At 46.3% G+C, this 57,671-nt stretch carries 45 protein-coding genes, 1 tRNA gene and 1 CRISPR repeat array (1 of these 47 running past the window's edge); of the genes, 16 read left to right on the top strand and 30 right to left on the bottom strand.

Going from position 1 to position 57,671, the window contains the following annotated elements; translation table 11 throughout:
• Together S1OALGB6SA_RS04920 and S1OALGB6SA_RS04915 are read left to right on the top strand one after the other, a co-directional pair.
• Window positions 1-186, top strand: the 3' end of a protein-coding gene (locus S1OALGB6SA_RS04920; RefSeq protein ID WP_124032734.1) for an acetate kinase. 1,146 nt of this gene lie to the left of the window's left edge; 186 of the gene's 1,332 nt are visible here — the last part of the coding sequence; the start codon falls outside the window, past its left edge; the stop codon is at window positions 184-186.
• On the top strand, window positions 183-926 hold the full coding sequence (locus S1OALGB6SA_RS04915) for a CDP-alcohol phosphatidyltransferase family protein (protein ID WP_124032733.1): 744 nt from the start codon (window positions 183-185) through the stop codon (window positions 924-926). Before S1OALGB6SA_RS04920 ends, S1OALGB6SA_RS04915 begins: the two co-directional genes overlap by 4 nt.
• A gap of 54 nt (window positions 927-980) precedes the next feature.
• Here the strand turns inward: S1OALGB6SA_RS04915 and S1OALGB6SA_RS04910 are convergent, their stop codons facing one another.
• Window positions 981-1,526: a DJ-1 family glyoxalase III gene (locus S1OALGB6SA_RS04910; protein WP_124032732.1), complete on the bottom strand. Its 546-nt coding sequence runs from the start codon at window positions 1,524-1,526 to the stop codon at window positions 981-983.
• Window positions 1,527-1,617: 91 nt separating this feature from the next.
• A complete protein-coding gene (locus tag S1OALGB6SA_RS04905) occupies window positions 1,618-3,330 on the bottom strand; it encodes a DEAD/DEAH box helicase (RefSeq protein ID WP_124032731.1) in 1,713 nt (570 codons plus the stop codon).
• A 176-nt stretch (window positions 3,331-3,506) separates the two neighbouring features.
• Between S1OALGB6SA_RS04905 and S1OALGB6SA_RS04900 the strand changes: the two genes are divergently transcribed.
• Complete coding sequence (locus S1OALGB6SA_RS04900) at window positions 3,507-5,543, top strand: hypothetical protein (protein ID WP_124032730.1); 2,037 nt, start codon at window positions 3,507-3,509, stop codon at window positions 5,541-5,543.
• 102 nt (window positions 5,544-5,645) lie between these two features.
• Here the strand turns inward: S1OALGB6SA_RS04900 and S1OALGB6SA_RS04895 are convergent, their stop codons facing one another.
• From S1OALGB6SA_RS04895 to fucU, 6 genes are read right to left on the bottom strand one after another with little or no spacing between them, the layout of a single operon-like run.
• Entirely contained in the window at window positions 5,646-6,554 is a 909-nt protein-coding gene (locus S1OALGB6SA_RS04895; RefSeq protein ID WP_124032729.1) for a ribokinase, read from the bottom strand.
• A gap of 12 nt (window positions 6,555-6,566) precedes the next feature.
• Window positions 6,567-7,499, bottom strand: a complete 933-nt coding sequence (locus S1OALGB6SA_RS04890) for an ABC transporter permease (protein ID WP_230204424.1) — start codon at window positions 7,497-7,499, stop codon at window positions 6,567-6,569.
• Between the two features lie 26 nt (window positions 7,500-7,525).
• Window positions 7,526-9,004, bottom strand: coding sequence for a sugar ABC transporter ATP-binding protein (locus S1OALGB6SA_RS04885; RefSeq protein WP_124032728.1), 1,479 nt, complete (start codon window positions 9,002-9,004; stop codon window positions 7,526-7,528).
• A 37-nt stretch (window positions 9,005-9,041) separates the two neighbouring features.
• Window positions 9,042-9,929 carry a ribose ABC transporter substrate-binding protein RbsB gene (gene rbsB, locus S1OALGB6SA_RS04880; RefSeq protein ID WP_124032727.1) on the bottom strand — a complete coding sequence of 296 codons (888 nt, stop codon included), beginning with the start codon at window positions 9,927-9,929 and terminating at the stop codon, window positions 9,042-9,044.
• A gap of 16 nt (window positions 9,930-9,945) precedes the next feature.
• Complete coding sequence (locus S1OALGB6SA_RS04875) at window positions 9,946-10,923, bottom strand: ABC transporter permease (protein ID WP_230204423.1); 978 nt, start codon at window positions 10,921-10,923, stop codon at window positions 9,946-9,948.
• A complete protein-coding gene (fucU, locus tag S1OALGB6SA_RS04870) occupies window positions 10,913-11,344 on the bottom strand; it encodes an L-fucose mutarotase (RefSeq protein ID WP_124032726.1) in 432 nt (143 codons plus the stop codon). The genes S1OALGB6SA_RS04875 and fucU overlap by 11 nt, the downstream gene beginning before the upstream one ends.
• A gap of 208 nt (window positions 11,345-11,552) precedes the next feature.
• Here fucU and S1OALGB6SA_RS04865 point away from each other — a divergent pair, with 208 nt between their 5' ends.
• Window positions 11,553-11,852 (top strand): Bor/Iss family lipoprotein, encoded by a 300-nt coding sequence (locus S1OALGB6SA_RS04865; RefSeq protein ID WP_124032725.1) that lies wholly within the window; start codon window positions 11,553-11,555, stop codon window positions 11,850-11,852.
• 392 nt (window positions 11,853-12,244) lie between these two features.
• Window positions 12,245-13,039 (top strand): DUF8426 domain-containing protein, encoded by a 795-nt coding sequence (locus tag S1OALGB6SA_RS04860; protein WP_230204422.1) that lies wholly within the window; start codon window positions 12,245-12,247, stop codon window positions 13,037-13,039.
• Here S1OALGB6SA_RS04860 and S1OALGB6SA_RS04855 read toward each other — a convergent pair.
• From S1OALGB6SA_RS04855 to S1OALGB6SA_RS04840, 4 genes are all read right to left on the bottom strand, one after another.
• A complete protein-coding gene (locus tag S1OALGB6SA_RS04855; RefSeq protein WP_124032724.1) occupies window positions 13,016-13,333 on the bottom strand; it encodes a hypothetical protein in 318 nt (105 codons plus the stop codon). The genes S1OALGB6SA_RS04860 and S1OALGB6SA_RS04855 overlap by 24 nt on opposite strands.
• Window positions 13,334-13,455: 122 nt before the next feature.
• A tRNA-Thr gene (locus S1OALGB6SA_RS04850) sits at window positions 13,456-13,528 on the bottom strand.
• 107 nt (window positions 13,529-13,635) lie between these two features.
• Window positions 13,636-14,298: a Crp/Fnr family transcriptional regulator gene (locus S1OALGB6SA_RS04845; RefSeq protein WP_124032723.1), complete on the bottom strand. Its 663-nt coding sequence runs from the start codon at window positions 14,296-14,298 to the stop codon at window positions 13,636-13,638.
• Window positions 14,295-15,281: a cyclic nucleotide-binding domain-containing protein gene (locus S1OALGB6SA_RS04840; RefSeq protein ID WP_195910311.1), complete on the bottom strand. Its 987-nt coding sequence runs from the start codon at window positions 15,279-15,281 to the stop codon at window positions 14,295-14,297. Before S1OALGB6SA_RS04840 ends, S1OALGB6SA_RS04845 begins: the two co-directional genes overlap by 4 nt.
• A gap of 83 nt (window positions 15,282-15,364) precedes the next feature.
• On the opposite strand from S1OALGB6SA_RS04840, the gene S1OALGB6SA_RS04835 reads away from it, so the two are divergent.
• From S1OALGB6SA_RS04835 to S1OALGB6SA_RS04820, 4 genes are all read left to right on the top strand, one after another.
• The gene (locus S1OALGB6SA_RS04835) at window positions 15,365-16,198 is read left to right on the top strand and encodes a PHP domain-containing protein (protein WP_124032721.1); all 834 of its coding nucleotides are present in this window, start codon (window positions 15,365-15,367) and stop codon (window positions 16,196-16,198) included.
• Window positions 16,188-17,084, top strand: a complete 897-nt coding sequence (locus S1OALGB6SA_RS04830) for a M23 family metallopeptidase (protein WP_230204425.1) — start codon at window positions 16,188-16,190, stop codon at window positions 17,082-17,084. The genes S1OALGB6SA_RS04835 and S1OALGB6SA_RS04830 overlap by 11 nt, the downstream gene beginning before the upstream one ends.
• Before the next feature lie 13 nt (window positions 17,085-17,097).
• A complete protein-coding gene (locus S1OALGB6SA_RS04825; RefSeq protein ID WP_148084029.1) occupies window positions 17,098-18,105 on the top strand; it encodes a hypothetical protein in 1,008 nt (335 codons plus the stop codon).
• Between the two features lie 237 nt (window positions 18,106-18,342).
• The gene (locus tag S1OALGB6SA_RS04820) at window positions 18,343-20,865 is read left to right on the top strand and encodes a penicillin-binding protein 1A (protein WP_124032718.1); all 2,523 of its coding nucleotides are present in this window, start codon (window positions 18,343-18,345) and stop codon (window positions 20,863-20,865) included.
• Between the two features lie 15 nt (window positions 20,866-20,880).
• Here S1OALGB6SA_RS04820 and S1OALGB6SA_RS04815 read toward each other — a convergent pair whose 3' ends face one another.
• The 4 genes from S1OALGB6SA_RS04815 to S1OALGB6SA_RS04800 all read right to left on the bottom strand — a co-directional run bounded on the left by S1OALGB6SA_RS04815 (window position 20,881) and on the right by S1OALGB6SA_RS04800 (window position 28,232).
• Window positions 20,881-22,386, bottom strand: a complete 1,506-nt coding sequence (locus S1OALGB6SA_RS04815; RefSeq protein WP_037561020.1) for a P83/100 family protein — start codon at window positions 22,384-22,386, stop codon at window positions 20,881-20,883.
• A gap of 58 nt (window positions 22,387-22,444) precedes the next feature.
• Window positions 22,445-24,175, bottom strand: coding sequence for an outer membrane protein assembly factor BamB family protein (locus S1OALGB6SA_RS04810; protein ID WP_161786752.1), 1,731 nt, complete (start codon window positions 24,173-24,175; stop codon window positions 22,445-22,447).
• Between the two features lie 331 nt (window positions 24,176-24,506).
• A complete protein-coding gene (locus tag S1OALGB6SA_RS04805) occupies window positions 24,507-26,144 on the bottom strand; it encodes an ABC-F family ATP-binding cassette domain-containing protein (protein ID WP_037561017.1) in 1,638 nt (545 codons plus the stop codon).
• A gap of 90 nt (window positions 26,145-26,234) precedes the next feature.
• A complete protein-coding gene (locus S1OALGB6SA_RS04800; RefSeq protein ID WP_124032716.1) occupies window positions 26,235-28,232 on the bottom strand; it encodes a GNAT family N-acetyltransferase in 1,998 nt (665 codons plus the stop codon).
• Between the two features lie 123 nt (window positions 28,233-28,355).
• On the opposite strand from S1OALGB6SA_RS04800, the gene S1OALGB6SA_RS04795 reads away from it, so the two are divergent.
• Window positions 28,356-30,806, top strand: a complete 2,451-nt coding sequence (locus S1OALGB6SA_RS04795) for a heavy metal translocating P-type ATPase (protein WP_230204421.1) — start codon at window positions 28,356-28,358, stop codon at window positions 30,804-30,806.
• Between the two features lie 49 nt (window positions 30,807-30,855).
• Here S1OALGB6SA_RS04795 and S1OALGB6SA_RS04790 read toward each other — a convergent pair whose 3' ends face one another.
• From S1OALGB6SA_RS04790 to S1OALGB6SA_RS04755, 8 genes are all read right to left on the bottom strand, one after another.
• Window positions 30,856-31,395 (bottom strand): DUF1697 domain-containing protein, encoded by a 540-nt coding sequence (locus S1OALGB6SA_RS04790; protein ID WP_230204420.1) that lies wholly within the window; start codon window positions 31,393-31,395, stop codon window positions 30,856-30,858.
• A 204-nt stretch (window positions 31,396-31,599) separates the two neighbouring features.
• Window positions 31,600-33,991: direct repeats of the CRISPR family, unit length 36 nt; unit sequence GTGTCAGTCAATTAACTCAATTTCAAGCGGTGCGAT.
• Between the two features lie 309 nt (window positions 33,992-34,300).
• Window positions 34,301-34,591 carry a CRISPR-associated endonuclease Cas2 gene (gene cas2 / locus S1OALGB6SA_RS04785; RefSeq protein WP_124032715.1) on the bottom strand — a complete coding sequence of 97 codons (291 nt, stop codon included), beginning with the start codon at window positions 34,589-34,591 and terminating at the stop codon, window positions 34,301-34,303.
• 14 nt (window positions 34,592-34,605) lie between these two features.
• Window positions 34,606-36,321: a CRISPR-associated endonuclease Cas4g/Cas1g gene (gene cas4g/cas1g / locus S1OALGB6SA_RS04780; RefSeq protein WP_124032714.1), complete on the bottom strand. Its 1,716-nt coding sequence runs from the start codon at window positions 36,319-36,321 to the stop codon at window positions 34,606-34,608.
• 5 nt (window positions 36,322-36,326) lie between these two features.
• Window positions 36,327-40,592 carry a type V CRISPR-associated protein Cas12b gene (cas12b, locus tag S1OALGB6SA_RS04775; RefSeq protein WP_124032713.1) on the bottom strand — a complete coding sequence of 1,422 codons (4,266 nt, stop codon included), beginning with the start codon at window positions 40,590-40,592 and terminating at the stop codon, window positions 36,327-36,329.
• Window positions 40,593-40,667: 75 nt separating this feature from the next.
• Window positions 40,668-42,131, bottom strand: a complete 1,464-nt coding sequence (locus S1OALGB6SA_RS04770; protein WP_124032712.1) for a TrkH family potassium uptake protein — start codon at window positions 42,129-42,131, stop codon at window positions 40,668-40,670.
• Window positions 42,128-43,555, bottom strand: a complete 1,428-nt coding sequence (trkA, locus tag S1OALGB6SA_RS04765; RefSeq protein ID WP_124032711.1) for a Trk system potassium transporter TrkA — start codon at window positions 43,553-43,555, stop codon at window positions 42,128-42,130. The genes S1OALGB6SA_RS04770 and trkA overlap by 4 nt, the downstream gene beginning before the upstream one ends.
• Window positions 43,556-43,575: 20 nt before the next feature.
• A complete protein-coding gene (gene ppdK, locus S1OALGB6SA_RS04760; protein WP_124032710.1) occupies window positions 43,576-46,236 on the bottom strand; it encodes a pyruvate, phosphate dikinase in 2,661 nt (886 codons plus the stop codon).
• 129 nt (window positions 46,237-46,365) lie between these two features.
• Window positions 46,366-47,208, bottom strand: coding sequence for a sigma-70 family RNA polymerase sigma factor (locus tag S1OALGB6SA_RS04755; protein WP_124032709.1), 843 nt, complete (start codon window positions 47,206-47,208; stop codon window positions 46,366-46,368).
• Window positions 47,209-47,677: 469 nt separating this feature from the next.
• On the opposite strand from S1OALGB6SA_RS04755, the gene S1OALGB6SA_RS04750 reads away from it, so the two are divergent.
• Window positions 47,678-47,944, top strand: coding sequence for a co-chaperone GroES (locus tag S1OALGB6SA_RS04750; RefSeq protein WP_124032708.1), 267 nt, complete (start codon window positions 47,678-47,680; stop codon window positions 47,942-47,944).
• A gap of 130 nt (window positions 47,945-48,074) precedes the next feature.
• Here S1OALGB6SA_RS04750 and S1OALGB6SA_RS04745 read toward each other — a convergent pair whose 3' ends face one another.
• Window positions 48,075-49,037 carry a dihydroorotate dehydrogenase-like protein gene (locus tag S1OALGB6SA_RS04745; RefSeq protein WP_124032707.1) on the bottom strand — a complete coding sequence of 321 codons (963 nt, stop codon included), beginning with the start codon at window positions 49,035-49,037 and terminating at the stop codon, window positions 48,075-48,077.
• A gap of 348 nt (window positions 49,038-49,385) precedes the next feature.
• On the opposite strand from S1OALGB6SA_RS04745, the gene asd reads away from it, so the two are divergent.
• A complete protein-coding gene (asd, locus tag S1OALGB6SA_RS04740; RefSeq protein ID WP_124032706.1) occupies window positions 49,386-50,426 on the top strand; it encodes an aspartate-semialdehyde dehydrogenase in 1,041 nt (346 codons plus the stop codon).
• Window positions 50,427-50,510: 84 nt separating this feature from the next.
• On the opposite strand, the gene S1OALGB6SA_RS04735 is transcribed toward asd, so the two are convergent.
• Entirely contained in the window at window positions 50,511-50,864 is a 354-nt protein-coding gene (locus S1OALGB6SA_RS04735) for a hypothetical protein (RefSeq protein WP_124032705.1), read from the bottom strand.
• Between the two features lie 74 nt (window positions 50,865-50,938).
• On the opposite strand from S1OALGB6SA_RS04735, the gene S1OALGB6SA_RS04730 reads away from it, so the two are divergent.
• On the top strand, window positions 50,939-51,871 hold the full coding sequence (locus tag S1OALGB6SA_RS04730) for an HAD family hydrolase (RefSeq protein WP_124032704.1): 933 nt from the start codon (window positions 50,939-50,941) through the stop codon (window positions 51,869-51,871).
• Window positions 51,864-52,718, top strand: coding sequence for an SPFH domain-containing protein (locus S1OALGB6SA_RS04725; protein WP_124032703.1), 855 nt, complete (start codon window positions 51,864-51,866; stop codon window positions 52,716-52,718). The genes S1OALGB6SA_RS04730 and S1OALGB6SA_RS04725 overlap by 8 nt, the downstream gene beginning before the upstream one ends.
• Here S1OALGB6SA_RS04725 and S1OALGB6SA_RS04720 read toward each other — a convergent pair.
• Window positions 52,698-53,336, bottom strand: coding sequence for a thiamine diphosphokinase (locus S1OALGB6SA_RS04720; RefSeq protein WP_195910308.1), 639 nt, complete (start codon window positions 53,334-53,336; stop codon window positions 52,698-52,700). The two genes, S1OALGB6SA_RS04725 and S1OALGB6SA_RS04720, sit on opposite strands and share 21 nt — an antisense overlap.
• A 172-nt stretch (window positions 53,337-53,508) precedes the next feature.
• Here S1OALGB6SA_RS04720 and S1OALGB6SA_RS04715 point away from each other — a divergent pair, with 172 nt between their 5' ends.
• Window positions 53,509-54,369 (top strand): flagellin N-terminal helical domain-containing protein, encoded by an 861-nt coding sequence (locus S1OALGB6SA_RS04715; RefSeq protein WP_124032701.1) that lies wholly within the window; start codon window positions 53,509-53,511, stop codon window positions 54,367-54,369.
• Between the two features lie 159 nt (window positions 54,370-54,528).
• Entirely contained in the window at window positions 54,529-55,920 is a 1,392-nt protein-coding gene (locus S1OALGB6SA_RS04710) for a CCA tRNA nucleotidyltransferase (RefSeq protein WP_124032700.1), read from the top strand.
• 42 nt (window positions 55,921-55,962) lie between these two features.
• On the opposite strand, the gene rnc is transcribed toward S1OALGB6SA_RS04710, so the two are convergent.
• Genes rnc through rpmF form a run of 3 tightly spaced genes read right to left on the bottom strand, consistent with a single transcriptional unit; the run spans window position 55,963 to window position 57,142 of the window.
• A complete protein-coding gene (gene rnc, locus S1OALGB6SA_RS04705) occupies window positions 55,963-56,691 on the bottom strand; it encodes a ribonuclease III (protein WP_230204419.1) in 729 nt (242 codons plus the stop codon).
• The gene (gene acpP, locus S1OALGB6SA_RS04700; RefSeq protein ID WP_124032698.1) at window positions 56,691-56,939 is read right to left on the bottom strand and encodes an acyl carrier protein; all 249 of its coding nucleotides are present in this window, start codon (window positions 56,937-56,939) and stop codon (window positions 56,691-56,693) included. Before acpP ends, rnc begins: the two co-directional genes overlap by 1 nt.
• Before the next feature lie 14 nt (window positions 56,940-56,953).
• The gene (gene rpmF / locus S1OALGB6SA_RS04695; protein WP_124032697.1) at window positions 56,954-57,142 is read right to left on the bottom strand and encodes a 50S ribosomal protein L32; all 189 of its coding nucleotides are present in this window, start codon (window positions 57,140-57,142) and stop codon (window positions 56,954-56,956) included.
• Window positions 57,143-57,671: the final 529 nt, after the last annotated feature.

The raw sequence follows: 57,671 nt of genomic DNA, 5'->3' as shown, positions 1-57,671 counted from the left end.
ATCCCCACCGACGAGGAACTGGTGATGACTGAGGATACTCAGGCTCTAGTTGACGGAACATATGATATACACACCGCATTCAAGTATTCATTCCAGAATCGTGATTATCGGAATAAATTGAGAGATTCTGGCCTGCCGGCCGACATCGAAAGCAATCCCGAACTCAGGAATGTGCTTATACAATGAAAACTATACAGCCTATCAAGCTCCATCTTCCCAATATTTTGACACTCATCAATCTGGTACTCGGCACCCTGGCCACTATGGAAGGCTGGCACGGCAGATACATGCTGGCAGCCAGATATGTGCTGGTGTGTATCATTCTCGACTTCTTTGACGGATATGTGGCGAAAAAGCTCAAGGCATTCTCTGCGATGGGTGAACAGCTCGATGTCCTTGCCGACCTGGTGAGCTTTGGAATCGCCCCCGGAGCAATCGCCGCAGGGCTGCTCAAAATCGGATTCACTAACTATCAATGGCCCTATTTCCTACTTCCGCTAAGCTACGGATTGCCACTCCTAATCCCAGTCGTCTCTGGCATACGCTTAGCAAAATTCAACGTGGAGCAGCATCATGGAAGTCACTTCAAGGGTATGCCTGTACCGGCGAACGCCTCTTCATATGCCGCGCTCGCATTGATACATGCAAATCCAAGATTCGAAATAGCGAGCAGCATATTGCTGCATCCACTGTTTATTATCGCTTTGATTGTTACAAACTCATTTCTAATGCTTGCACCACTGCCAATGTTTTCGTTGAAATTGGGAAAATATAGTCTGGGTGCAAATATATGGCGCTATCTCTTCGTGGTAGCAGGTATCGGTCTGGCAATATGGCTGCAGGCATTGGGTCTGTTCGCAGTGTTTGTATTCTACATATTTACGTCCATTGGAATGAGCATAAAACTGCGCCACAGAGAAAAATGATTCTGTAAACTTTCGAACCTGCGAACAATGTACATTCACGGCGGGATTTGCCTGTCATACAAGCAACACTGATTTCGCTATCTTACTCGCTTCCATATCTCCCAGCAGATACCGGATTATTTCGATTGAAAATTCCCCGGCGGTACCAGCCGCCCGACTGGTAATGAGATTGCCGTCCACTACTACACGCTTACTCTGAAACTGCCCATCGGAAACCTGGTTTTCCATCCCCGGGAAACAGGTAAACCTCCTGCCTTTCAGGACTTCAAAAGAACCAAGCGCCAGCGCGGGCGCTGCGCAAATTGAGGCTACGAGCCCTTTAGCCTTCATCACTTCACGAGTTATATTGGCCACTGCTTTCGAGTTCGCAAGATTCGTCGCACCAGGCATGCCTCCGGGTAATACGACACCATCCGGTAAGGACCGCACTTTTTCAACGAGCTTGTCGACAAATATTCTAAGTCCATGAGAGCCAACAGGGTTCTCTGAATTTACTCCGATTAGGGTTACATCGATATTGGCGCGCCTAAGATAGTCAATCGGGGTTATCGCTTCAACTTCTTCAAATCCATCTGCTAAGAATATTCCTATCTGAAGCATGTATCCCTCCTACAATTGCAACTTACTCAAAACTACAATGCTTTGCCATGATTGCCAGCTAAGTGAGAAAACTTCAAGTAACACCATGAGATTAAGAGAGGTTCTCTTTCTTAAACAATCTGGCAAGAATCCCTTTCCTTTGTTTGCCATTTACAGGACTTGACTCCTTCTCGGTTTTCGAACCAGTCGTTGTATTGTTTTCAGCCAGTTTGAAGTCTTCGCCATATTTTTCTCGATAGTAAGCCAATCGCTCGTTCACACTGTTTTTTGAACTCATACGTACTTCTTCCATTGTTTCCTGAGCAGGAGGATATCTGTGTTTATCGTTTCCGTGTTTGGATGAGCGTGATTTCTTAGTCGTACTTCGAATTCGATTGCCAGTTCCGGCACCCGCCACTGAAGAGACTGCTGATTGTATGCTGGCGATTCTGGGGTTTGGCGGCCTTTTTGTGAAAGACCCAGGCAAAGGCTTCTGCGATGATGGATTGTTTGACCTTCCATCGGCTTCTCGTTTATTTCGCTGTACGCGCTTCATTCCATCGCGATTGAAAGAATCATTTCGCTCACCATGCCGCCGCAATCGCCGCTGTTCTCTGTCATTGCTTCTCTGTTTGGTGGTTCTCTCAAATCTGGCGCCAAAGGGAAAAACCATCCCTTCACTTTTATCCTCGGCGATTAAATCTTCTTCAACCCAGCTTACAGGAATTTTGTGCCCGAGTAATTGCTCAATAGGACCAAGTCCATAAACATACTCCTCACAAGCCATGGTTAGCGTTTTGCCCTCGCGGCCCGCACGCGCTGTTCTGCCAATTCGATGAATGTAGCTTTCCGGTTCTAAGGGGACATCATAGTTAATCACCATTTCCAAATCGTCAATGTGTAAACCGCGGGCCGCAACATCGGTGGCAACCAGATATTTATGGTGTCCTTTTTTAACTTCATCGACAATCTTAAGACGTTTGGGCTGTGGTAAATCACCCACAAGATAGATAACCGAATGGTTATTGATTTCGAGCCGTTTTGCGACTTCCCAGGCGCTATGGCGAGTGTTGGTAAATACTATGCCATTTTCAGGATTGTCGCGTTTAAGTATGCCCAGTAGCAGCTTCATTTTTTCGCCTTTTCCGACGTGATAAAGCTCCTGGGTTACTGTATCAACCGTGAGTTTTTCCGGTTCAATGAACACTTCACCGGGATTATTCATGTATTCCCAAGCCAGATTCGCCACCCTTGTGTTGAGTGTCGCACTGAATAACAAAGTATGACGTTCGTTAAACGGTCTCATTCTCTTGATAATCCTTTTCAAGTCCGGGAAGAATCCCATGTCGAAAAGTCTATCGGCCTCATCTACTACCAGGAATCCAAAAGATTTCAAATCAGCTTTGCGCTGTCTGCTGAAATCAAGAATACGACCCGGCGTTCCAATGAGTATATCTACCCCGTCCGCAAGCATTCTCTCCTGTTTGGCATATCCCACACCACCATATATCGATCCAATATTGAACTTGAGATATTTGGACAACACCTTCCCCTCGCGTTCAATCTGTACGGCCAATTCTCTGGTGGGAACGACTACGAGAGCCTTTTCACCCCTGTATTTTTCTTCGGTCAGGAGGAGTTGAAAGATGGCAAGAAGGAAGGCAGCGGTTTTGCCTGTACCTGTTTGAGATTGAGCATATACATCTCTGTTTTCTTTGATTAGCAGGTTGAAACACTGCTCCTGCACCGGCATAACCGTCTCAAAACCAATATCATCAATGCCCCGTTGGATTCTTTCATCAAATCCAAAATCTTTAAATGTCATTATATAGAAGCAATCCCTGATTATAGAAACAAGACAATGGCCCTTGTATCAAAAGTCTTTCCTGCGCACTTCCAGTGGTTTCATCATGCAAGCCCACCTACCTGACAACCCAGCCTCCATAGATACAAACCAGGTTACTGTTTTCTAAATCTACAGCATGATATGCTGATTAAGCTATGCATAGAACCCGAAATGAATCACGGGCTTTATTTCAGAGTCTACTAGATATCGGTAGAATAGACAACATGCTTTTGGCAACTACCCTACTTCTTCTATTCACCAGCACATATTCGTGGTGCTCAACATGGCAGTTTGCGCCCTCCACCCCATCAGCCGAACCCGAATCGACCGCCACTTTAGATTTTCAGCATCTAAATGAGGTAGTTGATTCCCGTGAACTTGTTGTTGGAAACGATAGTTGGCTTTGGTTGAAGAGCGACATCGAAATTGCACCTGAAGACAATGCCATGCTTGTTTCTGGTGCAAAACTCGCCTGGTTCATATGGCTTGACGATATATTTCTCGCTTCCGAAGGTTCCGGGCCGCCCTGGTGGGCGCCATCACCGCCGATACCAATGCTTCTCCCGCTACCGGAAGATATGGATGGCACCAGAACCATCTTAATGAAAGTATACCTGCGCAAGAATTATGCTGGAATACCCACGCCTATACTTGTCGGCGAACGGGAGGAGCTCGCCAAACGACAACTGCACTCAATTCTAACAGAGCTTGGCATTCCGATAATTACCGTCCTTCTCAGCCTGCTGTTACTTGTTGGAGGAATTGCGGTATACACCAGTAGCAGGAGTCGCCCGAAAAATACACTCGCTGTTTACGGCCTGCTGATGGCCATAGTTTATATTGAACCGATTCTCACACTGATTCCAAGCATTGGAAGCTATATATCCTGGAGTGCAATTCCCATAATTACTACTGCGGCTCTCCCATATGCGCTGAGTTTCTGGCGTAAATTTGGAACTTCTTTCGGAATACGAGAGAAACGCATTATCAGTGTGATGGATTTTGCCATCGCGACTGCAATTTCCCTGTGGTTAATCCTACCTCAGCTGCAATTTCCTCTTATACCGGAAAAATTTCATCCATATTTCGATTTCAATCCCGTTCCTATTTATGCTCTGATATCTGAAATAGCCGCACTGACAATCTGGTTGAGCTGCAGTGCAAAACACTATGCGGGAAAAACAAGTTCACTGCTGATTTTCCTGATAGCCGGATTCCCGTCGCTTATTTCCCTTTTTTCGCAGTCGGCACCTGAAAAGATGTATTTGGCCTTCTTGAATTACGGACTCCCCCTATCCATTCTAAGCTCTCTGCTAACCGTTATTTGGCAGGGTAGGAATTCCATATCATCGAGATTTCGTATTAACAGGCAATATCAAATCATTGAATCCAATAGACGAAAATCTTTGCTCAAAAAGGCAAATAGAATACGCTTAGATTCAAAGCTACCGGCAAACGAAGTGTTGGCCCGGAACATCAGAGCGATACTTTTCCCGAAGTCCATACCGTGGGATCCAAAATGGCAACTTCTTTCGGTTTGGCAGGGCGCCAATAGTCCTTCTAGTGGATTTCACGATTTTTACCTTTCCGGAGATGGTAGTCTTACCGGCTTCTCTATTATGGACACAGGGACTGAAAGTCTTAGTTCATTAATCTTTTCATTTATTGTGCGGAGCGAATTAAAAACCTGCTTCGAATCGACTACAAAGATTCAAAACATAGTCAGCAGAGTTAACCGAAGAGTAACCGGCGCCGCAAAAGCCTCCGAGCAACAAATGGTTGGGTTAGTTGGACAATTTGAAGAGGGCTATATAACATTGTTCCCGATAACCTGGCCGGCGCTTCTGCTGAAAAGAAAGGCAGGCAACAGAATAATCTCGATAAAAACATCGAAACAGACTATCGAGAATCCGACCATCGGGGGCACCATATTCAGTATTGACAAACTGAAACCCTTGAATGTACCGATGTATCACGGGGATATAATTTTAATATACACACCCAAGGCTTTTGAATTGAAATCGGTTTCCGGAAAAACACTGGATATCAAACGCCTGGCGCTGGCCTTGCAGCAATCAGAAGGAAAAACTCTGAAAGAAGTGGCAACCAGCATAATTGGCGAACTACAGTCCTTTATCGGCACCAGCCAAATACCCTTCTCACTCCAATTGATGATTATCAGGTATGCCTGACAATTGGGTATATCTACCCCGAGTCAAACAAAGCAGGGAAGATGGAGTTATGCAGCTGAATCAAATACGAAATTTCGGACAAGGCTCAAGTCCAATGCTGCATCATAGAATAAGAGCATCAACTTCTGCCCACCTTGGCATACTGATTGCCGCGCCCTTGCGGGTTACCGACAGAGCACCTGCGGCGCAGGCCCTGCGCAAGCCTTCCTCTCTACTCAATCCGAAAATCTCTCCAGCCAGCAAGTAGCCTATAAAGCTATCTCCGGCTCCAGTGGTATCTACGATCGGTCCGACATCGGGAAAGAACGAACGAATCAAACCAATTCCATCCATCCTTATAGCTCCTCTTTTCCCAAGGGTCATAACTATCACTGTTCCTGGGTAGCGCCGATGCAATTCGGCTACTACTTCCTCCTCGCCACCGTTCCCTCCCTGCTCATCGATATCTATTCCCGCCAATTCTCTACCTTCGATTTCGTTTACTATCAACCAGGAAAGATGCTCAAGCGGGTAGTCCTTAACCTCGGGTCCCATCGGCGCAGGATTCATGGCGATACGCAACCCAGCTTCATGGGCCGTCCTGATCAATTCAGGCAACATGTTGATTTCATTCTGAAGAAGAAGGATATCCCGGGACTGCACATCGTATCGTATCCGCTGGACATCCTGTCTACCCCAGTTTTGATTAGCTCCGCTATAGAGAATAATGGAATTCTCACCATCGGCAGCAACTTGAATAATCGCATGGCCAGTAGGCAGCTTGGAAATTTTTATCCCCGATACATTGACACCATTGTTCTCCAGAATATCGCGGAGAAATACACCATCTTCACCGATAAGCCCAATGTGCCGCACTCTCACCCCCGCCCGCGCCAAAGCCATGGATTGATTCAAACCCTTTCCACCGGCAAAGCGATTCATGGTTTGACTTGGAATGGTTTCCCCTGGTCGTACTATATGTGTTACCTGGAAAACATCATCGATATTGAGCGATCCAGCATTATGAAGCATCCTAAGTTCCTTTTAGATTGCGGCAGCGTTATTTCGATGAGAACGAAAATCCGCCATTACAGCAACGATAAGAACCAGTCCTCTAACCACTTGTTGGATGTAAGACGGTATTTTGAGCAGATTCAAACCATTGCCGATTCCGCCCATAATCAAGGCTCCTATCACCGGTCCAAAGGCGTTTCCATAGCCGCCCATCAATGAATTACCACCGATAACGACTGCGGCGATAGCTTCGAGTTCCAATCCAGTCCCCGCAGTCGGTTGAGCCGACCACAATCTGGCAGTTAACAGCACACCGGAAAAGGCAGCAGCAAAACCACTTAGAGCATAAACCGAAATCGTAATTCTGCCGACAGGTATGCCGGCCAAACGGGCGACATCCGCACTACCCCCAATAGCATAGATATGATGTCCATATCGAGTTCGGCTTAGCAGTACATGTGTCATAAATGTCAATATCAGAAGAAGTATCACCAAGTTGGGAATCGACCCTGAAGACCCAGAACCCAGCGCGATATAACCAGCCGGCAATCCTGATATCGGTTTGCCCTCAGTGTAAATAAGGGTGAGCCCTCTACCCACCGCCATCAGAGAAAGCGAGGCCACAAAGGGTGGGAGCCTGCCCAAAACAACCAACAAGCCAATTAAAGCGCCAATACCAATACCAATTAATAAGGCAAGTCCGATGGCCGAGAATACTGACCAGCCAGATCGAACGATCAATCCGGCTGAGATTGCTCCGGCCAAAGCTGCAGTAGAACTGACAGAAAGATCAATACCTCCCGTAAGAATGGGCAGAGATAAGCCGAGTGCTACGATAGCCGTAATTGAGGACTGCATAAAAATATTGACAAGATTCTGCATCCGGAAAAAAAGAGGTGATATCACAGCGAGAACCAGATAAAGTCCGATCAGTATCAGAACGGAATTGTAGCGTTGGATCAAAATATGGTTTCTCAGTTTTCGAAGTTTCAGGACTCTGCCCCAGCTGCAAGGTGCATAATGCCGTCCTGGGTTGCATCCTCACGCTGGAATTCACCAACCATCTCTCCTGCCTTCATTACCAAAATCCGGTCACTAATCCCCAAAATCTCCGGTAGTTCGGAAGATATGATGATTACCCCAACTCCCTCGGTGGCTAATTTATCGATCAGAGCATAAATTTCTGCCTTTGAGCCCACATCAATGCCACGAGTTGGTTCGTCGAGCACAAGAATTTTAGGTTGCACCGATAGCCATTTCGCTATAACTACTTTTTGTTGATTTCCACCACTTAGATGTCGTATGCGTTTAAAGAGCTCCGGTGGGCGGATTTTCAAGCGCTCGATTAATCCCGATGCCACCTCAGCTAGTCGTCGAAAACTGAGTAATCCCCAATAGCTTAATGAATCCAGCATATTGATTGTAAGATTTTTTCGGACGGAAAGCTCAAGAAAAAGTCCCTGAGTCTTACGATCTTCGGGGACGTAAACCAGGCCCCTGGCAATGGCTGCTCGAATACTTAGGCGTTCAATCTGTTTTCCCTCTATCTTCACTTTCCCAGAAATTACCGGGTCTAAACCAAATAGAGCTCGGGCGAACTCGGTTCGGCCAGCTCCCACTAATCCGTAGATACCTAGAATCTCACTCCGATGCAAAACCAGGGAGCAGTCTCGAAAATTTTTACCGCCCAATTTGTCAATTTCCAGCAGAATTTCATCTTTTGGGGTGGCAACTCTGTTGTATATATCCCCCAATTCACGTCCAACCATCATCTTGACAACTTCGCTGGGATTGGTTTCATTGATTGACTTGGTAGCAATCAATTGACCATCCCGAAGAACGGTGATTCGATCAGCGATTTCGAAGACTTCTTCCAAACGATGAGATATGTAAATCAACGTCATATCCCGTTCGCGAAGAGTTTTTATCATATCGAGCAAAATCCGGGTTTCGGTTTCAGTAAGCGATGATGTCGGTTCATCAAGAATAAGAATCTTAGCATTCAGGGACAGAGCCTTGACAATTTCCACCAACTGACGGACAGCAATGGGCAAAAAGGAAACCATTGCCATAGGATTCAGCTCCAACCCGAGTTGTTTCAAGTTATCCCGAGCAGTTTGGATCATCAACTTCCGGTTTACCAGTCCCAGGCCGGGCTCCCTTCCCAGCATGATATTTTCCGCAATACTGCGGTTGGGAAGAAGGGTTAGCTCTTGATGAATCATGCCAATACCCATCTGCTGCGCCCCCCGCGGGGAACCTAGCTCTTCTACACGCCCGAATAACTGGATTTCACCGCTGTCTTTCCTGTAATCTCCGGCTAGTATCTTCATAAGAGTGGACTTCCCCGCCCCGTTTTCTCCAACCACAGCATGAACCTCCCCGGGCCAGAAGGATAAATCAATTCTCTTCAAAGCTCGAACTCCGGGGAAAGCCTTGCTAATGCCTCGCAGTGTAATAGTGGCCATGTTTGTCGCGTTTAACGGCGGGGACCCACTGTTTAAGCTATCTGACTAGCGCCAGATCAACAGGAATGTTAGCTGAAACTGTTTCGCCCATAAGATACTTATATGCTGTTTCAACTCCAAGAGCACCAATCATATCAGGCTGTTGAGCAACTGTTGCGGCCAATGAGCCATCTTCAACAGCAACTATGGCATCATCTATCGCATCGAATCCAACAAAAACGATACCTGTATTCCCGGCAGCCTTTGCGGCCTCGATGGCCCCAAGAATCATTTCATCATTGTGAGCAAAAACACCATTTATTTCCGGTTGGGCCTGAAGTATGTTTTCAAAAACACTTAGGCCTTCAGCGCGATTGAAATTCGCGGTCTGGCGAGCCACAACCTCTATACCGGGAACCGCGCCAACGACAGCATTGAATCCCTCGCCACGATCCCGAGCGGCCGATGTACCTGCAATACCTTCCAATTCGACAAGTTTTCCAGAACCTCCGATGGCTTCCACAAGAAATTCCGCGGCCATTCTTCCACCGGCAACATTATCCGAAGCAATATGGGCAACAATTTCACCCCCTGCAGCACCGCGATCTATTGTTAAAACAGGTATGGCTGCAGCATTGGCCTTCATGATGCTTGGCACTATGGCATCAGCATCAGTTGGGTTTACAAGAATCGCATCAACCCCCTGTTGAATGAGGTCCTCCATATTCACAGCTTCCTTAGCCGGATCGTCCTGGGAATCCACAATGATTAAACTCACACCAAGTTCGGAAGCCTTGGCCTCGGCACCCTCCTTTAACGTAACGAAGAAAGGATTGTTCAAAGTCGAAATCGACAAGCCATAGACGGTTCCCTCTAAATCGCCCCTGGCAAATAGAACGCCTGAAATCGAACCCAAAACAAATAATAAAACAAGCAGTCTCTTCATTTATACCTCACTATATTCAAACCGACTCACGGTCGATTTTTCTTTCTTGAACCGAAACGCGATTGAATAGCAGGGCCATAGCAATCACTACACCCTTTACAACCTGGCCCCAGAATGATGGGATATTCAGAAGATTCAATCCATTGTTGATAACCACAATGAACAATACTCCTATCAAAGTACCCGCCAGCCCCCCGCTGCCCCCATTGAAGTTGGAGCCACCAACAACCACGGCAGCAATCGCATCCAGTTCATAGCCCATGCCCATAACAGGTTGGGCAGAATCCAAACGAGCAATTAGAATCTGACCAGCAAGTGCCGCCAGAACTCCAGCAACAGAATATACCACAATTATATATAGTTTAACAAGTATCCCTGTGAAACGAGCCGCAACCGGATTGTTACCCAAAGCGTACAGTTGTTCCCCTTGTGAAGTTAAATTCAAGAAAAACATACCAATAAGGAACACTGCCAACACGATAATAACTGGAACAGGAATCGGTCCTACAAAACCGGTTCCAAGAACCCGAAACGACTCCGGTAAACCGGTGATTGGCTTGCCCTGGGTAAAACTCAATGCCAATCCCCGTGCAAAGGTCATGGTTCCCAGCGTCGCTACAAACGGAGGAAGAGAAAACAACGTTACAAGGATTCCATTGAATAAACCAAGCAGCGCTCCAACGAATAGACCACTGAAGAAAGCCATTAGTGGAGGCAGGCCACTAACCAACAGTTGGGCCGTAATCACCGAACTTAAGGCTAATACTGAACCTACCGAAAGATCAATTCCCGCAGTAAGGATAACCAGGGTCATCCCCGCCGCAATGATTCCATTAATGGAGGATTGACGAAGAATATTTAGAGCATTTGGAAGGGTTAGAAATCGATTCGACAGTATTGAAAGAACAACACACAGAGCCAAGAAGGCCAACAGCAATCCTGAACGTCTCATCCTCGCCGCAAAAACAATGGCAAGTGACCCCCTATCTATCAATAACGCCCTTCTTCAATATTATATTGCCATATTTCTTCACCTCGCCGGTCATAACTACAGCAAATGCATTTTTAGCCTGCTCATAAAACTTAAAACGTTCGACTCGCTGTATAGGGGGTGTTTCTGGCCAAAACTTATTAACTACTCTGCGATAGGCGGCCTCTACACTCATGTCCAGCTCATCCTTTGCTGCCGGTTCCATCATAAAAAGTGGATTTGGAACGTAAGAATCCAGGGTGATTAGGGGCAGTATGCCTTCAAGAAGCAAGGGAATTCCGATTCCGTCTGCCCTGACAACACGTTTCCCGAAGCTATCTCCCGGGAAAAAAGAATCAGCCAAAACAATTTCATCGCCATGGCCCATTCTAAACAAAACTGCAAGCAGTTCCGGAGAAATCACCGGGTTGATATTTCGCAGCATAAACGCCTCCTTCTGAAGAGCAACGGAGCATTGATTCCATCAGTCTTCGCTTTACTTATGAAAAAAAGTGCGTACCCGCATGATACAATCAAACATTGAGCAATGTCACTTCAAGAAGCGATTCAATCCAATAAAACAATCCCAAATAGTTGATCAAAAACTGCTGAAATACCAAGATAACTGCATTATCAGTTTTTGGAGTCATTATATGAAAAGATCAATGCTATCATCCATCATTTTACTCATGCTCACAGGTTTACTCCTATCAGCCTGTTTTACCTATTCTGTCGATTACGGGGAAGGGCCTCAAAAATATGTCGAAACAGAGAAAATGAAAAACCACTACTTCATCTACGGTCTGGTGGGCTTGGATGAACAACCAGGAGTCGAGCCCAGAAGCGGAACGCAGGACTATCGATTGACTATAGAACACACATTTATCGATCTCTTACTCCAATATATAACCATGGGAATCTATACGCCAACTACAACAACTATCACGGAGTAACGGCTACCCTGAAGAGTGATAGCCTATCTCTTTTTGAGAAAAGAGCCAGTTCTCCTGCAGCCGGAAGACGGATGTTCCGCTCCGGCGGACATCCACACCTTCATAAGCCAAAGTGGAGACTCGAACTCCAGACCTACGCATTACGAGAACGCGACAACTGTTTGCTATTCTTTGTGTATCTACTGGTATTATAGCATTTTATGAGACATCCATCAAGTTTACATCTTGGTATCGTTGCGTATCGTTGCGTATTGTTGTAAAGAGTTATGTATCGATTGATAGCAAGAACCGGGTTACAGTTAAAATAAAGTACCAACTCTGAAGACTCTAATGTATTGTCAAGATAACGATTAATTATTATTATTACGAAGCTCTAAATAAAGGACATAACTATGAACATCTGGCGATTAATGTCACATCATGATGAAGATGACCAAAAGGAATCACTCAAAATGATGATTGCTAGAAATCGAATTGCGGTAGGATGGTCAAACTCTGGTGATTTATCAACTGCGGGGATAAATAACAAAGATGACATTTCGGCATTGATTACAAGAACTCATCCCGGCATCAGTAGTGTAGGTCACGGCAGAGCTTCTCTATGGAATCTTTACTCAGAAATGGAGATAGATGACCTTGTAATAGTAGTTGTTGATAATAAGGCAGAATCAGTTTTTCAAGTCATTGGAAACTACATATATGAATCAGGCGAAAAACAGATTATTGGATATTCTCATCAGCGTCCTGCTGTTCTTACAAATATTGACGCAGATAACTTATGGAGGGAGTCGGGAGGTCAATTTGCAGAAGGTCAGAATCGGCGATGGGCTTTAGCTCTCGTAGATAGTGGTAATATCGATAAAGAAGAAATTCAACATCAAGAAAGACAGCGATATTCTGTAACTTCTACAGTTATTGAACGGAATCCTAGTGCTAGAGAAGCTTGCATCACACACCGTGGATCAATATGTGCAGCATGTGAATTCAATTTCACAGATAAGTACGGAATTAGTGGCCCAGATCTCATACACGTTCACCATGTAAATGATCTTTCATTGTCTGACGGGCAACACAATGTTGATCCAATCAAGGATCTAATTCCACTCTGCCCGAATTGTCATGCAATGATACATACTGAACGTCCTGCAATGGATCTTGAGAAATTACGTCGTATTATCATTAACTGAATCAATCAACCCTCTACGCTTTAGGATACTGACAATTCGTTGTGCATCATTTCTTGTTAATTCTAAAGATTTTAAATGGTCGAGTGAGTTTTCGGCATCAACAGCACTTTTAAAAGATCGATGATCCTTGGTTTTGCCATCAGGTATACCGTTTACTAGCCAATCCATAGCCACCATTTCAGCAGCGTCACGATCAACCTTTCCTGTGCTTTTCCAAGGGAATCTGACACCTTTGTGAAAAAGACGAGCGTAATAAACTTGCCCTCGGAGCCTTAACCAAAAAAACCGGCGCATATTTGCCTCCCGTATCAAGAGGTTCTCACAAAAGGGTTACACCTCTCAGTCGTGAATAACAAGCAGTTCCGGTTTTCCAGTCACTATTCTTTACATTGTAATGACTTACATAAGCCACCAAGAGCCAAAGTGGAGACTCGAACTCCAGACCTACGCATTACGAGTGCGTTGCTCTACCAGCTGAGCTACTTTGGCAGTTGGCTGATTATAACTAACCGGCGGTATGGGTGCCAGTACCCAAAAAGTCCAATTTCCGTGGGGTTGCGCATCGACAGTGGCCAGGTTTTAAGATACTCAGGCAATCAGTTCTGATTCTTCTGAAAATTCCGGCGCGAATTCACGAACCTAACCAAATCGTGAATATTGGTTACCTCTATCCTGTCGTTGAACACCTTTATCCTTTGTTGTTCCTGAAAATGAATTAGAATCTGCCTGCATCTGTCAGCTCGCATACCGGCCCACTGGGCAATATCAGCAACTGAGTTATTATAAACCCTCTTACCGGTATCGCTATCCATGTATTCAAGCCGCCAAGTTTCCGCAAGCATAACGAAAACATCCGCAACACGAGCGTACTCGTCCGATAAAGTCAAAATAGCAAAGCGTCGTTTCTGATCGTATATTCTTTGAGCAAAAAGAGATAATAGTTTGATGGCCATCTGCGGATTCCCGGTCATCAAAGCCTCAAAATTGCTTCTATTGAACTCAAGGAGTTTGCAATTCTCCAAAGCGATAATCGAAGCGCTTCGTGGTGCATTTTCAAGCAAGGCCATCTCTCCGAAAAATTCACCAGGCTTCAGTATGTCGATGATTTTCTCGATATTCCCAATAATCTTGACAATCTTAACCCTTCCTGCCTGAATCAGATAAAAGGTATCTCCTGGTTCATATTCGCAAAAGATAATTTCATTCTCTTTGAAAGTACGGACAAATCGTTCAAATTTTGAAAGATCGAGGAGGTTCATGTATTTGAACCTCTCATATCCCGGACCTCCCGGGTTTTTTCAAGCACCTGTTTGTAGAGAGGCCCATCTTTCGGAATCAGATTTCCAGCCTTAACGAAAAAATTATACGCCTTCTCCATCTCCCCCAGTTCCTTATGGCAAAGGCCGATATAGAACAATTCCTCCCCGAGAAATGATTCATCAGGGTGTCGTCTGATAGCGGAAGCCAACTGACCCGCTGCTTCGTTAAACATATCCAGATGGTACAAACAACAACCAATTCGAAATTCGGCAATTGCCAAAATTGCCTTATCTTGCTCATTCTGGACTATGGATAGAAATCCCCTCATGGCTTCCTTGTAGTTCCCCATCTTATACCGCGCGTCAATTTCATCAAAATTTGCAGCGGGTGGGACAGGAGGTTCCAGGCTTTCTTCATTAGCTTCACTCACAGCTGGGGAGTTGCCATACAGGGATTTCTCAGCTATCCCAGCTTTCAAAGTTGCCTGCGGCGCATAGATACCCTTAGGCCAGTGTTGTAAATACTTCTTGAATGTATAATAAGCCTTCGGGTACTGCTTTTCCTTGAGGTAGTACTCGCCTATCGCGAACATACCAGCCTCTTGATTCGTATTAATCCTGTCTGTGGATAAAAGATTTTGAACCTGATGGTGAATTCTTCGCAGCTGTGTGGAAAAAACCTGAAGCATTTTCATTAGAATACGTGGATGCTCAGCTACAAAACTCTCGAATTCGGCAATAGAGAAGTGAATCACCAAACAATCAGTAATTGCCATCGCAATCTCATCATGGGGGTAATTGCCAAGCGCTGCCTTGACACCAAAAAATTCACCCGTTTTAATCGATTCTCTTATCTCCGCACCTGTTTGGATATCCTCGTATGCAAGCTCAATTTTGCCCGTTTTCAATATAGGTATTCCATCAGCCTTATCACCCTGAAAATAGACAATTGCATTTGCGCGATAGAACACTGTTTTAGGCAAGGAAATCTCCGTTATGCAAGAAAAGGATACGCATCCCAGTGGGATTCTGTCAACAATGCCGACAATTGTGTATTCTAGCCTGTATGATCGATCTTCACACTCACTCGAATGTGAGCGATGGCGAATTATCCCCCACTGCATTACTCGAATTGGCCAAGAACTCCGGGATAACAGCCCTCGCGTTAACTGATCATGATACACTGGCAGGCCTTGAGGAAGCGGAAAAAATAGCGAAACTTCTGGAAATTCGATTCATTCCCGGTGTGGAAAGCGAAGTGGAATTCGAACCTGGAGATTTCCATATACTCGGATTGGGAATTAAGCAATATCCGGACGGACCGCTAGGGGATTTTCTTGAGGAAATCCGCAGACGACGCAACTCCAGAAACAGTAGAATGGTTCATCTGATGAACGCTGATGGACTGAATGTTACACTGAACGAATTAAACAGCCTGGCCGGGGGCGAGGTTCTTGGACGAATGCATTTTGCCAGCTGGCTTATCGCCAAAGGCATGGCAAAAAATGTTCCAGACTGCTTCGAGAAATGGCTGAAGCCGGGTTGCCCCTACAATGTACCAAAAATTTCACCCAGACTCGAAGAATTTGTCGAAGTGATTCGCAAGGCAGGCGGTAAGGCCATCATCGCCCATCCGCTATCGCTGTGGATTTCATGGAGCCGCTTTGAAAAATACGCCCCTCTGTGGAAGGAAATCGGAATCGACGGAATCGAAGCCCTGCACTCCGGGGCTTCAAGAAGTGGGGCCGCAAAACTGGCTGAACTGGCAAAAAAAAATGATATGCTGATTACTGGAGGTTCCGACTTTCATGGAAGCGGACGACCGGACAGGCGCTTGGGTTATGGCGCCGCGGGAATCTCCCTGAATGAGGAGTTATTGCTGCCATTTGATGAAGCGTAAGATTACTATCTTCACATACCTTCTATTGTTTGTGCATGTAGTGACGGCAGACTATCCTCTTATAAGCTATACGATCAAATCACGAGACCCCCTCTATAGTCAGCATCAGCAAGATATCGAACTATGGTATTCGGATAGAGCAAAATCACAGCCGTTAATGATTTTCAGATATATCCCGCTACCATCTGAGGACATTTTTTCTGTTGCGGCCGCATTCAACGTGCCTTATGACACACTTGCAACTTTAAACAACTGGAACGCGCCAGATCTTCTCAAAGCAGGCGATGAGGTTCTGATTCCCAATATCCCGGGTGTGTTTGTGCCTATTGTGCCAGAGGATGAATGGGAAAAAAATCTCTCCGAAATCACAAGAAGTTCGGACGCAATACAAGTTATCATAAGATTAGAGGACAACAAAAACAGGATGTTCAGGTTTCATCCTGGAGATAAATTTAGTTCCGATGAACGAATAAGCTTTCTTGGAAGTTCATTCTCCTTACCCATAAGACAGGGCAATATCACATCCTCCTTCGGCTATCGTTCACATCCCCTCACTGGAGAATTAAGCTTCCATCCCGGGATTGACATCAGGACGCCAGTCGGTACTCCTGTATTTGCGGCGCGCAATGGGATAGTGCATGATATCGGTACGCTGAAAGTTCACGGTCTTTACGTTATAATCAATCATGATGGTGGGTATCAAACGGTTTATGCTCACTTGGATGGGGTTCCAGTCAAAGTGGGTCAGAGTGTAGGGGCGGGTGAACAAATTGCTTCTTCAGGCAATTCTGGACTTTCGACTGGCCCACATCTGCACTTTGAAATTCGAAAAAATGGAAAACCGACAAATCCTGCAACATTGACTGCTTTTCACGAGTTAAAATAACAGTATGAAACTATTGAGAACAAGTGCGGCCAGACTGTTTATCCTGCTTCTTCTGTCATCGATTACCCCTGTGTATTCCGAGAACATCAGGGGCAGAACTACAAAGACACTTCAAATCGATGGTTCGACAGTGGAATTCAAGCCGGAAGAGCAAGTAATAATAACCTATCTGGATGAGATTTCCGCTTTTCAAGAAGGTGTCGAAATACAAATCGAGATATCATCATCACTTAGAGAATTTCGAAATAGTTTTGCACTGATGATATATAAGGATGTCAGCCCTGTTTCGAAAGAAAACCGAGATGAATACAATGGCACAAGAATTCATATGGAACTCATCCCTGCCAGAGAGAAAACCTTCGTACGCATTCCCTTCAGTGAAGCACATGCAATAACGGGAGACGCCTTGACTTCTGTACTGTCGATACCCATTGATGTCGAACAGTTTCCACTCCTTGTAACCGTGCTGCCTATTATGAAAGGAATACCCGATAGAGCCTTTTCGGAAAAACTCATAATCAACGTGGCCTCAATTTGGAAAAATGAAGGTTCTTTAACTGTCAATATCACGAATTTATCTGAGAATACTGAAGAAATAATCGAGGTGACCGTGGATAAAACCGTGATCGAGTTAAACAAAGCAATGAAACTACCTGCTGGAATTCATAAGGTTAGAGTCGATAGCACTCACGCCCCGACAATCGAGCAATCCATAGCCGTGGAAGCAGGAGAAGAGATAATGCTGAACCTCGCGTTGGACTATAGTCCGCCTGAACTAACAATTCATATTCCGCAGGGTGCAATAATCCGGCTGGATGACAAGCTTATTGAAACCGATGATACGGTGGAAGTAATCAAAACGGTTTCCGGAGAGCATTCGGTATCATATACCCTCGGGGAACTGGAGGTGATCCGACACTTCACCACTCAACCTGGAAGCAGGATAAATATCAGTTTATTTGTCGACGTTGAAATTATTGAGCGCAGCAACAGCGGCGAAATCGGCGAAGATGGCGAATAAAGAGAACTGAACGACAATAACCTCACTGACTGCTCGGCGAATCTACCGAATCCAGTTACGATACATCAAATTTCAGATGACACAAAGCGCGGGAAACCATCAGGAGCAATCAGAGTGTTAGCTCAAGCTTGCCACATAGCTCTCTTTGGCACCTGGGCAAAAGGCCGGTTTGATTACGATTAAATTTTCCTTCCTGAAATCCTTGACATATCTCGAAGGCAGGCGTACCTTGAAACCGTGATTTTTACCGGCAAACGACGTGTGGTATTCATCGCTCTCAGTTTTTCATTCTTTGCATGCGCAATCCTATTCGGAATTTTTTTAGGGTTGAATCTCGCGGCCACATATAACGTGCGCAATATGGAAGAAATAACTACCTCAAAGCCGGCTATTCCTTCTCAGCTACTCGACGTCAACGGAAGGTTGATTACCGAATTCTTTTCTGATGAGAAACGCAATCTCATATCTATAACTGCAATTCCAAAGGTTCAGATTTATGCATTGCTTACCAGAGAAGATGCGCCTTTCTATAAGCATACCGGCGTATCTTTCGGAGGCCTCATACGCGCGATTATTAACAACATACTCTACACCCTTACTGATAAGGGATATTTCTCCGGTTTCAGCACCCTCACTATGCAGGTTGCAGGCACCAGACACGCGGATCGCACAGAAATTTCCATAAAACGAAAACTCAAAGAGATATGGTGGGCCTACCAGCTTGAACGCCGATTCACAAAGCAAGAAATTTTGGAACTATACTTGAATTCAGTCTATTTCGGCCACAACACCTATGGTGTAGAGGCGGCCAGTCAATTTTTCTTCGGACATCCGACCGCCGAAAACTCTCCTGCCGAAGCAGTAATGCTGGTAATACAACTTGTGGGATCCGATTTATACTCGCCGATAACACAGCCCCAGGCTGCAAGATTTCGGCAACGGGAAATATTGAACCAAATGGTTGCGGCGGGCCATGTGGATTCCGAAGCCGCCGACGCCTCATTCGAAAACTACTGGAACAATTTCGACTGGTCTCGCTCGGCCACCGACTCACCTTATTCCAGTCGCCTGGCCAATGACAAAGCTCCCTATTTCAGCGAATTCATTCGAAACGAAGTAGAGAAACATCTATTTGGTCAACAAGATATCTATCGGGATGGCTATACCATACATACGACATTGAACCTTGACTATCAAAAAGAGGCCGATGAACAGATTGAAAAGGGGTTGCAGATATGGAATCAGAAATATCGGGACCATAGAGACAACAGGAATAGATATGCTTCAAAGTCTCTAGTCGAAACTATAGAGCTTCTGTCGTTTGTCTTTGACATTCCCGACATACAGTCCCTTGAAGCTGAAAAGAAAGGAGCCGCTCGCAGAGTTGTGATAAATCAACTAACCTCGGTGACTGATTTAATGTCGATGGTATTCGGGTTGAACGATCTGAAATCAATCGCGAACATCTCTTACGAGCATGCTCTGACATACCAAAAAATGAACAATGTCGAGACTGCTCTAATCACTCTTGATAATAAAACCGGTTACATCCTGGCCATGGTGGGTGGAAGTGAATTCAGCCGAAATAACCAGTTTAATCGCGCCATGGAGGCAAACATAATGCCAGGCTCTGCGTTCAAGCCTCTCTACTACTCGGCCGCGATTAGCTCAGGAGACTTCACGGCTGCCAGCCGAATCCACGACGGCCCCAGAATTTTTATCAGTCCCGATGGTACGTCCTATATTCCCCGTAATTACAATGATACTTGGTCTGCCAGTGTGTTGCTTAGAGATGCGCTTGCAAAATCACTTAACATACCCGCTCTTATAGTTCTTGAATCCATCGGTTTCGACGCCGCAATAAATAGATCGGCAGAGCTTCTTGGAATTACCAGCACTCAGGAAATTGCCAAAACCTTTGATAGAGTATATCCACTGGGTTTGGGGACACTGGGCTTATCTCCAATACAACTTGCACGCGCATACGCAACAATGGCTAATGCTGGCTATGAGGTAGAGCCCATCGCAATCAGATACATTGAAGACCGTGATGGAAATGTAATAGTAAACCCCGAACGCGAACTTCGAGAATCACAAGAAAGAAAAAACATGCAAATCATGTCGCCACAGACAGCATTTATAATAACCAGTATCCTGCAAAGTACTGTCTCTTCAGGCACTCTGGCCTGGGCTAAAAATACTGTAAATGGTTTTGATGGAATGCCCATGGCAGGTAAAACCGGTACCTCTCAGAACTGGGCTGATGCCTGGACTGTCGGCTTCTCTCCGTATCACACCACAGCTATTTGGATGGGTTTTGACAAGAGAGGCAATTCGCTGGGTAGAACCCAGACAGGGGCTACGTCCACGGGACCTGTCTGGGCTAGTTACATGAAGAAAATACACGAAAGTTTACCCAAAATAGACTTCCCCAAACCTGTAACCGGAATTGTTGAGGTTGTAATAGATCGTAGAACCGGTATGTTGCCCGGCAACGATACTCCCAAGGATCAGCTTCGATCCGAATATTTCATCGCAGGCACTCAACCCACGGAAATGAGTAATCTCATGGTTTTTGAAGCAGACAGGGATGAACAGCAGATAATCAAAATTGCAGTCGATTCATCCCGTACGAATCTCGCGAATCCGGCTGCCGACACAAGAGATCTTCTTCGAGAACTTAATCTCGAACCTCTGTACTTAGAGGAACTTGGCATTGATCAAGAGGAAAGTGCTTTGGACTATAGTATTCTGGACTGATAGTTTTCAGGGTTTTTAGTCGCGATTTTTCTCTTTCAAATTGGCGTTTGAAAGCTTTAGAATGCCACCCTCGGCCCCCTGAACGTATATTGAAGATTCGTCACAGGATATCGAAGTCCATGGTGTTATCGCAAGTTGACTAATCGCTGTTCTGTTCATGGTCGTATCGAATTTACCTAGACGCCATTCGCCTTTTTCAGTGGTAACCAGGTATATATCGCTGCCGTCCATCATCATTAGGGAACCAGGGAAAATATCATGCTCCCCCACCGATATTGTTTCCAGTGTATTTCTGTCGAGCAGCATTAATCTCACCTTGGAATTCGAACCTCTTCTCCCGGCAATAACAATAATCGAATCCGGCAATATAGCCATTGATCGCCCGCGCACGGCGGTAAGCTTACTTACTGCAAGTAATTCACTATTTTCGGAGTTGTATTTCACAACTCTGCCATAGGGAATACCATCCCCCTCATTATCAACAGTCAGAAACCAGATTGGTTCCAACAAGCTTGTCGATGTGGTTACATCCTCGTTTTCAGCGGCAATTCGTTTGTTCTCATCTTCGGAGATATCATCTCGCATTACGAGAACTTCCTTCGTCTCCTCATCCACCTTTTTCTGGAGTTCTTCTAGTTCCTCGATCGCTTTTTCAACGCTCGATTTATCCTTCTCCAGTTCTTCCCTTACCGCCCTTTCCTCCAAACCAGGTTCTTCTTTTTCTTCAAAGTCATCAAGTTTTTCCGAAATTGACTTCCGTTTGCTCTCCAATTCACCACGGAGCTTATCGAGATTTTCCTGCTCCTTGATTATTTCCCTTTCTCGAAGCTCCACCATACCTCGCCGAGAATCCAAACCCATATCCTCTTCCTTGCGCATCTCCTCCACTACCTGATCGTCTGCAATTGCCCCGGCATCCACGGAAGTGCCCGAATCAAATTTCGTGCCAAGAGGTATGAGCATCTGGGTTTTCCCCGCCCAATTTGAATAATGCGTGTCGAGCCCCAAGAAATCAGGATTCAGAAAATTGACAACCGGTTCTTTATAACGCTCCCTAACCATTTCCATGTCTTTCCTGTATACCGCATTGTAATATGTTATAAACTCGGCAATTAGATAGGCATCCCGTCTAGAGAAATCATAAACCGTTTCTAGATATCCAGCAATTATCGTTCTAAGATTGTTGATATGATCTACCGCCGCATCGTTTCCAACAATGAAAACATCTGAATCAAAACCTTGTTCAATGCTCGGCTCAACGATGTGAACAACCTCGTACTTCCCGCCAATTGAGTTTTTGCCAGAGATTTCAGGAGTGATCCCACTGCCCAAAAAACGGCCTATACCGAGAATCTGATCTGCCGTGTTTATAAACTCGTAGGGGCCAACATAGTTAATGAATTTTATTGACTGATCGCCAATACTAATCAACTCATCGCGGTCTACCTGAGCTTCTTGAGCATTCAAAGGCAAACACAGCACCGTCACCAGAAACATACGGAGAAATTTTCTTTGAGTCATTCTTCAAATCCTTGTAAGTTGAAATTGTATTCATCAATCCTTACGATGTCCCTCATTTTTATCCATCCGCCAGAATAAAGAGTAGCTCTTTTTTATTTACATTCGAAATATCGCTGCTTAGGAGTCTGTTGATCAAATCGATGCCTGATGAATCGCTTACACCGCCGTTATATCGAATCAAATCCATTAGAGCTCGGGCTGTTTCCAAAATGAATCTCTCTCCCTGCGGGCCTAAAGCCTTATAACGGCTGTATATTGTCCGCATTGATGCTCCATCCCAATCAGAACCGATGTAGCCTAGAGCTCGAAAACCGGCTGCCAGAGCCAATGGATCTTTTTCGTTTCGCAGACATTGAAGAACTAAACCTCGCAATCTGAAATCAATTCCTTTTGAAATTAATTGATAGCCTGCCGCACGAACTAAGGCATGAGAGCTTTTTACATCCACGGAGCGAATAGTTCCAATTGATACCAAATCCTCCAGCAGCAAATCCACCCAGGGGAGAGCTTTGCGCATTGTCAGTTCGTCGGTGTAGGACTCTATTTCCTCAACAAGCTTCATGCGCTGTTCCAGACTATCGGATACAGCCATCTGTTCGCGAATCAAAAATCTCGAATCCTTACGAGCAGTTTTCCGATCGATAACTGCTGATGAGGTGGGAAGTGTTCCCGATCTTAGGGGACCGCCTCTGAACTGAAGCCATCCGGAACCCGGCAAGCCAGCTTTCCAGGCATAGAGTATCCAATCCCTGCCACCTGCTATCAGCATACCTTGTTCAGTAAGCAGGGGTTCGGACAATGCGGAACCTACTTGGAGTTTGGTATGCGCATTTATCGCATCCGGGTGAACTACTCGGATACTTCCATCGGATACGGGAGCGAAAATTGTCCCATCGGTTGAAACTGAAGGAGCGCCACTACTAAGCGCTATTCGGAAACGTCCGGTTTCCTCCCCGTCTTCACTGTATGCAACTGCTTCGCCGGTGGCATAAAAAACTAGTCCCTGCTTGGAACTCGTTGTCAGTATCGCGGTAACCCTCGATGATTCAGTTTTAAGTCTAAATACAGGATCCAGTTGGGTTGAAGCTGATTGTGAATGTCGGCCGGTATAGTGTGGAAAAACCGAAATGGCGCCATCATATCCTCCAGCCCAAATCCGTTCATCGCCATCCAGGGCCAATGTTGAAACCGATTCGTCAAGGCTCACATGCGCTATCTCCTCCCCCCAGGTATCAACACAAATGATTTTCCCGCTATTCAATGGAATCCAAACCAAACCATCGGCATTGACAACTGGGGAGGCTGATGCCTCACTTCCCATATCTATGGTCCACAAAATCTCACCACGCCTGGAGACACATAACATTTCGCCACTGAGCAATGGCAGGAATACTCTTCCGTCTGAACTGCCCGCGGGCAGCACAGCCATTTCCGCACTCAACAGCAGTTTCCATCTTCCGGTGCCTCCCGGCGTAACCGCAAAGAATTCCCGCCTATCATTCTGAATATAAATTGTGCCATCCGCGCCAATCATCAAGAGGCTTCTGAGTTTCCCTCCTGGCCGATAAATCCAGTTTACTTCACCAGTATCACCATTAAGGCTGTGAAGGGCCCTGTCTTCCGCAACGATGTAGACATCGGAACCTGGGCCCTGAGCTGGAAAGGTGTTTATTTCCCCTCCAAACGCCCTTCGCCATATGGGTTTGTTGTCAAACCGCTCAAACTTTTCCGCGCCTGCCAAACTTACTATAGGCACAAGAAAAACGACGCATATAACACGACAATCCATTATTTGTCGCCGTTCACCGAAAATAAGCATCCTGGTTTTCACACACACGATTGAGAGGGATGAGAACCACCTTCTCCAGAACGGATGGGCGATTGCATAAGCGACATATTCATCTAGTATGTACCGGTTTTAGGTAAACCTTAGCAAGTAGATTATGTAACTCGAATAACGAAATGCACAAAGCGAATTTTGGCAAGCATACGTTTGGCATCAATCGTGTAATTGTCAGAGAGCAACAAGGAGGCCAGGAGTCTATTTGTTCTCAATCACGCTTATCGTGCGAGGGTTCTGAGGATTCTTGGTTATATCAGCATTAATTGCGCAAAAACACCTATATCCTTAGACGTTCATGGCGACCACCATACATTTCATCTCTGAACCTGGCTACATCCTTACTCTGTAGATATTCCTCAAGCGACATCCGGCGATCTATCACTCCGGCGGGAGTAAATTCGATAATGCGATTGGCTATTGTATTGATAAATTGAAGATCGTGGCTTGCAAAAAAAATCGAGCCATCGAAGTCGATTAGTCCATTATTCAGGCTCGTGATAGATTCAAGATCGAGGTGGCTGGTTGGATTATCCAAAATTAAAACATTCGCCCCGCTCAACATCATTTTAGAAAGCAAGCAGCGAACCTTTTCTCCTCCAGATAATACGTTAACTCTTTTCAAAGATTCATCTTGAGTAAACAGCATTCGCCCAAGAAATCCACGGATGTATGCCACATCCTGCTCGGTGGAATACTGCCGAAGCCAGTCGGTTATGGATAAATCACTATTGAAAAATCTCGAATTATTCTTGGGGAAGTAGTCAGAAGTAACAGTGGCGCCCCATGTGATTCTGCCCTCATCCAACTCAAGTTCTCCGGCTATTATATCCATAAATGCCGTTTTAGCCAGATTATCTGGCCCGACAAAACCAATTTTATCGCCCTTCTGGACACTCAAATCCCATGAAGTAAACAATATCTGTGAGTCGAAGCTTTTCGAACAGTTTTCAAGTTCCAAAATAACTTTCCCAAGTTTACGCTCAGAGTTGAAGCTGCAATAAGGAAATCGTCTTGAGCTTCGCGGTAGACTTTCCAAATCGAGTTTATTCAATTCCCTCATGCGGCTTGTTGCCTGTTTGCTTTTCGAAGCGTTTGCCGAAAAGCGCTGTATAAACAGCCTCAGTTCCGCAGCTCGCGCCTCGGCTCTTTTTTGACGATCTCGCTGCTGGGTCACAACAAGTTGGCTGGCTTGTTGCCAAAATGAATAGTTTCCGTAATAAACACTGATTTTCCCGAAATCGATATCGGCGATGTGAGTGCATACTTTGTTAAGAAAATGCCTGTCGTGGCTTACAACAATGACAATGTTGTTTAACCTCAATAAGAAGTCTTCGAGCCATCTGATGGATTCGATATCAAGATGATTTGTTGGTTCGTCGAGTAATAGTATATCCGGATTCCCAAATAGAGCCTGGGCAACAAGAACGCGAACTTTAACATCATCATCAAGTTCCGACATCTGTTTCTGATGAATATCATCGCTGATTCCCAAACCAGAGAGCAGTGTCGCTGCCTCGCTCTCAGATTCATAACCACCCATTCCCGCAAACTCACTCTCTAATTCCGCAACCCTTATACCCTCATCATCCGTCATGGACGGTTTGGAATAGAGCAACTCTCTTTCCTGCATAATTTCATAAAGCATAGGAAAGCCCTTGATAACTGCATGCAAAACTGAATACTCATCGAAAGCACTCCGATTCTGCATGAGAACTGCCACCCTCATTCCGGAACTAATAGCTACAGTACCTGAATCTATTTCCTGCTCTCCCGAAAGTATTTTCAGAAATGTCGATTTCCCCGAACCGTTCGCTCCAATTAATCCATAGCAGTTACCAGGGAGGAACTTGATATTGACATCCTTAAACAACAGACGCTTCCCGAAGGAAAGACTAACATCTGAGACGTTGAGCATGATTGATTCTCCGCGCTTCTGGCTGATAGTGACTAAGTGGGTATCTGAAATAGCATATACCTGTCTTGAAGGTCAATCCTCATTCGAGTATTAATCCAGTGCCGTTATGAATCCCTGCATTTCACTTTCAGCCGTTCTAACAAATCGCTCTTCCAATTCCTTCAAGGATAGCGTTGCAAACTCTCCAAAAGTGCTCGATGTATCAGAATCTATGTCGCGAGTATAACGGATGTAAGTAGACTGATAGAATGCAAGACGCTTGGCTGGGTGTATGCCGAACTCCAATATCGTCTGCGCCCCCTTTTGCAACAGCAGAAGCTTATCTTTGAGATCTTCGTCTGAATCAACCGACCAGACACCAAGATATATGGGATTGCTGTCAATATTCACATCGCCAACAAATTCCCCGCGAAGCAAGCTGTCCTTGTCGCCTCCAAGATAAGGAACAAAATCCAAATGTTCGGCGAGTTTCCTATCCGTCGCCAGAAAAGTTTTTTCTCCAGGGTTCAATGTGAAAATGATTACCTTATCAATCGACTGGCCATAACTCTTGAACAAAGCATCACGATGGTTTCTCATATCAACGTGGGTCGCAAGCATTTTGTGACTCCTCAGGATTCTCTTAGCGGTGGTAGACAGCCATCTATTTAGAGCCTGGTGTATTCCTTTCCATTTCCTTGCCTTAATTTCAAATTCGTTTTCTCTCATATTTCCATGGAAATACGAAAGGATAATTCGATATAAATCCCGAATATTGTGGTGGTGACTAAACTGTTCCAGAAGCTCAAAAAGGAATATCTCTTTTTTACGAACCCTCCAAATCGCCGAAACTATTTCGGTGCGGGTTGATTTATCAGAAATTCTAGTTTCATCTTCCAAACCCTGGAGCTCAAAAAAACGCCTCTGAAGCGATGAAAAGCGCTTTGTAAGCCCAACTACAGAACGCTCAAATTTAATTATCCATTCAGTTCCCTTGCCAATCTCGCTATGTACTTCGAGCCGGTTCGGGCCGAAAGAACTCCAAACCTGGGCTGTCCCCAGTCCCTCACCCTTCCCATCAGCCTTTGTGGATTTCCCAATGAAAGCCGGGCGGTTGTCCGGGCCACGCGCTAGCAGTTCCTGTGGAATGCCGCTGCCATTATCCGCAATTCGAAGCTTCACAAAGCCATCGTCATCCTCGTACAAAGAAATATTTAATCTGTTGGGTTCTTCGTTATCCGTCATCGCATCGATGGAATTCGAGGCCAAATTCACTAATGCTCTCCCAATATTCAGCCAATGTCCTAACACAACCGGTTTCTGAACCAGGAGATTAATCGACAATTCAATTTCTTCCTGGCTGGCGTTTACGTATGGAACCAGTCTTTCCAAGATTAACTCCTGCAAGTTCACCTCGTGCGCCATGGACACGGAATCTCGGTACATATTCAGCATATTTATAAGAGTGGTAGTTTCTCTATTAATATCCTCAATTATTCGCCCCGCATTTTCGGGCGCGAGTGCGTTTATCATTGCCATCAATGAACTAAGTGTTTTGCGAGCATCGTGTCGGGTTCGCCCAATTTCGTCGGCCGCTGGAGTTCTTCGACTCGCCTTCCCAACTTTTTTAAGCAAATCCCTGCTTATTGCGCTTAGCCGATAATAAACCATGTTCCGATAGACAATGCTATCTTCCACTTCGAAGCCGTTATGACGAAAAAACTCAACCGTATCGTGTTGCTTCTCCCATACATAGAGATAGATATTGGATTCCTCCGATATCTCCCTGGCCAGATTTTCGATAAATGTACTGCCAATACCCCTGCCACGGCCGTATGGACTCGTAACCAGCTTGTATATCAGATATTCCCTATGGTTGGATGAACTATAGGTGAGCAGATAGCCTAAAATCTCACCCTCTTCTATCCATGTATAGCTATGCTGATAATCCTTCGTGGCCGAGGGATCGTAAATGAAAGGAGAAGGAATAATGAAAGTGTCAATATTTAACAACGGATTATTGCGAATCCGACTTTCGTTTTCCTTAGTTAAAACCTGGATTGCTTCCCACCGCTGCATAGCTGTCTCCCTATCCGCTAAAACCATCATAGGAAGTTTCACTCCTTATTACAAATCTTTCCAGGCAACCAATTAAGTCTTATAGATTTGAGAAAAAATTGACGATCCCCCCCCTGCCGGTGTAAGGTATAATACATGGAGGAAAACAAAATAGTGAAACAGCAGTTATCGATTCGGGGAATCACCTGCTCATCTTGCGTGAATTTAATCGAAAAGGCAGTTGTACAATTACCAGGCGTTGAAAGAGCATCTGTAAATTTTGCAAATGAGAGACTGGATGTCACTTATGATGGGAATTTAACATCCATTCCCGTAATAGCGAAAACTATTAAAGATATTGGTTACGAAACAAGCGAGATTAACCCATTAAGGGAAATACTCATCCCAATCCGCGGCATGACATGCGCAGGCTGCGCCACAACCGTCGAAAGGGCAATATCCAAGCTTCCTGGCGTATCTGAGGTATTTGTCAACCTGACAACAGAAAAGGCTCTTATTCGATACAATCCAGGCAATACTGGAATTTCACAGATAAGGGCCAGTATCAATCATGCAGGTTACCAGGCAAAAGAAGTTGAACCCCGTGTAAACGAAGAAGTACAAGATAAATCCGAAATTGAAACGCTGCTGAAGAAGTTTATCATATCGGCGGCCTTCACTATCCCCCTTCTCTACCTTTCAATGGGGCACATGATAGGGCTTCCGTTGCCAGGCTTAGTGAATCCGGAAAACAATCCGCTGGTTTTCGGGCTTTCTCAACTCTTCCTTACAATACCCGTCCTAATAGCGGGCAACCGCTTCTACCTGGTAGGTTTCAGGGCCATCTTCAAAGCACATCCCAACATGGACTCGCTAATCGTCATCGGAACCAACACAGCATTTCTATACGGCATCTATGCCATTATCAGGATAGCTGCCGGTGAAGCCATATACGCAGAAAATCTCTACTTTGAAACCGCCAGCGTGATAATCACTCTGATACTCTTGGGTAAATACCTGGAAACAATCTCAAAGAAGAAGACTTCCCAGGCGATAAAAACACTCATCGGCCTTCAACCGAAAACCGCGATAGTATTGGAAGGTAACTCAGAAACCATTGTCCTCATTGAAGATGTGAAACCGGGCGATGTAATCCTGGTGAAACCAGGCGCCAAAATACCCGTCGATGGCATAGTTATCAATGGAAATACCAGTGTCGATCAGTCAATGATTAGCGGTGAAAGTCTTCCCATAGAAAAAAGTGTCGGGGATTTGGTTATCGGCGCGAGTATCAACAAGAATGGTACAATACAATTCCGTGCAAGCAAGGTTGGTGAGGATACCGCACTCTCTCAGATTATCAAACTTGTAGAAGAGGCTCAAAGTTCAAAAGCACCTATCTCCAGAATTGCCGATGCCATCTCGGCTTACTTCGTCCCCATCGTAATCGGGATAGCCATATTATCAGGCGCAGTATGGTTTCTTTCCGGTGAATCTCTAGAATTTGCCCTTACGGTTCTTATTTCCGTGCTGGTAATTGCATGCCCCTGTGCCCTGGGTTTGGCAACTCCAACTGCGATAATGGTTGGAACAGGCAAAGGAGCAGAATTGGGCGTTCTAATAAAAGGAGGACGTCCACTGGAAACCGCTCACAAAATAGACACAGTAGTTTTTGATAAAACCGGCACTATCACCAAAGGTCAGCCGAAGCTTACCGACATATTGAGCACAAGCAGCATCAGTGAAGAGGAAATATTAACCTTATGCGCCTCCGGCGAGAAAAACTCGGAACACCCAATAGGCAATGCGGTAGTAAGGGCTGCCGAAGAAAAAGGAATAAGACTAAAGGAAATTCAAGAATTCCAGGCAGTCCCCGGGAAGGGTGTGAAATACAAAACCGAAAACAAAGAAGTCTTTTTTGGAAACCAGGCCCTGCTTGATGCAATAGGAATCAAACTCGATAAGACGAAACAATCTGAGCAGCTCGCTGAGGATGGAAAAACTCCCATGTACGCAGTTATAGACCGCAAAATGGCGGGAATCATCGCCGTTGCCGACACCATAAAGGAAACAAGCGCGAAGGCAATCGCAAAGCTTCGTGAAATGGGAATGAGAATAGTGATGATAACGGGTGATAACCGCCGAACCGCCACTGCAATTGCACGCCAAGTCAATATCGATAAGGTGTTATCGGAAATACTGCCTCAGGATAAAGCTCACGAGGTTAAGAAACTCCAGAAAAGCGAATCTACGGTTGCGATGGTTGGCGATGGAATCAACGACGCCCCCGCACTCGCGATATCGGACGTGGGAATAGCGATAGGTACGGGAACAGACGTGGCTATGGAATCAGCCGATATAGTACTGATGAATAGCAGCCTGCTGGATGTAGTTACAGCAATCAAGCTCAGTCAGGCTACAATGCGAAATATCAAACAAAACCTTTTCTGGGCCTTCGCATACAACATCCTGGGAATTCCAATAGCGGCAGGGGTTCTATTTGCATTTGGGGGACCACTTCTAAGCCCAATGATAGCCGCCGCGGCAATGGCATTCAGCTCTCTTTCCGTAGTCTTCAATGCCTTAAGACTCAGAAAGTTCAAAATGGGAAATGGGATAAGATAAACTGCTGAACTTTCGATCCGCTGAAGCTGGCACTCGAGCAAAACTGCAGTCACCATGATAATAATCGCTGTGGAAATAGAACCAGATTCAGGATTCCCCAGCCATGCTTGCAAGATTTGAAACCGTGTTCATATTGCGCATGGTTCCACATCCTGGTGGGAAGTTTGAGTTTTGAGGAGGCCATTCCAGCTTTGAAGTGGATATAAACTTCTCTTTCCCCCATCCGGATTTCCTCCGTGCTTGAAGGATGAAAAAGTCTATCGTTAATGGGACTGGTTTGGAAAAATACACCCACCCCGGATAACTTGCTTGTTGAAAAGGGATTTGCGTCCAGCACGGCCTTCAGTTCCTTTGCAGTTCGAAGAACAACCTCGGTTTTTATTTCTAATTTATCCGCTAGAGCTTCTTCCAGGGCTCTTCGGATTGCAGTTTCAGCGAGATTGCTATCGAAAACAATATTCCCACTCTGAATGTAGGTACGCACATTCTCAAGGCCAAGTTCAATACACAAGTCCGACAGAGTTTTCATGGAAAGCTTGCCTGTACCGCCAACATTCACAGCCCTGAGAAGAGCTATGTATCTAGTCACTGCCTTGTTCCGTCAACAGAAGCACCCCCTTATGGGAGCCAGTTTTTGATTTAAGCCACCCAAACCTGGGGAAGAGTCCTTTTTGTACTGAATTTGAGTATCCAAAAAACTATTCTATCTGATTTTATGATTGTTGATCAATCTGCGATTTCCTTCTCAAGCGGTGCGATATCGCACCGTTAGAAACAAAACCGAAGAAAAAACGTGTCAGTCAATTAACTCAATTTCAAGCGGTGCGACGCGGTAGGACTGTCCTGCCGGTTGTGGATTCGGCAGTGTCAGTCAATTAACTCAATTTCAAGCGGTGCGACACCGGCGCAGTTGTCTCGTTGCCTCGCACTATATGTGTCAGTCAATTAACTCAATTTCAAGCGGTGCGATCACATGCAACAGTGCGGGCACAACGCTTATCGCCGGTGTCAGTCAATTAACTCAATTTCAAGCGGTGCGATGACTGCGTGAGGGAAAGGAGATACACAGCGATGGTAGTGTCAGTCAATTAACTCAATTTCAAGCGGTGCGATCTGAAAACCAAGCGCGAAGAAATTCGCAAAATGAATGTGTCAGTCAATTAACTCAATTTCAAGCGGTGCGATCTGGTTAAGCGTATCCATCTCAGACGGAGTCACCCGGTGTCAGTCAATTAACTCAATTTCAAGCGGTGCGATGCTGATCCGTGGGGCGACTGGTCAAGTGGATATATGTGTCAGTCAATTAACTCAATTTCAAGCGGTGCGATATTTTGGGCGAGATCGGCCCGATAAAAAGCTTAATTGTGTCAGTCAATTAACTCAATTTCAAGCGGTGCGATGAGTAGAGCGCCGGACGGCTGACAGCATACGTCGGAGTGTCAGTCAATTAACTCAATTTCAAGCGGTGCGATCCCGTATCGATTACCGATTGCACCTTGCGCGACTGTGTCAGTCAATTAACTCAATTTCAAGCGGTGCGATATAAGCGCGTGGGTCGACTAGATGTAAGTCTGTCGGTGTCAGTCAATTAACTCAATTTCAAGCGGTGCGATTCATGTACTATATCGGTAACAAGATCAAATATACGTGTCAGTCAATTAACTCAATTTCAAGCGGTGCGATCTTGGATTGCTGATCATGTTAGCCGCGCATAATTGGTGTCAGTCAATTAACTCAATTTCAAGCGGTGCGATGATCAATCAAATAACAACAGCTTCATATCTAAACAGTGTCAGTCAATTAACTCAATTTCAAGCGGTGCGATGATTTGCCAAAACCGGGGGAATGGCGGAATCTTCAGTGTCAGTCAATTAACTCAATTTCAAGCGGTGCGATAGCATAACACTATATATATCTATTTATCGGCCTAGTGTCAGTCAATTAACTCAATTTCAAGCGGTGCGATCATATCGGAGCGGCACTAACAAAAAACGCACTTTCAAGTGTCAGTCAATTAACTCAATTTCAAGCGGTGCGATAATTTAGAAGTCCGACATAGAAATAGGGGTGAATGGTGTCAGTCAATTAACTCAATTTCAAGCGGTGCGATATATCCAGGTCCTGGCGCTCTGCCTCGCAAACCCGCGTGTCAGTCAATTAACTCAATTTCAAGCGGTGCGATGACGGGGAACCCTGAAAAAAAACCAAAAAAATCAGTGTCAGTCAATTAACTCAATTTCAAGCGGTGCGATGAGGCGGTCTTAGGCTGGCGAATTCAAGACATTGCGTGTCAGTCAATTAACTCAATTTCAAGCGGTGCGATGAGATGAAGTTGCAAGTATCCCATTGGAAAAGCTAAGTGTCAGTCAATTAACTCAATTTCAAGCGGTGCGATGTTTTGAGCCGGATTCAAGGAGTGCGACAATTCACTGTGTCAGTCAATTAACTCAATTTCAAGCGGTGCGATGGCAAGTCAAATCCCTCAAGCACTAACTTGCACGTGAGTGTCAGTCAATTAACTCAATTTCAAGCGGTGCGATGGACTTCAAAGTCTTCAGCGTCAAATCCGTCTTCAGTGTCAGTCAATTAACTCAATTTCAAGCGGTGCGATAAAAAGACCTTAAAAGAGATAAATTATTAAATTAGTGTCAGTCAATTAACTCAATTTCAAGCGGTGCGATCAATAAGTCACAGGAAAAGTATATCGAGAACCATTTTGTGTCAGTCAATTAACTCAATTTCAAGCGGTGCGATGCCGATACGCTGGTCTCGGCCTCGATGTATACAGTGAGTGTCAGTCAATTAACTCAATTTCAAGCGGTGCGATGTTTTTTTTCATCAAAATATTACCCCTGTCTTAAGTGTCAGTCAATTAACTCAATTTCAAGCGGTGCGATCCAGGAAAATCGATTTGCCCGCGCCGGTTGGTCCGAGTGTCAGTCAATTAACTCAATTTCAAGCGGTGCGATGGCAAAAAGTTGGACGCCTGACGAGGGTGTCGCCAGGGTGTCAGTCAATTAACTCAATTTCAAGCGGTGCGATAATAACACACGGTTAGTTAATACAGGCGCATTCTAGTGTCAGTCAATTAACTCAATTTCAAGCGGTGCGATCCCATAACTCCCGTAACTATCACCGTAAGTTCCTGCGTGTCAGTCAATTAACTCAATTTCAAGCGGTGCGATACCGGGCTTCTAATTCCTTAGCTGCCCAGTCTTTCAGGGCAGATTCGCGAGCCCTTCCACCAAAACAGCACTTCGCACTACTCGCAAAGCTCATTTCAGTTAGGCTAAGTCCTTTAGAGTAAAGGTTTACGAGCACACCCCGCCTCCCCATGCACAAGCTCAGCACTCGCAATGTCAAAGAGCGCTTGATACGAAATAATTGACTTCACGGTGCCAAAAGCCCATTGAAGGGGAAGACACATGCCGTGAAAGAAACAGTTCCTATAGAACTGAAGATAAATGTACATGCTCTCAAGTTTTTTGTCAAGGCTAGATGATAACAATGCGCTCATTTTGCATATTGAGAGACTGCCCTATAACCGTTGTGGCCGCTCTTGCGGCCTTCTCGTTCGTACCCATGCTTATTATCAACACCTGATCTTCCTTTAGGTTTATCTCTTCTTCAATGTCTGATTGAAGCCTCACTCGGTCTATATCTTTTAAAACACAGAAAAATATCGAGTACTGCCAGTGTTCGCCGTATCCCTTCATTAACCTGAACACCTGTCGAAGCCGTTTGGGGTTCCGTATGTCATAACAAACCAGATAGGAGCCTCTCATTTCAATTCTCCTGCTTATCGCGTGGTTAGAAAGGCCAATGTCGGCACCTCTCCTATCAGCCACGCTGCAATCATACGTGCATGAAGTACAAGCATCCTCCTGTAACTAAGGCGATAACCGAAAACCGTATGGGTTATCTGTGTATCCATTCTTCTGGCATAGGCCTTGAAGAAAGCCTTTCGGCCCGAATTTGTAAGGGCACAGCCTGCTGAAGATTTCATGAAATGCCCTTCAGTCAGTTCCCCGCGGTTAAACGCAGAGATGGCAACAGAATCGCCAACCAGGGGGCGGAAAGGCTCCATCAAATCCAAGGCCAGGGCAGGCCGTCCTGGACGGGAGACATGATATGCCCCGATGGAAGGCTCCAGCCTGGCCAATCGCAGTGCGGCGACACACTCATGTGTAAGCATGGTGTATGCAAAGGAAAGGCATGCATTTATCGGATCGGGGGGAGGGCGGCGCTGTCTGCCGTTTGCGCTGAACTCCAGCGCGGATTGGCCGTTGAACATGCCTGCGAAGTGCTGAAAATATACGGCGGCCGCCTGGCCCTCGTATCCGCGGATACTATCGATAGAGTTTGCTCCTTGAACTTGCTCTACATTTCTCTTCATTCCCGCCAAAACATCTTTAGAGAGCTGTCCGTGATTACGCATAAGAAGAGAACGCTGGTTCAATATCTTCGCCGCCACAAGCGCCCTGGAAAGCTCGATACATACCTTGGTATCGTCAAGTTTCCTTATCTGTGCCTTTCTAATCTCGGCGCTTACGGAATCCAGGGGGTCTACCATTGCTACCATCCTTCCGGCAGAAGAAAGATATGCAATCGGTATGCACCTGTCTGCAAGGGCATGGAGGGCTTGCGTGGATATCTGCACCGAGCCCAGCACAGACAGGCTCTCCATTGTTAGAAGTGGCACCTCCTTGATGGTTAAGCCGTCCTTATCGGTAACCTTCATGGTTTTTCCCCTTATTCCTATTCTCGCTCCATTAGACTGTGCAACAACATGAATTCCATCGTCTCTTGGAGGCCATATTTTCCGAGGCTTCATCTCTACTGCTTCTTCCAGAGCCCTTTGATTGTTCACTTCGTCGGGAAGGCATATAGGCTGGAGCGAGCAACGGAGACACCGCGCGTCGTTTAAGAGCGGCATGGGACGCGGCCCCTGGGCGCAGGACTTCGCGGCTTCGAGCGTTATGAGAGCCTCGGATATGAAGGCATCATTAACATCTATTTCCAGTCTGCGTTTCTCGAAGGCATAGTACAGTATTGCTCTTTCAACTTCATATCCTGCTTCTTTGAGAAGGATTGCATGAAAGGCAAGCTGCACCCTGTCCGTGGGCCAGGCCTCATATGAATAAAGCGGCATCACATCCAGGTTTGGGGGCTCATCAGGATTTTCTGGAGGCGGAGCCATTGTCACTTTCCTGGGCCGCCCCTTGCGATATTCAATGGGAACAGCAGTATTACCCGAAATCTCGGCAAGGTCCATGGTGGCCGTGAGGCCAAGTTTTTGGCTCGTGAGCGCTAAACTGCGCACAACCCTGTCGGACTCTGAATCGTCCTTTTTCGGGATGCTGCCCGGGTGATGTACCCTGCGATGCACGAGCTTGCCCTGCTCAGTGTCAGCGTTTGGCAGATATACACCCTCCACCTCCATCAGATAGAAAAGCCGGGGGCAGTAGGCGAACTCCGCAACATTTCTGGCTGGCCACAGATACTCGTCGGACATCTAAATCAGCCCATTTGCCGTTTCAACCTCTTTATTACGTGGTACTCAACCATGTTCCAGTACTTTGCAGTGCGCTCCCACTCATCCCTTTCCAAGGGACTGCAAGCTGGGTTGCGCCAGAGATTGATTATTTCTTTTTTGCCACTTCTTTTTTTGCCGGTAGCTTCTTTCGCATCGTCCGGATTAGGCATTGGCGTTGTGATATTCTCGAATGCCCGAGAGCCCCCAATCTTATCCTTGATAGGCACGAAATCTTTGGAGCTGCAGGGCACATACCACCAGCTACCCGACCAGTCGGGATCGGTAATCGCCTTGAGACCGATGTTGGCGGCCGCATTCAAATCAGCCTGGAGCCCCTTTGAGGCCGGAGAATTGCTATTGGCAGATACGAATATCTCACCGCCTTTCCGGGGAATGCGCAAGAGGGCTGTCTCTTCACCCCTGCTTTTCCATCTCTCCTTAAGATCGATAAGGTATTGCTCATAGGCACTAGCCTTGTTTTTACTGTCCTTTTCTTCAGCACGCGCAACTTCTCTTTGCCGGAAAGGAGTCTTGAAGAACTTCTCCACCGATACTTCCTCGCAGCGTATGCCCGGGGAGCCTGTGCGGGAATCCTGCCTCGATGTATAACTAGGCGGAACTTCCCACAAAAACAGACCATGGAGGCTGCAGCTCTCGGAAAGATATTTCTTCACCTTTCCTGAACACCATGTCATCAGCTGACGGTTTTCACGTCGGGTTCGAGTCTCTTCAGGGCGATAATTGGTAAGATTTTCTATCACCACGGCATGGCAGGGTGCATCCACTCGCTCATAATGGCGCTTGGGGTCCTTGCTTTTCTTTGGAATCTTTACACGGCCCACGCCAAGCGCCGCTTCCACGATGCGGCTTGCAAGCTGCTTGACACGCTGCTCCCGCATGTTTTCCAAATCGTTAAGGATGTGCCCACCAAAGTTCATAACCGCGGTGAGCGGCTTGTCCTTATCCATCTGTATGCCCTTTGGGGTGATACGGGTGAAGTAGGCCTTCTGCGCTTGATAGAGGGATTGTATGGTGGTGAGACGATCTAGCGAGAGCCCTCCGACATTGCGTATCAATTCGCTCTTTCCCCTAACCCCCCTCGGCAGTATCCAGTCACGAAGCCAGCGGAGCGTCTTTTGCCATTCTTTATCGTCTTGTTTCCACCGCTCACACCACTGATCGGACAACTTTTTTGCGCCTGAAGTAAGTAATCTCTCTGCCACTGGTTTCAGTTTCTCTTTAAGTTCCTTCTTCTTTCTCTTCCTTTCCTTAGGTGCAATGCCAGTTCCCGCAATGTCCGGCAATTCCTCGACGGACAACTCCGGTTCAATGTGTATCTTCCACCAGTCGAGGGCCTCTGTATCTTTCCATTCTCCTCCGTTCGCCAGTTCATACCAGAACGCAAGGGCATCGGCGATGATTTCCTTGCGACCCTCGTTGTTCAGTGTATCCATTTGCCCACCAGGTACAGTCTTCTCCCTTGCTACGAGAAAATTTGCTATCCTCGCCCGATTACCGTGACGACGAAGGCCTTTCCGTACTGTGTCCACTGTACGGGACATGAGCTTATCTACCAGAAGAGATTCACGGGAGGTGATTTCATCGTCTTCGCTATTCTCTTGCGCCTCATCAGGTTCCCAGCCCCACTGATTGAGTTCTCCAAGTAATTGCCGCTGTCTCGGAGTCCCACTGTCACTGCCCCAACCTGACTTAGTCAATCTGTCTACTAGCGGCGTTTTCCTGCCAAGCGCTCTTTCCAGCTCATGCACCTCCCATATCTCATCGGCGGTGGCCATGCGTGCCTTTCGCTCCTCGCCCTGAAGCTTTATAAGAAATTGACGTTCAAGCCGCGCCCAGGGAGTGGGATGGATGGAATCGTCAGAAAGCTCGTCTGCTCCTATGCGACGATAAATCACCCTCTTGCCCCTATTTGATTTGATATGATGGTACATAGCATCGGGGGCAGGTTTGTCGTAGCCTCCTTCTGCACATGCGTCCTCTAGCTGCCTTGATGACAGTGTTTCCCACACCGCACATGCCGCCGCATGGCGATGTCCCAGGTCCATCGAGAGAACGCGAAGCCCAGGAAGGCGGGAGAGAATAAGACGCGCACGGCCTTTTCGATTCTTGTTTTCAATGGAAAACACCTCATCTAGAATGGGCTCCCCTTTACTCGTAAATGTAAATGGACGCTTGTCTTCAGAATTATCGACATAGCTAATCCATGGACCCTGAAGCTTTAGTTTCGGTGAGAAGGTGATAAACCATTTGAGGTTTTTCTTCATGGAGTTAGCTTTTTCATCCCATCCCCGTGTTTTTACTCGTCTCGCAATCCGGCTTAGTTCTTTACGCGATGCCTGCAGCCTTCCGTTCCAGTGTTTTTGAGCGAAGACTGAGCTAGCGCTTACCGGAGTTTCCCAGCCAGCGCCGACTGCTGCTCGCCCTAACCGGCTGGCTCTGCTTACTTCTTTCTTCCCATCTTCCTTCCCATCTAGCTGCTTGACAGCAAGATCTTTTTCAAGAAGCTTGGATTGCCAGCGAAGAGATACATTTTCAATTTTGCTTCCGGTCCATAAATCCATTTTCAAGCCATGGACATCGGCAGTTTCGATTGTTTTTTTGTTTTGTTTCGCTTTTTTGCCAGTCCTGTTAACCTCATGAACATCAAATCTAATTTCCCACCTTGAATTCCCATAATCGCAAAAAACGGGATGGAGCAGAGGGTCGGGATGTCGGTAGGCAGGCACCTTGAATCGCCTTTTATCAAATTCTGCCTTAGTTGCGGCAACGTAGTTAAGCAATATATTGGCATCGGGCTTCCCATCAACCTGCCACACGCATCTGACATCCTCGGAAGCGAGTGCCCTGAATAAATTTATATCGCCGAATTGATCGATTCCCAGATTGTCCTGCAGAGCCCCTGCTGCAGCAATGCGATCCTCTTCTGTTTTGCAATTCTTCCAGGCTTTTACCACAGTTTCCCATTCTGTTACGGCACGCTTACTGATGAGATAGCCCTCAATCGCGCCCGAAGATTTAGAGCGATCTTCGCGATAAGTCTCAAGCCACTGTCGCGCATTCTCGGGCACTTCGTTTATTTTCTGTGAATCCTCCTCAAAATTCCTGCGCCTTGCCTCGGCAAGCTTAATCCATGTGTGGCCAGCGGAAATTCTGCGAGCGGCGTGATCTAGCATAACGGCAAATTCCCAGTGTCTGGCAGGGCCTTTCTCTTGAAGATAGGTGAATTTGCCATCTAAAGTTTCCTCAATGGACTTAAGAATCCTATCCGACCATTCTCTTCTACCCTTCCCTCCTATTTCCTTTTTGCAATAATTTCTATTTCCTTCGGCTTTTGCCTTCAGAATAGCGAGATTCTCTTTACTAACCTCCCCCTCTCCGATTTCCTCAAGAAAATTCCGTGTTCCGCTCTTGGAACCAGAATTTTTAATAAGATTCAGAATACCCTGAAGGCTATCCTCTTTCAGGGCAGATGCAAGATTAGCAAGAGTTCTTGGTTCACTCTTCCTGGGCTCTTCCGCCCATTTGACGATTTCGGAATACACCTTTGACAATTTGCTGAAGTCGGTACCCTTGCCCTTACCAAAACGTTTACTTAGCCATCCACCTGCCTTCCTAGCAAGGTCTTTGGGTTCCTCTTTTTTCGTTTTACCATTCTTCTCGTCTATTGTGCGAGGCGCTAGATAAGCCTCTTTTTTTCCGAAGAATCTACCCAGAACATCCCAAATCTCCTCGCGGGTTAGCGAATCGCCAATTTTTCTAACCGCATCATCAAAAGCCCTGCTCCTGTTAACCCATACCGCATCATCCCTGATGGAGGAGGTGAGAGAGTCTTTGCAGTCATTCACCCAGCTCTCAACTTCTTCATCTTCTAGATTTCGGGATTTCAGAATGGCCTCCAGAGCTTCCTTAGTTCTGTGCTTGTCCTCGCCATCTTTTTCGACGATGTACTTCTCCGGAGCAAAATCCTTGGATTCCACCGACAACCAGGAAAGAGCGAGTAGTATGCGCCGCCTTTTCTTTCCTTCTTCCCCGGTCTCCTTATCATTCAGATTCTCAAGTTTGTGGCTGATTCCTCCCCGCAGCGTAAGCAGCCAGTCTCCGAAGGCCCTGGCTCCCTTGTTCACAATCTCGTGCGTGTCCCAGAGCTTCTCGGCCCAAGACTTATCCCCCTGGGCTGCGCTCTTCAAACGGAGAGTATAAGCTCTCTGCGTAGGCGAAGAACTAGTCATATTTTCCTCCTCCTTTTTTATATCCCCTCTGCCTGTGTTTTCAAGCGATGCTCCACCGCCTTAACTTGAAGCAAGTCACGCGCGGCGCCAGAAAGACGGCGTTAAAAGGATTAGCACAGTATACACCTCAAGCCTACCCGCCAGCATAGCGACGCTTAGAACCCATTTAACGAAGGGGGGATAAAAGGCATAATTCATCGTGGGACCAATCGAAGCAAATCCTGGGCCAATATTTCCAACGGTAACCAGGGCGGTTGAGAATGCCGTGGTTATGTCCCCCGCACCGAAGATGCTCACCACCACGGTAACAAACAACAGGCAGAGTAGATAGAGGACAAAAAACCCACTAACCGAATAAAGGAAATTTTTCTTAATCGGCTCGCCATTGATATGAACTCGAAAAATTCCCCTCGGCCGCGACATATACCTCATTTCCTTCAGGGCAAGCTTAACTAGCGTAACAACACGAATAACCTTAGGACCCCCGCCAGTTGAACCGGAACACCCTCCTACAAACATCAGCAGCAGCAGTACTCCCTTCGCCGCCATCGGCCACATATCAAAATCGGCGGTGGCAAAACCAGTTGTTGTAATAATGGATACCGCCTGAAATCCCGCATACCGAAGTGATTTACCAAAATCGCCATAAACCTTCAGAAGTACCAGGGTAATGATTAGTACTGAAGAAATGATGACAAGAACATAGGTTTTGAATTCCGTATTGCGGAAGATATCCCTCAAATTCCCCCGCGACAATTTATAGAAGAGAGCAAAATTTGTCCCCGCAATTATCATAAAAGCGATGATAACCCAGTCGATAAACCCTGAATTATATGCTCCAACACTGGCATCTCTCGTCGAAAATCCTCCCGTAGCCAGGGTTCCAAAGGTGTGTGTAAGCGCATCGAAAAGATTCATGCCTCCCGCCATCAGCAACACGGTTTCAAGGACGGTGAACCCCAAATACAGGAACCAGAGGATTTTCGCTGTCTGCGTTATCCTTGGAGCTATTTTATCCAAAGTTGGGCCTGGTGATTCCGCTCTAACCAACTGAACACCGCCAACCCCCAGGAATGGCAAGATGGCCACTGTCAATACAACAATGCCCATACCACCAAGCCAATGAGTCAAAGAACGCCAGAATAAAATCGATTTAGGAGCTGTTTCGATTGCGGTTAAAACAGATGCACCGGTGGTAGTGAAGCCGCTGATAGTTTCGAAAAAAGCATCTGTGTACGATGTAATTGCTCCGGAAAGTACAAAGGGAATTGCCCCAACCGCGGAAACCGCAATCCAGCTTGCAGTTACCATCAGGAAGCCTTCCCTTGTTCGTAATTGGTGTCTCAAGCCATTCTTCGATCTAGTCAACCACCATAGAAGCGAGCAAAAAACGACTGTACAGACGATGGTGATCCCGAATGCCCGCGTTGATGCCATATTGTCGTTGTATATGGCAATCCCCAGAGGCGCCAGCATGAAAAAAGATATGATTAGCAGGAGCAAACTCACTACATGTAGAACCGGAATAAATCGGATCATAGTCCGGTAACAGCTTCCTCCAGCCTCCTGGTTTCCTCTCTAAGGGTGATAATAATCACTCTTTCCCCATCGTTTAATTGCAGATTTCCGTCGGGAAGAGAGTATTCCGAGCCACGCTTAACCATTAGAATCAAGCTGTTTTTAGGAAGCCTGCAATTCTTTATAGCTTTGCCGACTAAGGGTGAATCACTATCTAGAAGGAAGTCTATTATCTCAAAATCGCTGCCCGCAATAGTGTGAATACTGCGGATGTTTCCCTTCCTTAGAATCCTGAGTATTCCTTCAACCATCGTATCGGAAACACTAACCGTAACATCCACACCCATCTCTCTTGCCATTTCCACATAGGAGCTCATTCTAACAAGAGCGATTGTTCTAAAGACACCCTGGTTCTTTGCATACAAGGCGCTAATCAGGTTTAATTCCTGATTACCCGTGGCGCTTACCAGAAGATCGCAACCTTCCAGAAGACCCGCCTCCGAAATTTCTTCGTCGGAGATATCGGCATTGGTTATCAGGGCCGAAGGGTATCTATCCGCCAGCTCACGGCCCACCGCATAGTCGCGCTCAATAAAATGAACACTGCGTGCGGGAGATTTCTTCCGGAAGCGATCGATTAGCCGAATCCAGGTTCCGGCGTTGCTCAAAGCTTCCCCATCATCCCTTTCAAGAAGATAATCCGCCACATAGCGGCCGATGCGTCCGCCCCCAACAATCACTATTCTCTTTAGCTCACTCTTTTCACTCTTTCGCAAACCAGATGCAAGAATCAACTCATCAGTATCTTGCGGCATCGCAATAACATATAAGATGTCGTTTTCAAGAATTCTGGTATCGCCATCAGGGATTGATGAATCATTATTGCGAATAATCAGAGGTACCAGGAAATTCCCGGTAAGGTTCATCCTTATTTCCCTGATTGACCTGCCAATAAATGGACATTCTGGAAGAATGGAAACAGAGGTTAATGTCAAACCCGAATCAGAGAATTGATTCACGGTTCCAACTGCCCCGCGCTCTATCGAGCGAATAACCGCGCGTGCCGCTTCGATTTCCGGATTTATGATATGATCGATGCCGTAGAGGCGCTGCCGTACCATGCGCGTACCCGTGTAGGCAACATTTCTAACCCGGGCCACCGTAACCGGTTCAGGGTATTCAGCGGCAACCAGGCTGCAGGCTATCATATTTATTTCGTCGGACTTGGTTACACTGACAAAATAGTTGGCGTTTTCAATCCCCGCCTCACGAAGAATCGGAAGGTTGTTCCCTTCGCCGGTAATCACCCTGCAATCCAAACGGTCGGCTATCCGTAATCCCTCTTCCGGATTTTTCTCGATTATTGTTATTTTCCTGCCCTCGTTAATCAGTTGATGTGCAAGCTGCCATCCAACCCTTCCGGCGCCAAGAATAATAACATCCACGATATTTACATTTGGTTCACTTAGCGGTTAAGCACTGCCTGAGCCGCAGCCAGTCTGGCGATAGGCACGCGATATGGTGAACAGGAGACATAGTTGAGTCCGGCCTTGTAACAAAATGCTATGGAAGACGGATCGCCTCCATGCTCGCCGCAAATACCGGCTTTCAACGTCGGCTTCACATTGCGCCCCTTACGCACGCCCATTTCCACCAATTGGCCAACCCCGGAAGCATCGAGCGTTTGAAACGGATCGAACTTCAAAATCTTCTTCTCGATGTACTCTGGCACGAAGGTTCCCACATCATCCCTGCTGAAGCCGAAAGTCATCTGAGTTAAATCGTTCGTACCAAAGGAATAGAAATCTGCATGAGGTGCTATCAAATCGGCTGTTAGCGCCGCCCTGGGAATTTCGATCATCGTGCCGATAAGGTAGTCAATTCCAACATCCACACCATCCATCACCCGGTTTATAACCTTCTGTGCATTTGTTCTTAAAACTTCAAGCTCTGCGGTACTCCCTATAAGCGGAATCATTATCTCGGGCCGAACATCAATCCCCATCCTCGCCTCCGCAACAGCGGCAGTCATGATTGCCTCAACCTGCATATCGTAAATCTCAGGGTAGGTTATACCCAATCGACAGCCTCTATGGCCCAGCATTGGATTAAGCTCTTTCAGCTCCATAACTCGCTTAAGCAGTTTTTCGACATTTGCTCCCAGCTCTTTGGCCAATTCACGCACTTCTGTCTCAGAATGAGGTACAAACTCGTGCAATGGCGGGTCTAGCAAGCGGATGGTAACCGGTTTTCCATCCATCACCCTGAATATACCCCTGAAGTCTTCAATCTGCAGCTTCAGAATCGGCTTAAGAGCATCCACCCGCTCTTGCAAACTATCCGCAATAATCATGCTGCGAAAAGAAGTGAGCTTAGCCTCCTCAAAAAACATATGCTCGGTTCGCGTGAGTCCTATCCCTTCCGCTCCAAAATCCACCGCCAACCTTGCATCCTGAGGTAAATCCGCGTTGGTTCTAACCATAAACCCATCTTCGATGCCGACCCTCTTTGCCTTATGCCTGATTTCATCCGCCCAGGATAGCAACTCATTTAGTTCACCGCTCAGCGAGGGCTTCTCAAGCTCAATCGTTCCCGCATATACCTCTCCATCTGAGCCGTCCAGGGTAATAAAATCGCCCTCCCTATAAATTTTGCCACCAATGCTGAAGGTTTTTGTGCTCTCATCAATCACAACGTCCTTACAACCCGCAACACAGGGTTTTCCCATGCCCCTGGCAACTACCGCTGCATGACTGGTCATACCGCCGGTTGAAGTGAGAATGCCTTCCGCAACATTCATCCCGCCAATATCTTCGGGGCTGGTTTCGCGCCGTACCAGCACTACTTTTTCACCTCGACTGGCCCATAGCTCCGCCTCTTCGGCGTTAAACACAACCTTTCCGACAGCAGCGCCGGGGGAGGCTTCCAGGCCTCTGGCAATAGGCTCTAAATTTTTCTTCGCTTTCGGTGAAATCATGGGATGCAGCAGTTGGTCTAACTGTTCCGCGGTAATACGACTTATCGCATCGTTCCTGCCAATCATTCCTTCATTGACTAAATCCACCGCCACCTTCACCGCAGCTCTGCCAGTTCTCTTCCCATTCCGGGTCTGGAGCAAAAACAACCGTCCCTCCTGGATGGTAAACTCCATATCCTGCATATCTCTGTAATGCCCTTCGAGCCGTTCCTTGATATCAACCAGTTGCTTATAAACCTCAGGGTTGGCGCTTTCAAGCGAGCTTAGTGGCTCAGGCGTACGAATGCCCGCAACAACATCTTCACCCTGGGCATTCATCAGGTATTCTCCATAAAAATAATTCTCACCAGTCGAGGGGTCCCGACTGAAACACACCCCGGTACCCGAAGTATCAGACCAGTTTCCGTAAACCATTGACTGGACATTTACCGCTGTTCCCAGAAGATCTCCAATCTTGTTTATGCTGCGATATTTAAGTGCTCTGTCATTGTTCCAAGAGCCGAAAACCGCATCGATGGCTCCCCATAGTTGTTCGATAGGATCCTGCGGAAATTCCTTGTCAACCGTCCTTTCATAAACAGACATATAGCTATCGACAACCTTCTTCAAATCGTCTGCATTCAGTTCGGTATCGGCCCCAACACCCTTTTCTCTCTTAATCGCATTGAGCGCATTCTCAAAGGCTTCGTGCGGTACACCCATAACCACATCGCCATACATCTGGATAAATCGCCGGTATGCATCCCATGCAAAACGCGTATTGCCTGTATTTTTTGCAATTCCCTCTACCGCCGAAGAGTTTAGTCCGAGGTTCAATACCGTATCCATCATACCCGGCATGGAAATCGCGGCACCCGAGCGAACTGATACCAGAAGTGGATCTTCCCGGTTGCCAAGCTTTTTCCCCATTTCTTTTTCCAGGCGATCGAGATTTTCCGCAACCTGTTTTCTCACCTCGTCAGGATAAGTTCGATCGCTTCTATAATAAAGAGAGCAAACCCCTGTTGAAATAGTGAAGCCCGGGGGGACTGGAATACCCAGATTGGTCATCTCCGCTAAATTTGCACCCTTACCTCCCAGAAGCTCCTTCATTTCGGCTCTACCCTCGGCCTTGTCGGTACCGAAATAGTAAACATACTGTTCGCTCATAGCTTCCCACCTATACAAAAGTTAGATGTCTAAAGCTAGTTGATAAACAGGCCCATGTCAATGAAATAGTGCCAAAAAGGTTCGCCTTGCTAAGATGAAGGGCATCAGCGCATCGCCTGCACCTTGCTCCTAAGCCGCGATATAGTCTTGCAAATACTGGCTCCTGGACGGATGTCGCAACCTGTGTAAAGCCTTCTTCTCAATTTGTCTAATCCGCTCTTTCGTGAGACCATAGACATCCCCAATATCTTTGAGTGAGAGGGCTCTTCGGCCACCAAGTCCGAAACGAAGTCTGATAATCTCAGCCTCCTTAATACTGAGCGTATCAAGAATTGACTCAATATCATCCGAAAGCGAACTCATCAGAACCAGTTCATCGGGACTGTCGCGGAATTCATCTTCAATGAAATCACCCAAAGCGAAAGAGTCACTTTCCTCATAAACCGGCGACTCCAGAGAAATCGGATCCTTACTTATTGCCAGAAGGTCGCTTACATCCCTGACTTTGATGCCAGTGATATTCGCAATCTCCTGATTGCTCGGATCGTCTCCATCCTCGGTTAGGATTGTCTTCCGAGTTTTTTCAATTTGAACCAGTTCATTCACTCGATTTAGGGGGAGTCGAATCATTCTGGATTTCTCGTATATTGCCTTCAATATGGCCTGCCTAATCCACCAAACCGCGTAGGAAATGAAATGGTACCCCTTATCAGGATCGTAATGCCCAATCGCATTCATCAACCCTATATTCCCCTCGCTTACAATGTCTTCTAAGGGCAGTCCCTGGTTTTGATATTTCTTCGCCACATTGATAACAAATCTCAAATTCGCTTCCACGAGCCGAGCCTTGGCAACCTTATCACCGGTAAGCGCTTTTCTGGATATTGCATCTTCCTGCTCCCGGGTTAAAAGCGGAATCTTGTTAATCTCCTTCAGGTACGTCGAAAGTATGGATTCTTCATCATGTGTCATAAGATCCCCTAACAGAAGCTTCACGAGTAATAGTCATGTCATAACATGAGCAATAATCATGCCATAAACTGAGTAAGAGTACGATATGTCTTATGCTATATAGATTTAACTCTTTTCAGCAATGATAATGCAGCCCTGCTGGGCCTGCTTCTCCAACTCATGGGAAGAGCAAAACCTGGTGCTTCCGAGTAAAAATGACCCATATTGTAATCTCGGAGGATATTGAGTGGCAAATTGACCCACTTCACGTATTAAATCCCCTCATGTCGGTTCAATCGGATCAAGTGGGCATCATTCGCCGAAGTCAAGTCCGCCTACAGGAACTCAAACCAGGGCCGATCTCGCCAACATTTTCACTTGACCCCCGTTCCTTGCATTCCGTATATTCTTCAACGAGTGATTTCATAACTCAAGCTAATTGAGAGTTAATTGAGAATCACTAAATAATTTGATTTCGTGAGGGTTCAAGATGACAGTCAAACCTCTGCAGGATCGGGTCTTGATTAAGGTGATGGAGGCGGAGACAAAAACCGCTTCAGGCATTTACATCCCGGATACCGCCCAAGAGAAAACACAGACAGGTACGGTTATTGCCGTCGGCGACGATGAAGAGTCGATTACTGTCAAAGCTGGAGACAAGGTGATGTACGATAAATATGCTGGCACAACAATCAGCATTGACAGTGTTGATCATCTCATTGTCAAGTCTTCGGACATTTTGGCCGTAGTAAACTAGAGTCGCCTGTTGCGGTAGAAAAGGACCCTCCTGTCGGACGGTCCTTTTCTCAGTTGAAGTAACAAGAGTCTGACGAGAAGCAGTTTTCATCACTGGCAATTACTACCAGGCTGCACCATATCACTTGAGTCTATTTCAAAGCCTTCACGTACTGGAGGCGGTGGTAGTAATCACCACGTTTTTTGAAACTGAGCAAGCCATGAAAATCTGAAATGGTGGAATAGTTGTGCATTTCCATCCACGTTTCCAAGTTTTTCTTAATTGCAGCCATTGCGCCAAGACCTTCGCGATATAAAACACTACAGAGTTGCACCGAATCACTGCCGGCAAGTAAGGCCTTTATCACATTGGGGGCCCCATGTATGCCAGTTGAGGCAGCAATATCGAGGCTGGTTAGATTGGAGACTATGCCAATCCACCTGAGTACGGGGGCGAACTCTTCCTGAACAGAGAGGAAGTTGCCGGATATGAATTCAACCTTTTCGATGTCTATGTCCAATCTATAGTAGCGGTTGAAGAGGGTTAAACCGTCGGCGCCAGCCTGATGCAGCCTTACGGCAAGTTGCGGCAGCGCAGAAAAATGCTGGCCGATTTTCACGGCTATGGGTATCTTCACCACTTTGCGCGCAAGTTCTACTAGAGCCACCAGATCGTCCTCCAGTTGAGCGCTTTCCATCTCAGGGTTTGTGGCCAACGGTGCAATATTCAACTCAATTGCGTTCGCACCTACCTTTTCTATGCGCCTGGCATAGTCTACCCACCAGTTCGCAGAGTAACAGTTCAGGCTGGCAATTATCGGCACATCCACCAGTTGAACGCTGCTCTCAACGAAACTAAGGTATTCGTCTGGTTCGAGAAGCATGCCCATTTGTTGCAAATAGGATTCAGCCTCAGGATGGGATTCGCTTATTTCGGGTTTCGTCCTCCCGACTGCTGCAGCAATGTCTTCTTCAAACAAAGACTTAAGCACAACGGCTCCGGCACCCGCCTCCACCGCCTTCTTCACCCCCTCCACACTCGCGCTCAAACCTGATGATGATACAACTAAGGGATTGGGCATTCGAAGCCCCATGAAACTAGTCGATAGATCCATGGCTACCGATAATACTCCTTTGGGCTCAAAAATGCCATGGTCTTCCCCTAACAAACTTACGCTATTCGAGTTAGATGCTCAAGCCAGCGTTCCCACCTGAAAAGAGGCGCTGCTTACCGCGGATCGCAACCGCAGGGCCAGAAATACGAACCTGCATCCTACTCAAATTCCTACCGAAGCTCAGAATTCAAGGATGGATTCCGAGTTACTTGCGGCTCTTACCTGAGGGATGTTCCAAATTCTTAACTTGAGGAACTACAAGTCCTTCTTGACCTGCCAGCTTGTAACGGATATTTTCTTGCTCGAGCCTCAATATCGGACACCACCCCCCATAAGGAGTCAACCAGTATGAAATCGAAAATTCCAGTTGCCATCCTCGGCGCCACCGGAACAGTTGGTCAGAAATTCATTCTGATACTCCAAAACCATCCCTGGTTCGAAATAGATGAACTTGTGGCCTCGCCCCGCTCTGCCAACAGAACTTACAAGGATGCCTGTGCTTGGAAACAAGATAGACCAATTCCGAGCTATCTGCGCGATAAACTGCTGCTCCAGGCTGGCGCAAGGTTGTCGAGTCGGATTCTCTTCTCCGGAATGGATTCGTCAGTCGCCGGACCCATTGAGGAAGATTACGCCTCAAGGGGGCACATCGTGATATCCAATTCGAAGAATCATCGAATGGACTCCGATGTCCCAATCATAATTCCTGAAATCAATTCGGACCATTTTGCAATTACAAAGAAACAAAGATTTGCGGGGGCAATAATCACCAATTCCAACTGCGTAATTATGCCTGTAGCCATGATTCTTGCCCCACTTCATCAGGCATTCAAAGTTAAGTGGGTGCAGCTTTTTTCCATGCAAGCCATAAGTGGAGCCGGTTATCCCGGGGTTTCATCTTACGATATCCTGGGCAACATATTGCCCTTTATCGAGGGAGAAGAACCCAAGGTGGAAATCGAATCGCAAAAAATACTCGGCCGCTTGGAAGAGGATAGCATAAAGCCGGCGGATTTCGTAGTCAGCGCCCAGTGCAACAGAGTTCCTTTGATAGAGGGTCATACCATCAACTTGAGCATAAAGTTCGAAAAGAAACCGAATCCACAACAAGTAAAAGATATCCTAGACACATGGAAGTCGCTTCCGCAGGAGAAAAAACTGCCAACGGCCCCTGGCAGGCCTATCATAGTATTTGAAGAAGAAAACAGACCTCAACCGGCCCGCGATATCTGGCTGGAAAACGGCATGGCCGCCTGTGCAGGCAGGATACGAGAATGCCCTGTCGGTGATATCAAGATGGTTGTATTGGGTCACAATACGGTCCGCGGCGCTGCAGGGGCAGCCATACTGAATGCCGAAGCTTATGTAAGCCTCGGTTATTTGCAATGATGGAAACTGGATGTAGATGGTGCTTTCGAAGTAAAGCTACAACTGGCATTCCCGGGCAGCAGCAGTAGAAACGCTCCGAAAAAACTACCCATATGGCCCCAAAAATGCCCGAAGCAGCGCCACGCCAAAATATAGAAAACCGCTGAAAACCGTTACCAACCCTGAAAAAATAATTCGATTTATCTTCAAGTTGGTTCGAAATGGAAGTGTCACCGCATAACTGACAGTTGCAATCAACCCTGAAATCGCACAAATGGCCAGCGTCCAGGACTCAATCTCGAAAAGAAAGAATAGAGTGTTATCGGAAAATCTCTGGCGATTCCCAACAATATAGAAATACAGAACCAGTAAGGAAAAAACAAATAACAAGGCTGTAAGTCTTCCAAAGATGCTTGGAAACCAAATCCGCCGAAGGCGCCAGGTGGTCCTGTTTCTCAAAACAGCACTCTCACAAACTCAAAGCTCCTAATAGAAGTTGCTAAACACACCTACTCATATTATCATGCCCGACAATGCAGGGAATACAAAAATTCGAAATAAAACCAAAACTCACCAGACTCAACCCCATACCTACCCACCTCAAATCAAAACTGAAGTTCCCAAGTCCAATACGCGCGGTACTATTCGATATATACGGGACTCTGCTGATATCAAGCAGTGGTGACATAAGCCACGCCAGTTTATTCTCCGACAGAAGCGAGAGCAGCCACACCAGGGCCATCAAAATCGGGCAACTTTTCAGAAAATGCGGCTACAAACCTTCAAGGCAGCTAAGTGTCCATTTAATAAGCGGCACACTGAGACAGAAAATCACCGAACGCCATAAGCAACTGCGTGTCAAAGGCATGGAGCATCCCGAAGTCGACATCCGCGATATCTGGGAAGAAAGCCTGAACACTTTTTGGAAAGGCAAGTTGCTCCTCGAGCCTCCCTCTCCCTTTTTCATTGAGCCGCTGGCGCTACAATACGAGCTTGCCGTTAATCCAGTATGGCCCATGCCTGGCTTCCCGAATATTATCCGTGAGCTTCGCGATAGTGGGTTAAGAATTGGAATAGTTTCCAACGCCCAATTCTACACTCCCCTGATTCTCCAGGCGATATGCAACAAACAAATCTCACAAATCGGATTCGAAGAGAATTTATGTTCCTGGTCGTACAAACTTTCTGAAGCCAAACCTTCCATCAACATGTTTAAAACGCCGTTAACCCAGCTTACTGAAGATCAAATAGGAGTAAGTGAGGTATTATACGTAGGAAACGACATGTTAAACGACATAGCAAGTGCATCCAGAGCTGGCTGCAAAACTGCACTATTCGCAGGAGATAAACGCTCTCTAAGGCTTCGTGAAAGTAGCCCAGAAGCAAACATCGAACCCGACATGGTAGTCACCAGACTCTCAGAGCTCAAAATACTAAAACAAAATAAAGGAGCAAAGAATGATTGAAAAGAAGGAACAATTAAAGAGGAAGAAACCGAGAAATTCTGCGGGTGGTTTTTTTGCGACTCTCTTAATACTCATAATAGCCGGAGGCGCCGTGTTCTGCATTGGCTGGATGCAGCTTCGTCTTAATGAAGGTGAATACGCGGTGGTATACAAAAAGTCCTATGGCTACGAAGCGGAACTGATTGAAAACGAAGAATTCAAATGGAGATGGGAGGCCCTGTTTCCAACCTACCTCACTCTTCACAAATTTAATCTAAAACCACAAACCACAGATATAAGGCTAAGTGGCATCTTGCCCTCAGGCAAGATTTACAACACGATTATTGGTGATGACATCGATTTCAACTGGGAAATCGAAGCAAGCATTAACTACCATGTTAACCTGGATAGCCTGGTATCACTTGTGGAAAGTGGTTTCGATGATTTGGATTCCTTCTACAATGATTTTGAAGCTAAACTCAATTCGGCTGTCCTGGATATAATCAATCAAATCATGACAGCCGATCCGGAGACAGTGGGAGAACAAAATTGGCTTTCCGAAGCCATTAAGAACAGCGCAATCGATGAGAGGGTAGACATCATTGGAGTAAACATCTTCAATTGGGAGTATCCCGACTTGGCTCTCTACTCCGAAGCCCGCCGTCTCACGCTCGAAACCATGAGGGATCGTCAGGCAGTAATAAGCGAAATCGAGAACCTCGCCGCCAGATTGGAAAGCACTCAAGAGATTCGACTGAAGCTGCTGAAAAGCTATGGGCAACTTCTTGATGAATACCCCATCCTGATAGATTTTTTTGAATTAGAGGGATTTCCTATCGAATCTATATTACCAACGGTGATAGAGTAGCTGCTCAATAGGTCGTATCAGAATAAACCGCCCGCTTTCCACCATAAGCTTAACCGAAGCAGCTTCGAAACGATTGCTCAAACTGAACGCACCCGAGTTCCAATCCACAACATCCAACTCCCAAGTCAAACCCATCGATTTAACCATCCAGGGCCCGTTCCCAATTGGGAAAAATGATATCGTAGAACCAACATCACCCACCAATTCCGTATTTTCCTCAATGCTTTCAGTCATATCCCTGGCAGTAAACCAGACACCTAGCAGGTTCTCTCTGGAAAACAACTTCAGCAGCGCCAAAGTATGATCCAACCTACCCTCCCCACCTCCAATTAGCACAACAGATTCGCACCCGCGCTCTATCAGCCATGAAATCCCAAGCTCAGTATCAGATTCATTCTTATCTCTCTCTGCAATCTCAACAGTAGAATAGTTTTCAAGAAGTTTCGAATCCGATATTGAATCCATATCCCCAACTATTCCCTGAGGTTCAATGCCTGCCGACAATGCCATATCCAGGCCCGAATCCGCCGCACAAATCAAGTCGTCTGATTTCACTATGCATCTAATCTGTGCAGAAGAAGGCCCGGCTCCTCCAATTAAGAGAACTCCACGTTGCATCAATCTCTCCTTCCCTCGAATACCCAGAGCAGCCCAAAATCGGCTGAAAATCATCCCAGAACAATCAATTCCCACCAAGAAATTCAAATCGCCTCAGGTTCCACCGATAAGAATAGTATGTGGATAAGGATGTCCACCAGAATCACAACTGGTCAACATCAAGGAGGATGTAATGATCATTAATCACAACATGAGCGCAATTTTTGCAACAAATCGGAGTAAAATCAACGATTCGAACACTCAAAAGAGCATGGAGAAGCTTTCCTCCGGACTACGCATCACCCGAGCAAGGGATGATGCATCCGGACTCGCCGTTTCTGAAAAGATGAGAGCTCAAATACGCGGACTGCGGCAGGGAAGTAGAAATGCGGCAGACGGTATTTCGTTCATCCAGACAACCGAGGGATATCTCCAGGAGAGCTCTGAGGTGCTCCAGAGAATTCGTGAACTTTCCATTCAGGCATCGAACGGAATTTACACCGCGGAAGATAGGATGCAAATCCAAGTTGAAGTTTCTCAGTTAGTCGATGAAGTAGACCGCATTGCATCGCATGCTCAGTTCAACGGAATGAACATGCTTACAGGTCGCTTTGCCCGATTTGACGGTCTCAACGTTGTTACCGCCTCCATGTGGTTGCACATCGGTGCTAACATGGATCAGAGGGAACAAGTTTTCGTTGGAACGATGACCGCGGAAGCCCTCGGCATAAGACAGATTGGCACAGGGCAGATGATTTCCTTATCCACCCCCGAACAAGCCAATAGAAACATCGGCGTTGTTGACGCAGCACTACTGTTAGTCAACAAACAACGGGCCGATTTGGGTGCTTACCATAATCGTCTTGAGCATGCCATCAAGGGATTGGATGTGGGAGCCGTCAATATGCAAGCTTCAGAATCCCGAATTAGGGATTTGAATATGGCAAAGGAAACTGTGGAGCTAACGAAACATCAGATATTGCATCAGGCTTCCAACGCCATGTTGGCTCAGGCCAATCAACAGGGTCAATTGGTCCTCCAATTATTGCAGTAAAATCCCGAGAGCTATACTTATCCAATTCATGATAATCAAACCCGGCTTCAGGGTCGGGTTTTTCCTGCTGCGATCATCTAAAACAGAGAGAAGCTGGCTAGTCCCAAATTTCCCCCTCCCCTTGACCCTCTGCAGCATCCTTCACTAGTTTTCAAAAGCATGGAGTCACCGCCGATACATATACCCAAAATTCTAAGAGGAGCCGCAAAAATCTTTGCAGACGCATCCTTTCAGTGCTGGCTCGTCGGCGGTGCCATTCGGGATGGGTTACTAGGTCGTAAATCATACGACTACGATTTGGCAACCGATGCAGAACCAGAAGATGTAATCAAGCTCTTCCGTAGAACAATACCCACCGGTATAAAACACGGCACCGTATCTATCATCCTCGGAAAGTATCGATTCGAAACCACTAGTTTTCGTCAAGATGGGCCCTATTCGGATGGTAGACGCCCCGATAAGGTGTTATTCTCCGAAAGCATTGACAGCGATCTTGCCAGACGAGATTTCACCGTAAACGCTATAGCCTGGGATTTAGTCAACAACAAATTACTCGATCCTCACAGGGGCAGAGAGGATCTGGATAAGCGGTTGATAAGGGCAATCGGTAATCCACGGGTGCGTCTTCAGGAAGATGGACTTAGATCCATACGAGCATGCAGACTCGCATCCCAACTAGGATTTCGCATCCATCCAGCGACACTGAATGCCATAAGTGAAACATGTTCCAACATCAGCACTCTTTCTGTCGAGCGAATTTGGGAGGAACTCAAGAAGATTCTTCAAACCGAAAAACCATCCGTGTCGTTCCTGCTATTCAAGCAGACCGGCCTAATCAAAGTACTCTTTCCCGAGTTTGATATCCACCTGAATCCTCCGTTGGGAAAAGGAATTGATTCTTTTTCCATCAGTCTAAGGGCATGCGATTTGGCAAATCCAGCAAACCTCTTTCTGCGCCTGGCCGCACTCTTTCACAGACTTGGCTACTTTGCTCAGCCAGCAAAAAACGAGGCCTCAGCATTTCTTCGAAGTGCCAATATAGCCCGATCTATCCTAAGGCGTTACAAGGCATCCAACACCGAAAGCGACAGTACAATCAACATGCTCAGCAAACTGGATTTCCAATACAACGATGATTGGAGGGATGCCGATGTACGACGCTTTGTTTCCCGTGTAGGTGTTGGGCAAGTGCACAATCTTATCAAATTGAAATGCGTGATAACCCATGCCAACCTGCCTAGTGGCGCCACTATCTCCTCCAAGTCCCCTAGTGGTGTTCCAAAAAACCGGACAACTTCATCTGGAGAAATAGGACAACTTCAAAACCTGATCAAGCGCGTGAACCTGGTAATCGAATCGAACACTCCATTAACTATTGGTGCACTAGCAATAAACGGCAATCAAATAATGGACAATTGCCGGATTGAGACTGGACCAAAGCTGGGGGAATTATTGAAATTTCTTTTAAAATGCGTCTTGGAAAACCCAAAGGAAAACAACCACGATCAGCTGCTATCGCGCAGTCGAGGTTGGTTGAACGAGCATCCCTAGTTCCAATTCGTGTGGAGAGGCTCAGAATAACTTGATGCGCTTCTAAGTAGTCATCTCCTCATAGGCTGATCTTGCAGCCTCCTGCTCCGCAGATTTCTTGTTTGCACCCTTCCCGGGTCCATAGTTCTCACCGTTGATTTGCACGGTCATCCAAAAAGTTTTTTGATGATCGGGTCCAGACTTATGGTCCAGCACATATTTGGGATAGCTATGAAAACGTTTTTGAACCAGTTCCTGCAGCAGGGTTTTGTAGTCCTTACGATGTCTATCCGCAAGCACCAAATCAACCGGGCTGTTTATGTTCTTCAGAATAAATTTCGCAGCCTTGCCATAGCCCGAATCCAAATACAGAGCACCAACCAGAGCCTCAAAGCAATCACAAAGCAGAGTTCTTTTCTTTCTGCCACCGGAAGCTTCTTCACCTCTGCCAAGATGCACAACCGAATCAACAGCCAGTTTCAAGGCAATGTCAGCAAGTGTATCTTCGCTAACTACATGTGCCTTTATTCTGGCTAAATCTCCCTCGGAACGATCCGGAAGCAAGCGTATGAGATAATCGGCCACAGTCATGCCGATAACAGAATCCCCTAAAAACTCAAGGGTTTCATTATTGCTGATATCAGCGGAAGTCTCGTGAACAAAAGACCGATGGCAAAAGGCAAGGTCCAAATTTTCAAGTCTTTTGAATCTCAGTCCCGCCCTCTTCTGAAATAGAAGCAATTCTTTGCGCCGCGCGCGTGAAATATCAGGAGTTCGTAAAGGAATCTGCACTATTCTTTGGTTTTTAGCTCCTCCTCGATATATGCCAAAGCATCTTGAACCTTTTCAAACTCAGTCGCTTTCTCGTCGGGTACGGAAACGCCTAATTCCGAATCTATGGCATAAAGCAACTCATAGGTATCCAGACTATCGGCGCCAAGATCCTCACGAAACCGAGAGTCCATGGCAATCTTATCCTTATCAACCTCGAGTCTATCGGCGATAAGATCCTTAAGTTTTTCAAACAATTCGGTGCTCATATACTACTCCTTAATCAGCTTACAACCTTAGGTTCGATGATCTGACTGCCCTTATAAAATCCGCATTTTGGACAAATACGGTGACGCACAACTTTGTTTCCACAGTTGAAGCACGTAATAAGACTGGGTACAGAAATTCTCATGTTTATCGAACGCCTCCGGCGGCTCCTGGCCTTTGAAGTTCGGAATTTTGGTACCGCCATATGCTTCCTCGCTGAAATCGTTTTTCGGGTGATTATACTATACTGGTTCCAATACCCGTCAAGTCCCCGACGGTTGTAAAGGAAAGGAATTAAGCAAGCTGTCTCAAATTTGAGAAATTATAATACTGAGGAGCGATGTGATGCGGGATGATCTACATTCTTTCACCCTAATCCTGCTCGTTTGGCTCAAGATAGCCCCTAACGAAGAAACTGCCTGTTTGGTTCTTTCCAGGGCGTCCTGTACTCTAACTCCCGTATATGCGGTTGTTGAATGTATCTCTCACATAGACATTGCCGGATATGTCAACGGTCACTTCATGAGGACCTGTAGAACTGTGCCGTGCTACTGGCGTCATCCGGCTCTTCCTGGAAACAGAGCTCGACGAAGACTTTCCGAAGCTCACCCGCAAGCTTCCGGTTTATGAAGATGATGCTGCTGCAGGCGTTGACTATGACGCCCAAGGGGGCGAGTTGGGGGCTTCCTTTCTAACTGACGCCCAAAGGATAGACAGAATGCGTGTGCATTCTG

Origin of the sequence: Olavius algarvensis spirochete endosymbiont, from assembly GCA_900608495.1 — a bacterium.
In the GTDB taxonomy this organism is placed as follows: Bacteria; Spirochaetota; Spirochaetia; order DSM-2461; family DSM-2461; genus UBA2779.
Note: the sequence above shows the minus strand (reverse complement) of the source record. Positions and strands in the feature narration are given on the sequence as shown.

Excerpts from the sequence above, each read along its gene's own strand:
- S1OALGB6SA_RS04915 (WP_124032733.1), top strand. The coding sequence starts at position 183 with ATGAAAACTATACAGCCTATCAAGCTCCATCTTCCCAATATTTTGACA.
- S1OALGB6SA_RS04910 (WP_124032732.1), bottom strand. The coding sequence starts at position 1,526 with ATGCTTCAGATAGGAATATTCTTAGCAGATGGATTTGAAGAAGTTGAA.
- S1OALGB6SA_RS04905 (WP_124032731.1), bottom strand. The coding sequence starts at position 3,330 with ATGACATTTAAAGATTTTGGATTTGATGAAAGAATCCAACGGGGCATT.
- S1OALGB6SA_RS04900 (WP_124032730.1), top strand. The coding sequence starts at position 3,507 with ATGCATAGAACCCGAAATGAATCACGGGCTTTATTTCAGAGTCTACTA.
- S1OALGB6SA_RS04895 (WP_124032729.1), bottom strand. The coding sequence starts at position 6,554 with ATGCTTCATAATGCTGGATCGCTCAATATCGATGATGTTTTCCAGGTA.
- S1OALGB6SA_RS04885 (WP_124032728.1), bottom strand. The coding sequence starts at position 9,004 with ATGGCCACTATTACACTGCGAGGCATTAGCAAGGCTTTCCCCGGAGTT.
- rbsB (WP_124032727.1), bottom strand. The coding sequence starts at position 9,929 with ATGAAGAGACTGCTTGTTTTATTATTTGTTTTGGGTTCGATTTCAGGC.
- fucU (WP_124032726.1), bottom strand. The coding sequence starts at position 11,344 with ATGCTGCGAAATATCAACCCGGTGATTTCTCCGGAACTGCTTGCAGTT.
- S1OALGB6SA_RS04865 (WP_124032725.1), top strand. The coding sequence starts at position 11,553 with ATGAAAAGATCAATGCTATCATCCATCATTTTACTCATGCTCACAGGT.
- S1OALGB6SA_RS04860 (WP_230204422.1), top strand. The coding sequence starts at position 12,245 with ATGAACATCTGGCGATTAATGTCACATCATGATGAAGATGACCAAAAG.
- S1OALGB6SA_RS04855 (WP_124032724.1), bottom strand. The coding sequence starts at position 13,333 with ATGCGCCGGTTTTTTTGGTTAAGGCTCCGAGGGCAAGTTTATTACGCT.
- S1OALGB6SA_RS04845 (WP_124032723.1), bottom strand. The coding sequence starts at position 14,298 with ATGAACCTCCTCGATCTTTCAAAATTTGAACGATTTGTCCGTACTTTC.
- S1OALGB6SA_RS04835 (WP_124032721.1), top strand. The coding sequence starts at position 15,365 with ATGATCGATCTTCACACTCACTCGAATGTGAGCGATGGCGAATTATCC.
- S1OALGB6SA_RS04830 (WP_230204425.1), top strand. The coding sequence starts at position 16,188 with ATGAAGCGTAAGATTACTATCTTCACATACCTTCTATTGTTTGTGCAT.
- S1OALGB6SA_RS04815 (WP_037561020.1), bottom strand. The coding sequence starts at position 22,386 with ATGACTCAAAGAAAATTTCTCCGTATGTTTCTGGTGACGGTGCTGTGT.
- S1OALGB6SA_RS04810 (WP_161786752.1), bottom strand. The coding sequence starts at position 24,175 with ATGGATTGTCGTGTTATATGCGTCGTTTTTCTTGTGCCTATAGTAAGT.
- S1OALGB6SA_RS04805 (WP_037561017.1), bottom strand. The coding sequence starts at position 26,144 with ATGCTCAACGTCTCAGATGTTAGTCTTTCCTTCGGGAAGCGTCTGTTG.
- S1OALGB6SA_RS04800 (WP_124032716.1), bottom strand. The coding sequence starts at position 28,232 with ATGATGGTTTTAGCGGATAGGGAGACAGCTATGCAGCGGTGGGAAGCA.
- cas2 (WP_124032715.1), bottom strand. The coding sequence starts at position 34,591 with ATGAGAGGCTCCTATCTGGTTTGTTATGACATACGGAACCCCAAACGG.
- cas4g/cas1g (WP_124032714.1), bottom strand. The coding sequence starts at position 36,321 with ATGTCCGACGAGTATCTGTGGCCAGCCAGAAATGTTGCGGAGTTCGCC.
- cas12b (WP_124032713.1), bottom strand. The coding sequence starts at position 40,592 with ATGACTAGTTCTTCGCCTACGCAGAGAGCTTATACTCTCCGTTTGAAG.
- S1OALGB6SA_RS04770 (WP_124032712.1), bottom strand. The coding sequence starts at position 42,131 with ATGATCCGATTTATTCCGGTTCTACATGTAGTGAGTTTGCTCCTGCTA.
- ppdK (WP_124032710.1), bottom strand. The coding sequence starts at position 46,236 with ATGAGCGAACAGTATGTTTACTATTTCGGTACCGACAAGGCCGAGGGT.
- S1OALGB6SA_RS04755 (WP_124032709.1), bottom strand. The coding sequence starts at position 47,208 with ATGACACATGATGAAGAATCCATACTTTCGACGTACCTGAAGGAGATT.
- S1OALGB6SA_RS04750 (WP_124032708.1), top strand. The coding sequence starts at position 47,678 with ATGACAGTCAAACCTCTGCAGGATCGGGTCTTGATTAAGGTGATGGAG.
- S1OALGB6SA_RS04745 (WP_124032707.1), bottom strand. The coding sequence starts at position 49,037 with ATGGATCTATCGACTAGTTTCATGGGGCTTCGAATGCCCAATCCCTTA.
- asd (WP_124032706.1), top strand. The coding sequence starts at position 49,386 with ATGAAATCGAAAATTCCAGTTGCCATCCTCGGCGCCACCGGAACAGTT.
- S1OALGB6SA_RS04730 (WP_124032704.1), top strand. The coding sequence starts at position 50,939 with ATGCAGGGAATACAAAAATTCGAAATAAAACCAAAACTCACCAGACTC.
- S1OALGB6SA_RS04725 (WP_124032703.1), top strand. The coding sequence starts at position 51,864 with ATGATTGAAAAGAAGGAACAATTAAAGAGGAAGAAACCGAGAAATTCT.
- S1OALGB6SA_RS04720 (WP_195910308.1), bottom strand. The coding sequence starts at position 53,336 with ATGCAACGTGGAGTTCTCTTAATTGGAGGAGCCGGGCCTTCTTCTGCA.
- S1OALGB6SA_RS04715 (WP_124032701.1), top strand. The coding sequence starts at position 53,509 with ATGATCATTAATCACAACATGAGCGCAATTTTTGCAACAAATCGGAGT.
- S1OALGB6SA_RS04710 (WP_124032700.1), top strand. The coding sequence starts at position 54,529 with ATGGAGTCACCGCCGATACATATACCCAAAATTCTAAGAGGAGCCGCA.
- acpP (WP_124032698.1), bottom strand. The coding sequence starts at position 56,939 with ATGAGCACCGAATTGTTTGAAAAACTTAAGGATCTTATCGCCGATAGA.
- rpmF (WP_124032697.1), bottom strand. The coding sequence starts at position 57,142 with ATGGCGGTACCAAAATTCCGAACTTCAAAGGCCAGGAGCCGCCGGAGG.